The organism is Streptomyces sp. NPDC051315 (assembly GCF_044455165.1).
Taxonomy (GTDB): domain Bacteria; phylum Actinomycetota; class Actinomycetes; order Streptomycetales; family Streptomycetaceae; genus Streptomyces.
Window position 1 is genome coordinate 1 of sequence record NZ_JBITEN010000005.1, and the last position, 57,671, is coordinate 57,671.

A 57,671-nucleotide genomic window follows, 5' to 3' on the forward strand; every position below is an offset into this window, starting at 1 on the left:
GAAGCTCCTCTGCGACCTCTTCGCCGACGTCCTCGGCGTCCCCGACGCAGGCGTCGACGACGACTTCTTCCACCTGGGCGGCCACTCCCTCCTCGTCACCCGCCTCATCAGTCACATCCGTGCGGTGTGCGACATCGAACTGTCCATCAAGACCGTGTTCGAAGCGCCCACGCCCGCCTCCCTCGCCGACCGCCTGGACGGCGCCGAGAAGGCCCGGCCGGCCCTGCGGCGCCGGTCCCGCTCCTGAGGAGAAACCATGATTCCGTTGTCGTACGCCCAGCAGCGGCTGTGGTTCCTCAGCCGCACGCAGCCGAACCCCAGTTACAACGTGCCGTTCGCGCTCCGCCTGCGCGGCACCCTGGACGCCGACGCTCTCCGCCGGGCGCTGAGGGACGTCCTCGGCCGTCACGAGGCGCTGCGCACCCGGTTCCCGGAGTCCGGGAACGGTCCCTGGCAGGACGTCCTCGCGGCCGAACAGGCCGAAGTCCCCTGGGAGTTCACCGCCACGGACCCGGCCGGGCTGTCCGCCGGCCTGAGCGCCGCCGCCCGCCATGTCTTCGACCTGACCACCGAACTCCCGTTACGGGCGACCCTGTTCACGGTCGCCGACGACGATCACGTCCTCCTGCTCGTCTGCCACCACATCGCCGCCGACGGCTGGTCCCTCGGCCCGCTCGTCCGGGACCTCGCCACGGCCTACACCAGCCGCACCGCCGGACGGCAGCCGGTGTGGCCCGAACTGCCGGTGCAGTACGTGGACTACACGCTGTGGCAGCAGGAGGTGCTGGGACGCGTGGAGGACCCGGACAGTGTGGCGTCCCGGCAGTTGCGGCACTGGAAGGAGGTCCTGGCGGATCTGCCGGAGGAGTTGGTGCTGCCCGCGGACCGTGCGCGTCCGGCTGTGCCCAGTCACCGGGGTGACGCGGTGCCCCTGGCCCTGGGCGCGGAGGTGCACGGTCGGGTGGTGGAGCTGGCCCGGTCGTCGGGTGCGACGGTGTTCATGGTGTGCCAGGCGGCTCTGGCCGCGCTGTTCACCCGGCTCGGGGCGGGGAGCGACATTCCCCTCGGGACGCCCGTGGCCGGTCGCACCGACGAGGCCCTCGACGACCTCGTCGGCTTCTTCCTCAACACGCTCGTGCTGCGGACGGACACGTCGGGGGATCCCACCTTCCGTGAGCTGCTCGCCCGGGTCCGTGACACCGACCTGGAGGCGTTCGCCCATCAGGACCTGCCCTTCGAACGGCTGGTGGAGGAGCTCAACCCGGCCCGCTCCCTCGCCCGGCACCCCCTCTTCCAGGTGATGCTCGTACAGAAGGACGCGGGCGGCCCCGGCGGTCGCACCGCCCCCTGGCCGGGGCTGGAAGTCGAGACGCTCCCCATCGGCACCGGTTCGGCGAAGTTCGACCTGACGGTGGGGATCGAGGAGCGGTACGACTCCCGGGCCCACCCCGCCGGGCTGGTCTGGACGCTCGGCTACGCCTCCGATCTCTTCGACCACGCCACCGTTGAACGGCTCGCCCAGCGCCTGTCGGTCCTGCTCACCGCCCTCGTCCACGACCCCGACCAGGCCCTCGGCGCCGTCGACCTCCTCACCGACGAGGAACGCCGCCGACTGCTCCCCGTACCGGGCGAAGGCCGGCCGGCCGCGGCGCCCCGGCGCGTCGACCGACTCTTCGAGGAGCAGGCGGCCCGTACGCCCGACGCGACCGCGCTCCTCTTCGGGGACGAACACGTCACCTACGGCGCTCTCGACGGACAGGCCACCCGCCTCACCCACCGCCTCCACGCCCACGGGGTGCGGGCCGGGGACATCGTCGCCGTACACCTGGAGCGTGGGCCCGATCTGGTCCGTGCCCTGCTCGCCGTGCTCAAGGCCGGAGCGGCCTACACGCTGCTCGACCCGGACTTCCCCGGCGAGCGCCTGTCCGCCGTCCTCGCCCAGACCCGGGCCACCGCCGTCGTCACCGCCCGGGACGTGCCCGGGTGGCTCGCGGCCACCGGCATCCCGCTGGTCCACCCCGCCGCCTCCGACACCGATCCCCGTACGGACACCGATCCCCGTACGGACACCGATCCCCGTACGGACGGCGAACCCCTCGTCCGCACCGGCCCCGACACCGCCGAGGCGCCCGCCTGCGTCCTGTTCACCTCCGGCTCCACCGGCCTTCCCAAGGGTGTGGTGGCCCCGCACCGGGCGCTCACCGGCACGCTCACCGGACAGGAGTACGCCCCCTTCGGCGCAGGCGAGACCTGGCTGCAGAGCGCGCCCATGTCCTGGGACGCCTTCGCCACCGAACTCCTCGGCCCGCTGCTGAACGGGGGCCGCGTGGTGCTCCAGCCGGGGCAGCGGCCCGACCCGGCCACCATGGCCGAGCTGGTCGTCCGGCACGGCGTCACCGTCCTCAAGGCGTCGGCGAGCCTCTTCAACCACCTGCTCGACGAGCACCCCGAGGCGTTCTCGGGCCTGAACGCCGCCATGACCGGAGGCGAGGCCGCCTCCGTCGCCCACGCCGCCCAGGTCCTCGAACGGTTCCCGCAGGTCCGCGTCACCAACGGCTACGGGCCCGCCGAGAGCATGGGCTTCACCACCACCCACACCGTCACCGCCGCCGATCTGACCGGTTCACCCATCCCGATCGGGACACCCGTCCACGGCAAACACGCCGTCGTCCTCGACGACCGGCTCCGGCCGGTGCCGCCGGGCGTGCCGGGGGAGCTGTACCTGTCCGGTGCCGGGCTCGCGCTCGGCTATCTGCACCGTCCCGCAGCCACCGCGGAGCGGTTCGTCGCGCACCCGTGCGGCGCGCCCGGGGAGCGGGCCTACCGCACCGGCGACCTCGTGCGCCGCCGGGCCGACGGTGTCCTCGAATACCTCGGTCGTACCGACGACCAGGTCAAGGTCCGCGGGTTCCGGATCGAGCCCGCCGAGATCGAGGCCCATCTCACCGCACACCCCGACGTCCGTCAGGCCGCCGTCGTCGTCCGGGAGGACCGCCCCGGTGACAGGCGCCTGGTCGCGTACGTCGTCCCCGCCCACCCCGGAACGACCCCGGCCGGCCTGCGGGCCCACACCGCCGCCCGGGTCCCCGATCACATGGTGCCGTCCACGTTCGTCACCCTGGACGCCCTGCCGCTCACCCCCAACGGCAAGCTCGACCGCCGCGGGCTGCCCGCCCCCGAACTCGCTCCGTCGCCCGTCGGCCGAGCCCCGCGCACCCCGCGCGAGGAGATCCTGTGCGGGCTGTTCGCCGAGATCCTCGGCGTCGGCGCGGTCGGTGCCGACGACGGCTTCTTCGACCTCGGCGGCCACTCGCTGCTCGCCGCCCGGCTGATCACCCGGGTCCGTGCCGCACTCGGTGTGGAGATGACCGTCCGCGACCTGTTCCAGGCTCCGACCCCCGCCGGTCTCGCCGGCCGGCTCGACGCCGCCGTCCGGGCCCGGCCCCCTCTGCGCCCGGTGCCCCGCCCCGAGGCACCGCCGCTCTCCTTCGCCCAGCAGCGACTGTGGTTCTTCAGCCGGGTGGAGAGCGGCAGTCCGCTCTACAACGTGCCGTTCGCGCTCCGCCTGCGCGGCACCCTGGACGCCGCCGCTCTCCGCCGGGCGCTGAGGGACGTCCTCGGCCGTCACGAGACGCTGCGCACCCGGTTCCCGGAGTCCGGGAACGGTCCCTGGCAGGACGTCCTCGCGGCCGAACAGGCAGAAGTCCCCTGGGAGTTCGCCGCCACGGACCCGGCCCGGCTGTCCGCCGACCTGAGCGACGCCGCCCGCCGCGCCTTCGACCTGACCACCGAACTCCCGTTACGGGCGACCCTGTTCACGGTCGCCGACGACGACCACGTCCTCCTGCTCGTCCTGCACCACATCATCTGCGACGGCTGGTCGATCGGGGCCCTGGCCCGCGAGCTCGCCGACGGCTACACGGCCCGCACCAGCGGCCGGCCGCCGTCCCGGCAGCCACTGCCGGTGCAGTACGTGGACTACACGCTGTGGCAGCAGGAGGTGCTGGGACGCGCGGAGGACCCGGACAGTGTGGCGTCCCGGCAGTTGCGGCACTGGAAGGAGGTCCTGGCGGATCTGCCGGAGGAGTTGGTGCTGCCCGCGGACCGTGCGCGTCCGGCTGTGCCCAGTCACCGGGGTGACGCGGTGCCCCTGGCCCTGGGCGCGGAGGTGCACGGTCGGGTGGTGGAGCTGGCCCGGTCGTCGGGTGCGACGGTGTTCATGGTGTGCCAGGCGGCTCTGGCCGCGCTGTTCACCCGGCTCGGGGCGGGGAGCGACATTCCCCTCGGGACGCCCGTGGCCGGTCGCACCGACGAGGCCCTCGACGACCTCGTCGGCTTCTTCGTCAACACGCTCGTGCTGCGGACGGACACGTCGGGGGATCCCACCTTCCGTGAGCTGCTCGCTCGGGTCCGTGACACCGACCTGGAGGCGTTCGCCCATCAGGACCTGCCGTTCGAACGGCTGGTGGAGGAGCTCAACCCGGCCCGCTCCCTCGCCCGGCACCCCCTCTTCCAGGTACTCCTGGTGAAGAAGGACCCCACCGCCTCCGGCCAGGCCGAATCCATGCCCGGCCTGCACACCGAAGTGGTCCCGGTCGGCACCTGGGTCGCGAAGTTCGACCTGACGGTGGGGATCGAGGAGCGGTACGACTCCCGGGCCCGCCCCGCCGGGCTGGTCTGGACGCTCGGCTACGCCTCCGATCTCTTCGACCACGCCACCGTTGAACGGCTCGCCCAGCGCCTGTCGGTCCTGCTCACCGCCCTCGTCCACGACCCCGACCAGGCCCTCGGCGCCGTCGACCTCCTCACCGACGAGGAACGCGACGCGGTCCGCCACCACTGGAACGACACCGCCACCCCCGTCGCCGCCACCACGCTGCCCCGGCTCTTCGCCGAGCAGGCCCGCCGCACGCCCGACGCCACCGCCGTCCTCTTCGAGGACCAGCAAATCGGCTACGCCGCGCTCGACGCCCGCGCCGAGCACCTCGCCCGCCATCTGGCCGCCCACGGAGCCCGCCCCGAACGCGTCGTCGCCGTCGCCCTGCCCCGCTCGGTGGAGCTGCTGGTCGCCCTGTACGCCGTGCACAAGGCCGGCGCCGCCTACCTGCCCATCGACCCCGACTACCCGCGCGAACGCGTCGCCCACATGCTGGACGACGCCGCGCCCACCCTCGTCCTCACCCCCGGACTCCTCGCCGAGCTCGAAGCCGCTCCCGCCCCCGGCTCCGTGCGCGAACTGCCCGAGGCCCGGCCCGGACACCCCGCCTACGTCATCTACACCTCGGGCTCCACCGGCCGGCCCAAAGGCGTCGTCGTCACCCACGCCGCGATCGTGAACCGGCTGGCCTGGATGCAGCACACGTACGGTCTCGAACCCGGCGAACGCGTCCTGCAGAAGACCCCGTCCAGCTTCGACGTCTCCGTATGGGAGTTCTTCTGGCCGCTGATCACCGGCGCCACCCTGGTCGTCGTCCGGCCCGAGGGCCACAGGGATCCCGACCACCTCGCCACCCTGATCCGGCGTCACTCCGTCACCACCGCACACTTCGTGCCCTCGATGCTGGAGGCGTTCCTCAGCGCCACCGGCATCGCCGACTGCCGCTCCCTGCGGCGCGTCATCTGCAGCGGCGAGGCCCTGCCCACCGCCCTCGCCGAACGCCTCACCGCGGCCTGCGCCGCCGAAGTGCACAACCTCTACGGCCCCACCGAAGCGGCCGTCGACGTGACCAGTCACCGCTTCGAACCGGCCGGCACCGGCACCACAGCCCCCGCGGCCGCCGTCACCGTCCCCATCGGCCGCCCCGTGTGGAACACCGGCGTGCACGTCCTGGACGCGGCGCTGCGGCCGGTGCCGCCCGGAGTCACCGGCGAGCTGTACCTGTCCGGTGCCCAGCTCGCCCGGGGCTACCTGGGCCGTCCCGGCCTGACCGCGGAACGCTTCACCGCCGCTCCCTTCGGGCCACCCGGCAGCCGTCTGTACCGCACCGGCGACCTCGCCCGGTGGCGCGGCGACGGAGTGGTGGAGTTCCTCGGCCGCGCCGACGACCAGGTGAAGATCCGCGGCTTCCGTATCGAACTCGGCGAGATCACCGCTGTGCTCTCCCGTCACCCCGGTGTCCGTCAGGCGGCCGTCGTGGTCCGCGAGGACCGGCCCGGCGACAAGCGCCTCGTCGCCTACGTCGTCGGCGAGGCGGACGCGCACGACGCGGACGGCGTGGACGACCTGCGCGGCCACGCCGCCCGCGCACTGCCCGCCCACATGGTGCCGGGGCAGTTCGTACGCCTACCCGAACTGCCCCTGAGCCCCAGCGGCAAACTCGACCGCCGCCGCCTGCCCCGGCCCGTCCGAGCGGACGCCACAGCCGTGCGCGGTCCCCGGAACAGCCGAGAGGAGACCCTGTGCGGGCTGTTCGCGGAGGCGCTCGGCGTGGAGACGGTGGGGATCGACGACGGCTTCTTCGACCTCGGCGGCCACTCGCTGCTGGCCACCCGCCTGATCGGCGGCATCCGCCGCGCCTTCGGCGTCGACCTCGGCATCCAGGCGCTGTTCGAAGCGCCCACCGTCGCGGGGCTCGCCTCCCGGCTCACCGACGACGGCCTCACGACGGGGGCACAGACCGACAACTCGCTCTCCTGCCTGCTGCCGCTGCGCCCGCGCAGCGCCCTCGCGCACGCCGCACCGCTCTTCTGCGTCCATCCCGCGGCCGGGATCAGCTGGGTGTACGCGGGGCTGCTGCGCCATCTCGGGCCCGAACGCCCGGTGTACGGGCTCCAGGCCCGCGGTCTGACGCCGCCGGAGCTTCCGGCGGCCGGGCTCGACGCGATGGTCAAGGACTATCTGGCGGAGCTCCGCTCGGTGCAGCCCGAGGGGCCGTACCACCTCCTCGGCTGGTCCTTCGGCGGGCTCGTCGCCCATGCGCTGGCCACGCGGCTGCGCGCCGAGGGGCAGGAGGTGGCGCTGCTGGCGATCATGGACGGCTATCCGCACCTCGCGACGGCACCGTCCGACACCGGCACCGACACGGACGCGGGTGCCGACACCGACAGCGACGCGGGCACAGCCCCGAGCCCCCGTCTCGCCGCGGAGGCGGACGGTCTCCCGCCCGGCGCCGGCCCGGGCACCGAACCCGGCAGCGCCGCGATCCGGCCCCCGTCCTGGATGGCCGGCGGTCCGCCGCCCGCCGCCTGCCCGCGGACGCTCGCCGCCCTGCTGACGTCCCTGGGCCTCCCCGTCCCGCACGGCCCCCTGACCTTCGCCCGGTTCGAGGAGACCGTACGGGAGAGCGGCGGTCCGCTCGCCCGGTCCGACGGCCCCGTGCTCGCCGCCCTGGCGGAGGTGTTCTCCTCGAACGTCCGGCTGCGGCACGAGTTCGCTCCCGAACGCTTCGACGGCGATCTGCTGTTCTTCGCCGCCACCGAAGGCCGGACCGGCCCCCGCCCGCGGCCGGAGGAGTGGCGCCCGTACGTCGCGGGCCTGATCGATGTCCACGAACTTCCGTGCGCGCACGGCGACATGACCCGGCCCGGGCCACTCGCGCTCGTAGCCGGCGTACTGGCCGGCCGGCTCTCCCTGCCGAAGGCCTGAAAGTCCGACCCACCCGTCCCGATTCCTCCACCGCTCAGGAGAACCCGCATGCGGACCGACGACCACACCGCCACCACCGTCCCCGTCACCGCTTCGGCCGCCGAGGCCGATGTGCGCCGCTACTACGAACTGGTCGACGCCGGTGACGTCCCCGGCCTGGTGGGCCTGTTCACCCCCGACGCCACCTACCACCGCCCGGGCTACGAGCCGCTCGCGGGACACGAGGGCCTGACCCGCTTCTACAGCGCCGACCGCGTCATCCGCACGGGACGGCACACCCTCACCAGGGTCGTCGTGGAGGGCTCCGACGTCGCCGTGCACGGCGAGTTCAACGGCGAACTCCACGACGGCACCCGGGTCGGGCTGCGCTTCGCCGACTTCTTCCAGCTCACCGCGGACGGCCGGTTCGGCCGTCGCGACACCTTCTTCTTCGCCCCGCTCGTCTGACCGGCGCGCGGCCACCTGACCCGACGCCCCTCCCCGCCCCCACCGTCACGTACCGACTCGTCTCCCAAGGACTCGCCATGACCCTCACCTTCGACCAGAGCCCCGTCGCGTCCGCGCCCCAGCCCGTCCGTTCCCCGGGCCACGGCGACGCGTTCACGGACCACATGTTCACGCTGGCGTGGAACCCGACGGACGGCTGGCACCAGCCCGAGCTGACGCGGCTGCGCGACCTCACCCTGCACCCCGGCACGATCGGCCTGCACTACGCCCAGGTCATCTTCGAGGGCCTCAAGGCCCACCGTCAGGCCGACGGCGGGGTGGCCGTGTTCCGGCCGTGGGACCACGCCCGCCGCTTCCAGCGCTCGGCCCGCCGTCTGGCCATGCCGGAGCTGCCCGAGGAGATCTTCGTCGACTCCATCGAGCAACTGCTCCGCGCCGACCAGAACCTGCTCTCCGACGACCCGAGCCACAGCATCTACCTGCGGCCCCTGATGTTCGGCACGGACGCCAATCTGATGCTCCGTCCGTCCCACACCTACCAGTACCTGCTCATGGCGTTCGTCGCGGGCGGCTTCTTCGGCAAGGACCTGGAGACGGTGTCGGTGTGGGTCAGCCACGAACACAGCCGCGCCATCCCGGGCGGCACCGGCAACGTCAAGTGCGCCGGGAACTACTCCGGTTCGTTCGTCGCCCAGCTCCAGGCGCAGGAGGCCGGCTGCCAGCAGGTGGTCTGGCTGGACCCGGTGGAGCGCACCTGGGTCGAGGAGATGGGCGGCATGAACCTGTTCTTCGTGCGCGGCACCGGCCCCGGGGCAGAGATCGTGACCCCGTCCCTGAGCGGCTCGCTGCTCCCCGGTGTCACCCGCGACACCCTCCTCGGCCTCGCGGAGGGGATCGGTTACGTCCCCCGGGAGGAGAAGGTCTCCCTGGAGCAGTGGCGCCGCGAGTGCGCGCAGGGCCGCATCACCGAGGTGTTCGCCTCCGGCACCGCCGCCGTCGTCACCCCCGTCGGCCAGGTCAAGGACCGCGACGGCAACTGGACGATCGGTGACGGGACCCCCGGCCCCGTCACCCTCACCCTGCGCGACGCCCTGGTGAACCTGCACCACGGCACCGCCCCCGACCCCGAGGGCTGGCTCCACCACGTCTCCTGACGCCGCGGGGCCCGACCGCACGCAGGCGACACGGCGCGACGCGGGGCCGGTGAGCCGACTCACCGGCCCTCCGCACGGCCTCCCGCACGCGCGACATCGACACGGCACCACACATCGCGCGGCGACGGGCGGGACCTCGGCACACGGGACGGGCCCGCCGCCCCGGCGTGTACCGCCGGCGGCCGGCGTGCTCCCGGGACGGCGACCACGGAGCCCGACCCGCGGTCGCCGCACCCCGTGCCGCTACGGGCCGCGCCGGCCGCTGACCCCTCGATCGGCTCCCGGCTACGAGCCGCGCCGACCGCTGATCGCCTCGATCAGCTCCTCCTTGCGCATCTGGGAGATACCGCTGAGGCCCTTCTGGCGAGCCATGTCGCGCAACTCGTCCACGTGCATCTCGCGGAGTTCTTCCTCGGACGCGCCGGTCCCGGCGGTCCCTCCGGTCGCCTGCGTTCCACCGCCCATGGACGCACCGGCGGGGGTGGTCGCACTCGGCGGTGAGGTGGGGTAGCCCTCGCCCGCCTCGCTCGAGCCCATCTGCCGGACGAGCTGTTCGAGCAGCCGCTCCGTCTCCCGGCAGGCCTTCGCGGACAGGTCGAAGTAGGGGATATCCCTGAACTCCTCGGCGGCGTCCGCGCTCGCCCGGAGGACGGTGCGGGTCGCCTCGATGACGGCCATCGTCGTGGGGGCGTCGTAGCCCGTCTGCCGGGCCAGGATCCGGGCGGTGACCGTGCACAGGTCGGCGCAGTCGTTGTCGAGCCGCACGCACTTGATGGACATCACGATCTTTTCCGGATCCTGCTCGGCGGCTGCCGCGTCGGCGCAGGTGAGACAGACACCGGCGCACTCGTACAGCTTGTCGACCGCCTCGCCAAGGAGCCTGGGCGGCATTCCCGTCTCGGCGGGATAGGCGTCGAGCAGTTTCTCGACCAACGACATGGCGTCCTCCGTCCGGGGGTGCGTTTCCTCCGGTGAACCACGCTTCCATCCGAGCCGGAGACCTGCCACCGGAGACGGAGGCACACCGCGTCGAGGCGGTCGTCGAGCGGCTCGGAGATGAGGTGGGGGGAGTCGGGGTACTCGGCGCGACGCGGGCGGCGGTGTCCGCCCGTCACCCCCCACCTTCGCCGAGAGGTGACCGACTATGACGTCAAGGAAAGTGCTCTGGACGGCCGCCGCGGGTGTCACCGCCGGCGCTGGCCTCGCCCTGCGCCGGATGCGGACGGGCCCGTCCGCAACGGCCGCCGAGAACCGGTGGCTGTCGGTGACGGTCAACCGCGGACCGGGCGACATCGAGCCCGAGAAGCTGCCGTCGCCGTTGCGGGAGTACGGGGACCGGATCGAGACACGGATCCGCCCCGCGCCCGGTGACCGGGGCACGGAACTGGCCGTACGCCTGAGGCAACCGCAGCCGGAGGCCGCGCATTCACTGCCCGCCCGGATCACCGGCCAGGACCCCCGGCAGGATCTGCGCCGCGCCCTGCGCGAGGCCAAGGCGCTGCTCGAGACGGGAGAGGTCATGCGACCCGACACACCGCCCACCACACACGACACCCCCGGCGGGAAACTCGTCGGACTGCTGAGCCGGCGCGCGGGCGGGGAGGGGGTGCTGTGAAGGCGCTGTGCTGGGAGGGAGTGAACAAGCTCGCCGTCGAGGACGTGCCCGACCCGGTCCTGCGCAACGACCAGGACGTGATCGTACGGTTGATCGCGGGCACCACCTGCGGCTCCGATCTCCATCTCATCGGCGGCTACATCCCGTTCATGCGCTCAGGGGACGTCATCGGGCACGAGTTCCTCGGTGAGGTCGTCGAGGTCGGTGGCGGCGTGCGCCGGCACAAGGTGGGCGACCGGGTGGTCGTCTCCTCGTTCGTCGGATGCGGCCGCTGCTGGTACTGCACCCACGACCTGTGGTCCCTGTGCGACAACACCAACACCAACCCCGGCATCGGACAGGCCCTCTTCGGGGCCGACACCGGCGGCATCTTCGGCTACTCGCACGCCATGGGCGGACTGCGCGGCAGCCACGCCGAATACGTGCGCGTCCCGTTCGCCGACTACGGGGCCTTCCCCGTTCCGGAGGGCATCGACGACACCAGCGCCCTGTTCGTGTCGGACTCGGTGCCGACGGGATGGATGGGGGCCGACCTGGCGGGCGTGCGGCCCGGAGACGTCGTCGCCGTCTGGGGCTGCGGCGCCGTCGGACAGATGGCGGCGCGCGCCGCGATCCTCCTCGGCGCGGAACGCGTGATCTCCATCGACCGCATCCCCGAACGGCTGGAGATGACCGAACGGCACATCGGCAGCGAGGTCATCGACTACACCTCCACCGACGTCGGGGCCGAACTGCGTGAACGCACCGGCGGCCGGGGCCCGGACGTGTGCATCGAAGCGGTCGGCATGGAGGCGCACAGCGACACCCTGGTGCACGTCTACGACCAGGTGAAACAGCAGTTGCGGCTGCAGACGGACCGGCCCACCGCCGTCCGGGAGGCCATCCACGCCTGCCGCAAGGGCGGCACCGTCTTCGTCCTCGGCGTGTTCGCCGGCGCCGTCGACAAGTTCCCCCTCGGCACGGTCGTCAACAAGGGCCTGACCGTGCGCGGCGCACAGCAGCACGGCCAGCGCTACATCCCGATGCTGCTCGACCGGATGGCGGCCGGGGAGCTGAGCACCTCCCACCTGGCCACCCACACCGTGCCCCTCGACGAGGCGCCACGCGCCTACGAGATGTTCAAGCAGAAGGAGGACGGCTGCGTGCGCGCCGTCATCCGGCCGGCCGGATGAACCGTGGGCGGCGAGTCCGATTCGCTGCCGTTTGTCGCGTTCTCAGGTGGGGGACTCGGCGCCCATGACTGCATCGCCACGCCACCGCCGGATGAAGCAGAACCGAGTTCTGTGGCTCCTGGACCGTCTGGAACGGGCGCCCTGGGCCGACCCGACGATCGACACGCTTCGGACAGCGGTACGCTCCCTGCCGCTGGGGCGCGGACGGGACCTGCTGCACGGCAGGTGGCTGGGGCACCCGGTCCATCCGCTGATGGTGCAGGTACCGATCGGGAGCTGGCTGTCCGCGGCCGTGCTGGACACGCGGCCCGGCCGCTCCCGCGAGGCGGGCCTGCTCGTCGGGGTCGGGCTGGCCGCCGCGGCGCCCTCCGCGCTGGCGGGTGCCGTCGACTGGGCGGAACTGCACCGCGAGCAGGCGCGCGTGGGGCTGGTGCACGCCATGGCGAACTGGGCGGCCGTGGGACTGTACGCGACCTCGCTCGCCTGCCGCCTCAAGGGGCGTACGCGGGCCGGCCGGGCATACGGCTTCCTGGGACTGACGGCGGTCGGGGTGGGCGGCATGCTGGGAGGCCACCTGGCCTATCGCCAGGCGTCCGGCGCCAACCACGCGGAAGAGGTCCCGCACGTCGTCCGCGACGTCTGGCACCGGATCGGCGCCGTCGCCGAGTTCCCGGCCGGACAGCCCGTGCGGCGCGTCGTGGACGACGTACCGGTCCTGGTGGTCCGTGAGTCCGGCGGGACGATTCACGCGCTGGCCGAGCGGTGCAGCCACCTCGCCGGACCGCTGTCCGAGGGCACGGTCGCCGACGGGTGCGTCCGGTGCCCGTGGCACGGCAGCGTCTTCCGGCTCTCGGACGGCTGGAACGTACGCGGCCCGGCCACCGCGCCGCAGCCCGCCTTCGACACCCGGATCCTCGACGGTCACGTCGAGGTGCGGCTGCGCCGGGACGGCCGGGAAGCGAACGGCGAGTGGAGCGGGACAGGAGCGCACAGGGCTCATCGGCACGCGGGCTGACAGCCGCCTCGCACGACGGGGTTGCCCTGGCCGAACGGGAGGCGCTCGAGCGTACGGGCTTCTCCGGCGCACCCGGGCCACGCGCGACCCGGGTAACCGTCCGGAACGGCTCGCCGCCACCGCCGCTCCCTCCCCGACAGGTGCCGCGCCCGCCGGCGTCGAGTTGGCCGGCGGGCGCGTGGTGGGCCGGCGATGGTGCGGTCAGCAGGTGGAGTTGGTCTGGGTGAGCAGGCCCATGCGCCAGGGCAGGCGGAGGTAGTCGCCGCCGGCACTGGGGTCCATGCCCTGGTAGACGTACTGCAGACGGCACGGGTCGATGGTCAGGGTCTGGTCGTTGGAGGCACGGACGAGTTCTCCGTGGCTGATGTCCTGGGTCCAGGCACCGCCGGGGAAGGAGACGTTCGCGCGGCCGGCGAAGGGTTCGTTCTCCGTGGCGGCGAGGGGGGTCCAGGTGCCGGTGAGGCTGGTGGAGGTGAACGAGCGGAAGTAGCGTCGGCCGGTGGAGCCGATGGCCTCCTGGAGGAGCAGGTACTGGTTCCGGCCCGCGACCTTGTAGACGTTGGACGCTTCGAACAGGTTGAACTTGGTGTCCGACAGCACTATCTGCGTGTTGCCGAAGCCGTTCGGGAAGCTGGCCAGGCTGGTCTGGGCGCGGTAGATGTGCCCGTTGTCGTCGCTGAAGAACAGGTGACAGGTGGCCGTGTCGCAGATGACCCAGAAGTCGATCCAGGTGCCGTCGCCCTTGTTCTGGGTGACGATGGGCGGCTCCTGGGAGATGAAGGTGCGCGGCGCGGACCACGAGCGCGGGTCGGCGGGGTTGGTACTGGTGGAGTAGGTGGGCGGGCCGGTCTGGTAGACCATGTACCACAGGTTCTGCGGCGCGAAGTAGAACACCTGCGGGGCGGCCCGGTAGCCGGGGCCGATGGCCGAGGCGGTGTCCAGGTAGGTGTGCGGCGCTGAGGCGGCCTGGGACCAGTCGGCGAAGTTGAACTGCACCAGACCCCAGCCGGAAGGGCTGGCGGTGGTCGCGTAGGTCAGCCACTGGTTGTTGTGCCGCACGACGGAGAAGTCCTTGACGGCCAGCGCCTGGGGGTGCTGGGCGTCCGGCTTCGGACCGGCCAGCACGCCGCTGGAGGACCACCGGAACGTCGACGGCAGCGAGCCGCCACTGCCGGAACCGACGCGGACCAGCTGCCACTGCTGGTTGGCCCCGCCCCAGTCGGCGTACTGCACGACCTTGGCGCCGTCCGCGGTGGAGCCGCCCTGCACCTCGACGGCCTTGCCGCTGTCGCGGTTGATCAGCCGGACGTGACCGTCCGGCGCATCGGCCGGCCGGAACTGCTGGTTGGTGCCGTTGAGGTCACTCCACTGCACGATGTCCGCGCCGTCGGCGGTGGAGTAGTTGTAGACGTCCAGCACCTTGCCCGAGTGCTGTGCCTTGAGCCGGTAGTAGCCGCCGCCCGAGTCGACGAACTGGAACCGCTGGTTGGCGCTGTCGGTGCGGGTCCACTGCTGGAGGGCCGCGCCGTTGCCGGTAGCCGCGCCGGACACGTCGAGCGCCTTGCCGCTGCCCCGGTTGACCAGTACGTACCACGCGTTGGGATCCACGGTGGCCGCCTGCGCCGGACCGGCGGCACCGATCGTGGACAACAGTGCCGCCAGGAGGGCGGTCACCGCGGAGAGCACCGCTGTTCGTCTGCCGCGCCTCCACCATCGGGGTGTGTGTGCCGTGCGCATGCCAGTCATGGGCGGACTCTCCTTCGCTGAGTGCCGTGTGGGTGACCGGGCGGCAGACGCGTCGTGCGGAGCTCCCCGTCGACGTCGTCGGGAGCGCTCCCGGTGAACGCGCTGTCGACCGCCTGTGCCGAAGGCCGTGAGTGGTGTATCCGCACGGGGCGGGGCGGACGGCGCCCGCGCCCCGGTCGCGGGGCAGGGATGACCCAGGCCGCGGGAGTCCTGGATCAGTAGCCGTGGATCATCTTGTAGGCGACCTCGGGGAGGAACTGGCCGGCCGAGGAACCGGCGCCGACGCCGCAGTTGCCGTCGGACTCGCCCGGCGTCTTGATCCACAAGAGCATTTCGGCGCCTCCGCCCATCCGGGTGGGGGTGCCGATGCGGCGGCCTGAGGGGTTGCACCACTGGCCGTTGGAGCCGTTGCCGTTGCGGCTGGTGTCCACGACGAACGGCTTGGTGTAGCCGTAGCGGGCTCCCAGTTCACTGTTGACGGCGTTGCCGTAGGCGGTGTTCTCGGCCGTGGTGAAGTAGTTGGAGACGTTGAGGGAGAAGCCATGGGCCTGCCGAAGGCCGGCTTCGTGGAGGCGCCGGGCCATGGTCGCCGGGGCCGCCCACCCCGGGTTGCCGGCGTCGAGGTACACCCAGGTGTTGGGGGCCCGACGGCCGAACTCGCCGAGGGCGCCGGTGAGCATCGCCTCGCGTTCGTCGATCTGAGCCTGGGTCATGCAACCGTAGTCCCCGAGGGAGTCCGGTTCGAGGATGACGACGGCCGGGCGGTCGGCGATCCCGCCGGCGAACTGCGCGATCCAGCTCGCGTAGGCGGACGGCGAGGCGGCTCCGCCCGCGGAGTGCCCACCGCAGTAGTCACGGTGGTAGATGTTGTAGGCGACGAGGAGGGGCAGTTTGTCCCGGTGGTCCGCCGCACCCACGTACGCACCTGTGGCGGTGCCGATGGCGCCGCTCCAGGAGCCGAACCAGCGGGCCATCGGGGTACGGGCGATGGAGGCGTCGACAGCCGGTGCCCGGCCGTCGCCGGGGTGGGCGGCGACCCACCTGCTCGCGCTGGAGTCGGGGTCCACGTAGAACCCGTTGGTCATGGTGGTCGGGTCGGCCGCGTGCGCGGACGGTGCCACGGCGAGCGCCAGCGGCAGAGCGACGAGCGAGGCCAGCAGGGCGCGGAGTCTGCGGCGCATGAATCCACCTCGGTTTCCTGGCAGGGACGCGCCGTGCGCTCTCGTCCCGAGCGTGCGACGCGCTGAGGTAACGGTCCGGCGTCGTCGGTCGTCGACCCGCCGGCCGGGAGGGACGGGCGCCCGGGCCGGAGCCGGGAGCCCGCAGCAGGTCAGCTGCGGTGGTACTGGTCGACGGTCGGGTCCTCGGTCCCGGCGGTGTGGTGCGTGGCGTCCGGCCGTCCGGCGGCCACGGCGGTTCCGAAGTACCGTCCCGACTGGGCCGCTTGGGCGCCCGGAGCGGAGGCCCGGACAGTGTCGGTCGCGCCGGTGGCGGTGCCGGGCGTCATCAGGGCGGCCACGGTCATGAGGGGCAGCACCGCGACTCGGCGACGGCCGAGCCGCTTGATCGGGTTCATGGTTCTCCTCGTACGGTCGCGTGCGGGTGGGGGCGGGGTGGTGCGGTCCTCCGACCGGTCAGGGAGTGGACAGCTCGAACCGGGTGACGCGGACGGCGCCGCCGAGTGCTTGCGTGGCGTGGTTGAAAAGGGCGAACCGGTAGCCCATGAAGAACCGCCAGTCGTTGCCCATCGTGAAGCTCGGTCCGAGGCGGGCGAAGTGGATGCCGTCGGTGCTGTAGGAGAAGGTCCCCGGGCGGGCCGCGCCGGGGCGGATGTCCGCGCTCGCGCGCAGCCAGATCCGGCCGCCCGAGACGGGTGCGTTCGCGAGTTCGGTGCCCGTGCCGGTGGTGTTCCAGTTGCTGTCCATGGTCAGTCCGCCGACCATCGCCACCCGCGTGACGCCGCCGTCGCGCTTGAGACCGATCCAGGCGGAGGAGTCGCGCAGCAGAGCGAGTCCGGCCCGGTCGCCGTCCCGCATCGCGGAGTGGTCGAGCTGGACCGTGGCGGTGGAGGTGGGGCCCTGGATGCGGTGGGTGAGGGTGTTGCGGGCCCAGTAGAGGTCGTGGGTGACGGTCGCGGTCCGCAGGGTGAGGCCGTTGCCGACCGACCACTTGGTGGGGTCCGGGTTGTGGTTCCACTCCCATCTCGGCTCGAGGGTCGTGCCGTCGAAGGTGTCCACACCGGTCATGGGGGTGACCTGGCGAGGAGGAGGTGGCACGGCCGGACTGGGGTACGAGGTGCCCCACGCGCCGTTCACCAGTTGGACGACGGGCCAGCCGTCCGAGGTCCAGGTGACCGGTGCCAGGGCGGGCATCCGGCCGCCGGGGTAGGCGTCGACGAAGGCCAGGTAGTACCAGGCGCCGTTCTGCGTCCGGACCAGGCCGCCCTGGTGCGGGACGCCTCCGCCGGGGATCGGCCCGGGCAGGTCGAGGAGCACCTGCCGCATCGTGTACGGACCGAAGGGGCCGCTCGACGACCTCAGGATGTACTGGCCGTTCGCGGGGCGGGTCAGGAAGATGTAGTACTGCCCGTTGATCTTGTAGAAGCGGGCGCCCTCGAGTGTGCCGACACTCGACGGTGCCGTGAACACCTGCTGGGTGCGGACCTGCCGGCGGCCGTCGGGCGACAGTTGGGCCACGCTGATGGTGGTGTTGCCGTACGCCACGTACAAGGAGTCGTCGCTGTCGACGAGCAGCCCCGCGTCGTAGTACGGCGTGCTGATCGTCGTGAGCCGGCTCCACGGCCCTTCGACGGCGGTGGCGGTGTAGACGTACGTTCTGGCGAAGTCGATCTGGCCGAGCCAGTAGAACGTCCTGTTGCTCGGACGGTAGGCCAGCGACGACGCCCAGATCCCTCTGACATAGCCACGGGCGCCGTTCAGGTCGTACTTGGCGCCGAAGTCCAGGACCGGCACCGAGTGACCGGCGATCTCCCAGTTCACCAGGTCGTACGAGCGCAGGACGGGTGCGCCCGGCGAGTAGTGCATGGTCGAGGCCGAGGCGTAGAAGATGTCGCCGACGCGGATGACGTCGATGTCCGCGAAGTCCTGCCAGATCACCGGGTTCGTGTACGGCGCGGCGGCTGCGCGGGAGGACCCGGCCGTGGGAAGCAGGGCGCCGGCGGCCATGCCGGTGGCGGCCGCCAGCGCGCGACGACGGGACAGTCCCTGATGAGGCCATGACAGGTCCATGGTGGCGTGACTCCTTGCGGCTCGGCCGTTGCGGTGGGCGCTCTCGGAGATGCCTTATGTGTTCGGTATGTCGAACGTGGATCGAACTGTCGAGCAGACTGGATGATAGAGGGCCGGTGAACCCCGTCAATACCTCCTGCAAGATTCGCTGGTTGCGGCGAAAGTATCGAAGCCTCGAATCCCGGTGTGGCGCAGGTACGGGGCTGGCTCGGTGAACGGTGTTGACACGTTCGCTCACTTCTCTGATGATCCGTGAGGTTCAACTTTCCGAATGTCATTCGAAATTTCGGACCCTCTTGGTCTCCGGGAAGAAGGAGCCCCTGGTGCCCAGACGATCAGGCGGACGCATGCTCCGCCTCCTCGCGGCCGCCGCGCTGACGATCACCGCGTCCGTGACGGCCTCCTCCCACTCCACCGCCTCCGCCGCGCCGGGCAGCCCGGCACTCACCCCACCGCTGGGGTGGAACAGCTGGAACAGCTTCGGGTGCGGGATCACCGAGGCCCAAGTGCGCCAGGCCGCCGACGCGATGGTGTCCTCGGGCATGCGGGACGCCGGCTACCGGTACGTGGTGGTCGACGACTGCTGGTTCGACCCCCAGCGCGACGCGTCAGGCAACCTGCGGGCCCATCCGGTCAAGTTCCCGAGCGGGATGAAGGCGCTCGGCGACTACATCCACGGCAAGGGGCTGAAGTTCGGCATCTACCAGGCGCCGGGCGAACGCACCTGCGCGCAGGCCGTGGGAAGTTACCCGGGAGCCACGGGCAGCAAGGGCCACGAGGCCCAGGACGCCGCCACGTTCGCCTCGTGGGGCGTCGACTACCTCAAGTACGACTGGTGCTCCCCCAGCGGTACCCGTGACGAGCAGGTCGCGCGGTTCACGCTCATGCGCGACGCCCTGCGTTCCACCGGCCGGCCGATCGTCTACAGCATCAACCCCAACAGCCTGCACGCCATCACCGGCGCCACGTACGACTGGGGTTCGGTCGCCGACCTGTGGCGGACGACCGAGGACCTGCTCGACATCTGGCAGAACGGCAACACCAACAGCTATCCGATGGGCGTCGGCAACGTCCTCGACATCACCGCGCCGCTGGCCGCGCAGGCGGGCCCGGGACACTGGAACGACCCCGACATGCTCGTCGTCGGCCGTCCCGGCCTGTCACTGACCGAGTCCCGCTCCCACTTCGCCCTGTGGGCGCTGATGGGCGCCCCGCTCATGGCCGGCAACGACATCCGCACCATGTCCGCCGACGTGAGCGCCATCCTGCGCAACCCCCGTCTGCTGGCGGTGAACCAGGATCCGCTGGGCGCGGGAGGGCGCAGGGTGCGCGACGACGGCGCCACCGAGGTGTTCGCCAAGCCCCTGTCGGACGGTTCGGTCGCGGTGGGGCTGTTCAACCGGGGAGGCGGCACCGCGAACGTCACCACGACGGCCGCGCAGGTCGGCCTGTCCGGCGGACCGTTCACCCTCACAGACCTGTGGTCCGGCAGCACGTCGAGCACGTCCGGGCAGATCGCGGCGAGCGTCCCCGCCCACGGCGTGGCCGTGTTCCGGGTGAGTGGCGGCAGCCCGTCGGCCGCCACCACCTCACGGCTGCGCGGCACCGCGTCCGGCCGCTGCCTGGACGTGGACAACGCCTCCACCGCCGCCGGGGCCACGGTGCTGATCTGGGACTGCCACACGGCCGCCAACCAGCTGTGGACCACCTGGGCGGGCGGCGAGATCCGTGTCTACGGCGACAAGTGCCTGGACGCCTACGACCAGGGCACCACCAACGGCACCCGGGTCATCACCTGGCCCTGCAACGGCCAGACCAACCAGAAGTGGACAGTCGGCGCCGACGGGTCGATCCGCAACGTCCACGCCGGGCTGTGCCTCGACGTCAACGGGGCCGCAACCGCCAACGGGTCCCCACTGGTGCTGTGGACGTGCAACGGCCAGGCCGGCCAGAAGTGGTCCCGCGCATGAGGGACCGGCCTCACGGACTCGGTCCGGGACGGGGGGACTTCGCCAGCGCACCTGGTGTCCGCCCTCTCGCGTAGGGCTTGCTTCCAGGGTGGTGTGGGCGGCCGGGATGTGCTCGGCGGCCATCCGCGGGCGGAAGCGGTGAGACCAGGGCACCGCTGCCGACCGGGCGGCGTCGCTCGCTCGACCGGCAGCGGTTGCGCATGACCTGAGACCGTCCGGTGGATCCGGCTACATCCGGGCGTACGGCACAGGGGACAGCGTCTCGAACGGGAGCCGGACGGTGGTGGCCGACCCGGTGTCCGCGTTGGACGTGCGCAGGGCGGTCACCTCCTCCGCCGTCAGCGCGCGCCGCACCAGGCGGAACTCGTCCAGGGAGCCCTTGAGCCGGTCGGAGCCGCCCGGCCTGGCCCCCAGATGGAGACCGAGCACGGCGAACCCGTCCTCGTACGTCACCGAGCCGGCCGGAGCCGCGGCCTCGCCGGGCGGCCCGCCGTCCACCGACAGGCTCAGCTTCCCGCCCGAGCGCTGGAGCACCACATGGTGCCAGGCGCCGTCACCGAAGGCGTGGGCCGCGCTGCCGTCGCCCGCGTAGACGGTGGTGCCGGCCGTGTCGGTCTGCAGCACGGCGGCGAGCCGGTCCTGGCCCGGCTGGGCCCGCAGCCACAGCTGCCGCTCGGCGCCGCCGACGCCGTACGCCCAGAAGACGACCTGGTGGGCGCTGGACGGGCCGGCCGTGTAGCGCAGCCAGGTCGCCACGGTGAAGTCACCGGAGCCGAGGGCCTCGTCCGCGCCGTACGGCAGCTCGACGGAGTCGTCCGTGCCGTCCAGGGGGAGCCCCGCGCCGAACCTGCCGCCCCCCGCCGGAGCCGCGGGCCGGGCTCCGCCCCGTACGAAGGCGTGGTTGCAGTGCGCCGACGAGTCCGGGGTCGCCGGACCCGCCGCCGGCCTGACCACCTGGTGGGCCTCGGTGTGGCCGTTCTCCATGGACCACGACAGGGCGGGCCTGTCGGCCGGGTAGCCGCCCACGGAGCCGGCGGCGGACTGCGCGATCCTCGTCAGCTCGGTCGCCGTGAACGCGCGTTCGTAGAGCCGGGCCTCGTCCAGGGAGCCGGTGAACACATCGAGGTCGCCCGGCTTGGAGCCGACCCTCAGCCCCTGTGGCGTCGTGGTGGAGGTGAGCGCACCGGACAGCCCGGTCGCCTCGGCGGCCGTGGTCCCGTCGACGCTCAGCCGCAGCGTGCCACCGCTTCGGGTGACCGCCAGCAGATGCCAGGCGCCGTCCCCGAAGGCGGCCGACGGGCCGGTGTCCGCGAGCGCCACCTGCACCGCACCCGCGGGTGTCTCGGCCCAGGCGAGCAGCCGCCGCTGGGACGGCTGCGCCCGCACCCACAGCGAGGGCTCGCCGGAGACCGAGCCGTACGCCCACAGCAGCGCGGCGTTCGCGTCGGTCTCGGTCAGGGTGTGCCGGAACCACAGGGTGTAGGTGAAGTCGCCGGAGCCGACGTCGAGGGCCGGCAGATACGGCACCTCGACACCGGGACGGGACGCCGAGACGGAGATCGCGCCCTTGCCGACCCGGCCGGCCACCTCACCGGGCACCCCGCCGAGCAGGGTTCCGTCGGCGCAGTGCCCCGAGACGTCGTCCTCGATCGCGACCGAGGTCAGCGCGGGCACATCGGCCGTGTCGACCACCTGGAACGGCAGCCGCACACCGAGTGAACCGTCCGCGGACGGGGCCGCGTTCGCCGTGCGCACCTCGGCGAGCTGGGCGTCCGTCAGCGCGCCGCGGTACACGCGGAACTCGTCCAGTCCGCCGCTGAGGGGGTCACCGGCCGCGGTGTCGGGCTTGGCCCCGAGCCGGATCCCGTCGACACCGACGGCGCGGTCGGCGCTGACCGACCCGGCCACCCCGGTGGCCTGCGCCGAGGACGTGCCGTCCACCGAGAGCGTGATCCGTCCGCCGCTGCGCACCAGCGTCAGATGGTGCCAGGCGTCGTCACCGAAGGCGGTCGACGGGCCGGGGTCGGTGAGGGTGACGGAGGCGGATCCGCCGGTGCCCTGCACCCAGGCGTGGAGCCGGTTCTGGCCGGGCTGGGCGCGCACCCACACCTGGGGTTCTGCCGCGCCGTACCCGTAGGCCCACATCAGGACCCGCTGCTGGGTTTCGCCGGGCTGGGCCTTGTACCTGAAGAACAGCGAGTAGGTGAAGTCGCCGTCGCCCGGGTCGATCCCCGGCGCGTACGGCACGTCGGCGTACTCGCCGGTGGCGTCGAGGGCCAGGCCCTGGCCCCAGCGGCCGGTGGCGAGCGCCGAACCCCCGGCCAGATAGGCGTCGTTGGCGTCGAGCGTACTGTCCGGAGTGGTGCGGCCCGGGGCCGGAGTGGCCTGCGGGTGCACCGTGCCGGTGAAGGTGCCCGGCACGCCGGCCGCCGCCGGGGTGAAGCGGTTGAAGTAGATGTGGGCCGCGGAGAAGCCGTCGCCGCCCTCGTAGACCAGGCCGATCTCGCCGTCGGTCAGCTCCACCAGGTCCGAGTAGCCGGCCCGCTCGGCGTTGATCTGCGCGGCGTCGTGCCAGGTGGTGCCGCGGTCCGTGGAGTAGCGGATCCGCATGTTCTGGCGGTCCGTCGGGTGCGAGGGTGCCGAGAGGACGAGCGTGTCACCGGGTGTGGCCCGGTACGTCTGCTCCAGCGCCAGGACCGAGGCCTGCACCTCGGGCGTGGTGAGCGAGGGCACGACCTGCTGCGCGGGCACGGTCGCGCCGGAGTCGGTGCTGACGGCGTGCGTACGGTGCCCGGACGAAGCACCGTTGTTGTTGCGGGCGTTGATGTAGACATGCCCGTTGTCGAGTTCGGCGACGGCCGGCTCGCCGGGCAGCACCCCGGGTCCGAAGGAGTCGGCCGTGGCGCTCGCGAACCACTCGTCGCCGTTGTCGCTGTAGAGCACCCCGACGAGCTGGGGATCCTGGCCGGCCTGTGGTGGCGACTCGTACGCCCCCACCACCAGCCGCCCCGCCTTGTCGCCGCGCTTGAGCTGGATGCCGTGCGAGGGGCCCGTGCCGAACCAGCCGTCCTGCGGGTTCGACAGCCGCGGCAGCGGCTTCGGCGCGCCGAAGGTCAGCCCGTCGTCCGTGCTGCGCTGGACCCGCGGCAGCCGCTTGCCGCCCGGCTCGGCCGGTTCCGACGTGGACAGCAGATGGACGTCGCCCGTGCGCAGGTCGGCCACGGGGGAGGGGTTGCCGCGCGTGTAGGGCGTCTCCGGGTCGGTGTCGCTGCCGGCGAGCACCACGCGGACGGGGCCCCAGGTGCGGCCGCCGTTGGTGGAGCGGCGGACGACGATGTCGATCGCACCCCGGTCGGCGCAGGAGGGCGAGCGGCGGGCCTCGGCGAAGGCGAGCAGCGCGCCCGTCTTCGTACGGACGATCGTAGGGATGCGGAAACAGCCGTATCCGGCGGTTCCGGAGCGGAAGAGGATCTGTTCGGTCCCGATGAGTCCGTCGGCCGACAGCTGTGTGCCGCCCGCGGCGGCGGGCGGGGCGACGGCTGTGAGGAGGACCAGGGTCAGGGTGAACAGGGCGGCGCCGAGGCCGCGTATGCGTAGCCGGGACACGACGGTGCAGACCTTTCTGGTCCGGTGAGGACCTGCGGTGAGGCCCTGTGGAGAGGACCTGGCCGTGAGCAGACGGCCGCCCGGCCCTGCCCCGTCCGTGCCGACAGGACGGAAGGAAGCGGGGGCAGAGCGGGCGGCGGTGGAGGCGGGGCGTGACGGCCGCCGGGCCGCCACGGCCTCCTCTACGGTGTGATCACTGGGCCGGCGGGGCGGGCAGCCGGCTGCCCCGGAAGTCCGGCGCGTCGGCCTCGGCGCGCATCGCGCTGAGCGAGGAGGTCTGCTCGACCTGGTAGATGCGGGTCTGGTTGTCCGACGTACGGAAGGTGTAAGCCCACGTCGGGCCGGTGGGGCCGGTGTAGGTGAAGGCGGTCGGCTCGGTGGCCGAGGCTTCGGAGGTCGGCCGCTGCCAGGCGCGCCAGGCGCCGCTGCCCTGGGTGGTTTCACCGGTGTTGTGGACGGTGCCGCCGGCGCCGCGGACGACAACCTCCGTGAGGCCGGTCAGCGGGGAGATGACGGCGCTGGGGGAGCCCTGCGCGGTGACCCCGGCGACGGTCTCCCAGGTCCCGTACGCCCCGCCCTCGGCGGACTGGGCGGTGGTGACCACGTTGCCGTTCGCGTCCGTGGCGAAGACGCGTATGCGGTAGCCGGGGTAGACGACGACGGACGGCGTGCCGGCGATGGCCTGGGCCCCCACGCCGGTCCACGCCGAGAGCGTGCCTCCCTCCTTGAAGAGCGCGGTGGAGAGGGTGCCGTCGGCCTTCCTGCCGAAGAGCTGGATGCCGTCGCGCACGGTGACGGCGGTGAGGGGGCCGGTGAAGCCGGTGCCGGAGAGCGGCATCCAGCCCATGAAGTCGACGTTGGCGCGCTGCTGGATGCGGTACCAGGGCTTGCCGCCCGCGTCGAGCGCGAACTGGGCCATCAGCCCGGTCGGGGTCTTGCCGGTGACGGCGTGGTGCCGCATGGCGCCCGCCAGATCGATCCAGTTGCCCCAGTCGGCGGCGCCCTTGGCGGTCTGGTTGCGCTGCCAGACACTGCCCGAGGTGTTGTGGGCCGTGACGACGACGCGGCCGTCGGTGTGCTCGGAGAGCGAGGGCCGGCCGGCGAACGCCTCCTGGCCCGAGATCACCGTCCACTGGGCGCCGTTGATGTCGGCCGGGTCGGTGCGGCCGTGGACCAGGCGGCCGATGTTGTCGGTGTAGGCGAGTTCCAGCTTGCCGTCCGCCGCCTGCATGACGGCGTTGGGGCTGTACGACTCCAGCGGCACCGGCGTGGCCGCGGGCGTGTGACTGACGTTGAGCCTGCACGTGTCGGGTGCCGCCGAGACCGAGACGTAACCGGCCCAGCCGGACGCCTCCACCTGCTTGTTGTAGACGGGCCAGTCGTTGATGTCCTCGTCGAAGCGGTAGTACGCGACCGCGCCGTTGCCCTTGACGCGGAACAGGGTGTCACCGCCGTACGACGGCATGAACCTGAGGTCGCTCCAGTCGGCGGCGGACTCCAGCACATGGCGTTCGATCCAGCGCTGGCTGGTGTAGTCGTAACGCGAGCGGTAGAGCTTGCCGTCGGTCGCGTCACGGCCGTAGATGACGCCGCGGTCGGCCGCGAAGATGGCGTCGTAGTTCCAGCCCATGTCGACGATCTTGCCGCTGCCCTCGACGAACTCGTCGGCGGTCGCGTCGTAGCGGTACCAGCGCAGGTCGTTGGTGGCGCCGGAGAGCGTCCACAGGTGGCCGCCGCGGTCGATGGTGATGTCGTCGATCCGGTCGGCGGCCCTGAACTGGACGAAACTGGAGCTGATCTTCCGGTGGTGGACGTCCCAGGTGCTGCTGGAGCTGATCCGGTGGCTGTAGTACAGCCCGTCCGACTTGATGCCGTAGAAGGTCGCGCCAGGGCCGGCGAGCATATGACCGTAGCCGGTCCAGGTGGTGTCGATGGTGCTGCCGGCGGGCAGGGCGTTGCCGACCGCAGGGTCCGGCATGTCGGTTCTGTTGAGTTTGCCGGCGGAGTCCAGGGTGTACGTGGCCCCACCGGAGCCGCAGGTCAGCGACACGGCAGCCGCTGCGGGAGCGGAGGGCAGTGCGCCGGTGAGCGGAAGCGCGGTCGCCAGGGCCGTGGCCAGAGCAGTGGCGGAGATGAGTGCGCGAGGTGAAATCCGGTTCATGGCGTGGACGGTAGGCGTCCGACGGTGAACGCTGCCGTTTCAACCAGGTGAACAAAGATCTCTGATAGGAATCTCAAAGGTGAACGGTGAAGCCAACCAGCCGAGCTCGGCGATGAGTTGACAGACGATCCACTCGATGACCTGACCTGCGCCTCCAGGAACGAACGGCTCATGAGCGTCCGGGAAGGACGGCTCGTTTCCGACCTCCCCGGACGCGGTGATCACTGGGCCTGCGGGGCGGGCAGCAGGCTGCCCCGGAAGTCCGGCGCGTCGGCCTCGGCGCGCATCGCGCTGAGCGAGGAGGTCTGCTGGACCTCGTAGATGCGGGTCTGGTTGTCGGTGGTGCGGAAGGTGTAGGCCCAGGTCGGGCCGGTGGGGCCGGTGTAGGTGAAGGCGGTCGGCTCGGTGGCCGAGGCTTGGGAGGTCACCTGATCCCAGGCGCGCCAGACGCCACTGCCCTGGCTGGTCTCGCCGGTGTTGTGGACGGTGCCGTCGGTGCCGCGGACGACGATCTCGGTGAGGCCGGTCAGCGGGGAGATGACGGCGCTGGGGGAGCCCTGTGCGGTGATGCCGGTGACGGTCTCCCAGGTCCCGTAGGCCCCGCCCTCGGCGGACTGGCTGGTGGTGACCACGTTGCCGTTCGCGTCCGTGGCGAAGACGCGCATGCGGTAACCGGGGTAGATGACGACGGACGGAGTGCCGGCGATGGTCTGGGTGCCCATGCCGGTCCACGCCGTGAGCGTGCCGTCCTCCTTGAAGAGCGCGGTGGACAGGGTGCCGTCGGCCTTCCTGCCGAAGAGCTGGATGCCGTCGCGCACGGTGACGGCGGTGAGGGGTCCGGTCAAGCCGGTGCCGGGCAGCGGAATCCAGCCCATGAAGGTGTTGTTCGGCACGTTCTCAAGGCGGTACCAGGGCACACCGTTGGCGTCCGCTGCGAACTGCACCAGCAGCCCCGAGGGTGCCTTCGCCGTGACAGCGTGCTGCTGCATCGCGCCCGCCAAGTCCTTCCAAGCGGCCCATTCGGTACTGGACTTCGCGGCCTGGTCGCGCTGCCAGACGCTGGCGGAGGTGTTGTGGGCCGTGACGACGACGCGGCCGTCGGTGTGCTCGGAGAGCGAGGGCCGGCCGGTGAAGGCTTCCTGGCCCGAGATCACCGTCCACTGGGCACTGTTGACGACGGCTGGGTCGGTGCGGCCGTGGACCAGGCGGCCGATGTTGTCGGTGTAGGCGAGCTCCAGCTTGCCGTCCGACGCCTGCATGACGGCGTTCGGGGTGTACGACTCCAGCGGCAGCGGCGTCGCCGTGGGTGTGTGGTTCGCGACAAGACCGCAGTTGTCGGGCCGGGATGTGACGTTGGTGAAGTTCTGCCAGCCGGCGGCCGCCACTTGCTTCGCCAGTACGGGCCAGGTACCGGTGTTCTCGTCGTAGCGGTAGTACACCGCGGCGCCGGACGTCTGCACGGCCACCACGGTGTCGCCGCCGCCGGCGGTGACGGTCTTGAAGTTGCCCCATCCCGCGGAGCCGACCAGGACGTGGCGCTCGAGCCAGCGCTGGCTGGCGAAGTCGTAACGGGAACGGTAGAGCCTGCCGTCGGTCGCCCGACCGTAGAGAACGCCCGAGTCGCCGGCGGTGATCAGGTTGTAGCGATCCCACCCCTTGTCCAGGACCCTCAGCGACCGCAGGCCCTCGATCGAGGCGTCGTAGCGGTACGCGTACAGCTGGCCCAGGTTGTCCGCGACCCACAGCCAGCCGGACCGGTCGACCGTGGCCTGTTCGCGGTCCGCCGCGTTCGACAGCCATCCGAGGGCGGTGCTGACGCGCTTGGGGGCGACGTCCCACGTGCCGGATTCCGTGCGGTGCGCGTAGTAGGTGCCGTCCGACTTGAACGCGTAGAACTGCCCGTCCGGGCCGGCGAGTACCTTCCCGTATGCCCCCCAGCCCGAGCCCACCTTCTGGTGAGTCGAGAAGGTCGAACCCGTCAGCGGATTGGCCATCGTGTACCGAAGGAGCTCACCGGCCGTGTTGGTGACGTATGTACGGCCGTTGGCCGGGCAGGTCGCCGAATCGGCGGCGCGTGCCGTGCCCGGCGCGGCGACGAGCAGCGGCAGTGCTGCGGCTGCGGCCGCTGTCACGGAGGTCAGTCGGCCGACTCTGCGGTGTCGAATGAATGCCATGTGGATTCGTCGTGTCCTTCCGTCGAACAAGGCGCCCCAGGGCAGCCCGTTGTGTGGCTTCCGGCGGAAGCCCCCCCCCTGCGAGCTCGAGCCGTAAGTGGACGTCAGGAAGCCTAAGTTGGGCGTCGAAAGATGATGATCACAATGAAATAACGCTCAGGTGAATGGACTGGTCAATGAGTCGACAAGAAACCCGACGAGCCGTCAGGCTCCCATTTGATCAATCGTTTCGTCCTGTGGGGGGACCGTGCCGACGTACCGGAGAATCGCGCGCACGTTAGTGATGCCAAGACTCCTGCGTTCCCGTTGGGGCAAGGCCATCGCACTCGCCGTGACAGCGGTCATCGCCGTCGGTTCGCTCGCCATCGCGGGGGCGGGGATCCCGCTCTTCCCCGAGAAGCCGGCCGCCGCCAAGGGCCCCGGCCAGCGCTGGGGCAGCGCCGAGGGTCTCAGCCACTTCGCGGGCGGTCCGCGCAACGACGACGCGCCGCAGTCCCTGCGCGCCAAGTACCCGCTGAAGAGCCCGCCCGCCGCCCGGCCGACGGTCCGGAAGAACGCGGTCGAGGTCACCCCGCCGGCGCCCGCGCAGGTCAAGGGCTTCGACCGCAGGACGAGCAAGGAGATCGTCTCGGAGCGGGACGCCCACAGCCGTACGTACGCCAACGAGGACGGCACCCGCACCAGCGAGATCTCCACCGACCCGATCAACTACCGGGACTCCACCGGGGCCTGGCGGCCCATCAGCAGCGAACTGGTCGAGCAGGCAGGCGGCTGGGTGAACGCCGCCGACTCCGTGGCCCTGCGCCTCGCCGACCGGGCCGACGCCGCAGAGTTAGCCTCCGTCACCCTGCCGTCCGGTGAGTCCTTCGGCTACGGGCTGAGCGGCGCCGCCTCCGTGGCCGGCACCGCGGACGGTGCCCGCGTCGGCTACGAGCAGGTGCTCCCCGAGACCGACCTCTGGCTCGACTCGCAGGCCGGCGGCGTCAAGGAGACCCTCGTCCTGAAGTCGGCCACCGCCCCGAACAGTTTCGTCTTCCCGCTCCACCTCGAGGGCCTCACCGCCAAGGCCGACGGCGGATCGATTCTGCTGACCGATGCCGAGGGCCGCACCCGCGCCGTCATCCCGGCCGGGTTCATGGAGGACGCCGCCCACACCGTCTCGCACGCCGTGTCGTACGAACTCGTCGAGCAGCAGGGCGGCGGCCAGGCGCTGAAGGTGACCGCCGACCGGGACTGGCTCGCCGACCCGGACCGTGCCTACCCCGTCCGCATCGACCCCTCCGTCGACACCACGTCCGCCTCCACCTCCATGACGGTCCGCAGCGGCGGCTCCGTCGTCGGCTCCAGCGAACTGCACGTCGGCAAGGGTCCGGACGGCGCCTCCGCCGCGTACCTCGGCTTCCCCGGACTCGACGAAGAGCTCAAGTACCACCAGATCTTCGGTGTGCAGCTCCAGGTCGTGAACTTCGACTCGGCCTCCTGCACGCCGCGCCCGGTCTCCGTCCACCCCGTGACCGAGTCCTGGACCGCCGGCACGGGCACCGCCTACCCCGGCCCCTCGGTGGGCAGCGCGCTCGCCTCGAAGTCCTTCGCATACGGCTACATAGGCTTCGGGCAGTCGCGGTCCGCCTGCCCCGCCGCCGGTGAGCTCTTCGACCTCGGCAAGGGCGGCCGCGACCTGGTGCAGCGCTGGGTGAACGGCACCCAGGCCAACCACGGCCTGTCGCTGCGGGCGTCCGCCACCGACTCGCTCGGGTTCAAGAAGTTCACCGGCCACGCCACGGCCAACCCGCCCAAGCTGTACGTGACCCACTCGCCGTACAACGCGTCCTACGGCTTCCCCAAGCCCGTCCCCGACCCGCCGGTGCTGCAGAACCAGGCCGGGAAGGTCAAGGTCTCCGTCACCAACAAGGGGGCCGAGACCTGGACGCCGTCCACCTACTACCTGGCCTACCGGGCGTACGACAGCAAGGGCAAGCTGGTCACCCAGCAGCGCGCGGGCAGCCTCCCCGGCAATGTGGCCCGCGGCGCCAAGGCGACCGTCGACGCCACCATCAAGGCACTCCCGCCAGGTGTCTACCTGCTCGACTTCACGATGGTGCGCCAGGGCGGCAAGGTCTTCACCGACGAGCACGTTCCGCCGGGCCGGCTGACCATCCAGGTCTTCGACATCGCCCCCGTGGTGAAGGAGCAGTTCCCGCCGAACGGCTACCAGGCCCAGACCCTGACCCCGCAGCTGTGGGCGGCGGGCACCGACATCGACGCGCCGCCCGGCTCCACGCTCCAGTACAAGTTCGAGATCTGCGAGTCGGACAAGGACGGCAAGCCGACCGCCTGCACCACCTCCGCGTACCAGACGAGCTCTGCCTACCCGGTCCCGTCCGGCCGGCTGAAGTGGGGCAAGACCTACCTGTGGCGCGGCTTCGTCAAGGACGCGACCAACGAGGTGCCCACCGCTCAAGTCGCGCTGGTCGCCGCCGTACCGCAGCCCGAGATCACCTCGCGACTCTCCGAGGCGCAGGGCAAGGAGTTCGACCCGAACGTCGGCAACTTCACCTCCAGCGCCGTCGACGCGTCCATCGCCGGTGTCGGCCCCGAACTCACTCTGATCCGCACCTACAACAGCCTCGACCCACGACGTGACCTCGCCTTCGGCGCGGGCTGGACGACCCGCTACGACATGCGGCTCACGCCCGACGACGACGGCACCGGCAACGTCGTCATCCGCTACCCCGACGGCCAGGACGTCCGCTTCGGCAAGAACGCCGACGGGACCTTCGCCCCGCCGCCCGGCCGCTTCGCCAAGCTGACCCTCGACTCGGCGACCAGCACCTACAAGCTGCAGGACAAGTCGGGTATGACGTACGACTTCAGCTCCTCCGGCCTGCTGGTCAAGATCACCGACCCGTACTCCAACGCGGTCACCTACACCTACAGCGCCGGGAAGCTCGCGACCGCGACGAACAACCGGACGACCCGTTCGCTGACCTTCACCTGGACCGGCGCGCACGTCACCAGGGTCCAGACGACCGCCGTCGACGGCGCCCCGCTCGCCTGGACGTACACCTACACCGGCGACCTGCTCGACAAGGTCTGCGACCCGCTGAACGGCTGCACCCAGTACACCTACGGCACCGGCAGCCACTACAGCACCACCGTGCTCGACTCCCGCCCCGAGTCCTACTGGCGCCTCGGCGAGGAGGAGGGCACCGCCGCCAACAGCGCCAACGAGGCCAACCTCGGCAAGGACCGCGGCACCTATCAGAACGTCACCCTGAAGGCTGCGGGCGCGATCGCCGGCGACCCCGGCACAGCAGCGACCTTCGGCAGCAGCACCTCGCGGATCGACCTGCCCGCCGGCACGCTGAAGAAGAGCCGTGACGCCGCCGTGGAGGTCTGGTTCAAGACGATCGCCACCGGCGTCGGCGGACCGCTGGTCGGCTACCAGGACAAGGCCTGGGGCACTGCCCCCGGCACCGGTGTCCCGATGCTGTACGTCGGCACCGACGGAAAGCTGCGCGGCCAGTTCTGGACCGGCTCCATCGCGCCGATCACCGACATCACCAAGAACGTCAACGACGGCAAGTGGCACCACGCGGTGCTGTCCATGTCCGGCTCCAACCAGAGCCTCTACCTGGACGGCAAGCTCTCCGGCACCATCACCGGCAAGCAGCCCCTCCAGACGAACCTCACCCACAACCAGATCGGCGCCGCCCACGCCACCACCCCCGCCTCCTGGCCCGGCTGGGGCTCCACCGCCGCCAAGTCCTTCGCGGGCACCATCGACGACGTCGCCGTCTACCACCACCCGCTGGGCTCCGCGGCCGTCACGGCCCACTACCGCGAGGCCGGCCGGACCGCCGACGTCCTGACGAAGACGACGCTGCCCAGCGGCCGGATCGCCTCCGAGGTCCAGTACGACGCCTCGCGCGACCGGGTCGAGGAGTACACCGACCGCAACGGCGGCACCTGGAAGATCGGCACCCCCGCGGTCTTCGGCAACGACCGGGACCTGCGCCGCACCGTCGAGGTCCACGACCCGATGGACGCCCCGTACTTCTACGAGTACGACGGACTGTCCTCGCGACTGCTGCGCTACGGCGAGCCGATGGCCCTCGGCGCCCGCGAGTCCGTCACCGCGGCCCCGTCCCCGTCGCCCACCGACCCCGGCCAGATCTGCACCCAGCCCGACCCGGGCGACCCGGCGTTCTGCACCAACCCGCCCGGTGACGGCGGCGGAGAGCCGGACTTCATCCGGCACCCCGTCGACGGCGTCGCCATCCGCTCCTTCGAGTACAACGACAACGGGTTCCAGACCGGGATCATCAGCGAGAACGGTGACAAGGTCACCCTGGGCTACGACGACCGCGGCAATGTGACCAGCCGCACCACCTGCCGAGCCGCGGGCGACTGCCAGACCTCGTACACGACCTACCCGGTGCCGACGGGCGACTTCGACCTGCGGAGCGACCAGCCGGCGGAGACCCGGGACGGCCGCTCGTCCGGCCCCACCGACAACCGCTTCCGCACCCAGTACACGTACAACACCAGCGGTGCCCTGCTCACGCAGACCGCCCCCGACGGCGGCACGTCCAAGAACACCTACACGACCGGCGTCGAACAGGCCGTCGGCGGCGGCAACACGCCCAGCGGGCTGCCGCTGACCACCGCCGACCCGCGCGGAAAGATCACCCGCTACCAGTACTACAAGAACGGCGACCTGGCTCGGGTGACCGAGCCGTCCGGGCGGGTCACCACCTACACGTACGACGCGCTGGGCCGCAAGCTCACCGAGACCGTCGTCACGGACGCCCACCCGTCCGGGACCACGTCGACCTTCACCTACGACAAGCTCTCCCGGGTCGCCACCCTCACCGACCCGGCGGCCACCAACGTCGTCACCTCCGCCAGGCACCAGCAGAAGACCACCACGACCTACGACGCCGACGGCAACGTCGTGCGCACCGAGATCAGCGACCTGCTGGGCGGCGACGCCACCCGCGCGATGACCTTCGAACTCGACGACCACGGCCGCCCCGAGCGGGTCACCGACGCCGAGGGCAACGAGACGACGTACACCTACGACGTCTTCGGCAACAAGACCTCGATGGTGGACGCCAACGGCAACCAGTTCGACTACGTCTACACCGCGCGCAACATGATGGCCGAGACCCGGCTGCGCGACTGGGACGACGACGGAGGCGACGACAGCTACACCGTCCTGCAGTCGTACGCCTACGACATGGGCGGCCGCCTGGTCCGGCACACCGACTCGATGGGCCGCTCGCTGATCTACCAGTACTACGGCGACGACCTGGTCAAGTCGATCACGCTCAAGGACTTCCACAACCCCGACGGCACCAAGCGCGACATCGTCGTGGAGTCCAACACCTACGACGGGGCGGGCAACGTCCTGACCGAGACGAGCGCCAACGGCAAGCTCGTCACCGCCTACACCTACGACGCGGTCGGCCGGGTGAAGTCCGAGGTCATGGACCCCGGCGGGCTGAACAGGCGCACCACCTACACCTACGACATCGCCGGCAACGTGGAGACGACCGCGTCCAGCGGTTCCCCCTCCAACGTGCCCTGGCCGGTGAGCGTCAGCGGCGAATCCGTCCGCTACCAGTACGACGACGCGGGCAACGTCACCCACGAGACGGTCGAGAACAGCACCGACTCGCGCACCACCCTCTACACCTACGACGACCGCGGACTCACCACGTCCAAGACGGACCCGGCGGGCAACAAGACCGAGTACGGCTACGACGAGCTGGGCCGGGCGGTCTCCGTCACCGCGCCGGAGGTCCAGACCGAGTCCGGCGGCAGCGCGCCCGAGACGTCCCGGCCCTCCACCTACACCGGTTACGACACCTTCGGCGCGGTCACCGAGTCGGTCGACGCGCTCGGCCGCATCAACCGCACCGCCTACGACCGGCTCGGCCGCCCGGTCACCGCGACCGCGCCCGCCTACACCGCGCCCGGCTCGTCGCAGACCGTCGCCCCGACGGTCACCAACACGTACGACGCGCTCGGCAACGTCACCGAGACGACCGACCCGCTCGGCCGCGTGACGAAGTTCCAGTACGACCGTCAGAACCGGCTCACCGTCAAGGACGTGCCCGTCGGCACCGGCGACGAGCGCGGGCAGTGGAAGTACACCTACACCCGCACCGGACAGGTGTTGTCGGTCACCGACCCGAACGGCGCCCGCGCCGAGACGACGTACGACGACCTCGACCGCCCGGTCACCACCACCCAGATCGAGCGCAAGCCGCTGCCCGGCGCCTTCACCACCCGCGTCGAGTACGACGACGCGGGCAACGTGGTCAAGCAGACCTCGCCGAGCGGCGCGGTCAGCCAGTACACCTACGACGGGCTCAGCCAGCTGACCAGGCTGCAGGAGGCGAGCGGCGCCATCACCCAGTTCGGGTACGACGCCTCGGGCCGCGAGGTGCGCCGCACCGACGGCATGGGCCGCACCTCGGCGAAGCTCTACGACCAGCTCGGCCAGCTCGTCCAGGACAAGGACCTGGACCCGGTCAACAGCCTTTTGCGCAAGGTGAGTTACACCTACGACAAGGCGGGCAACCTGGTCACGTCGACCAACCCGCTGGACCGTACGACGACGTACACGTACGACGCGCTGAACCGGCTGACCAGCCAGACCGAGCCGGTCTCCGACACCAAGTCCATCACCACGTCCTTCGGCTACGACGAGCTCGGCAACCGCACGCGCTACACCGACGGCCGTGGGAACACCACGATCTACACGGTCAACTCGCTCGGCCTCGCCGAGTCGGTGATCGAGCCCGCCACGGCCCGCGACCCGGCACTTCAGGCGCGCACCTGGACCACCGCGTACGACGCCGCCGGCCAGCCCGTGAAGCTCACGGCACCCGGCAACGTGGTCCGCGAGCGCGAGTACGACAAGGCCGGCCAGCTGGTCCGCGAGACCGGCAGTGGCGCCGAAGTGACCACCCCCGAGAAGCGGTTCCAGTACGACCCGGCGGGCCGGCTGGTCAAGGCCTCCTCCCCGAAGGGCGACAACACCTACGAGTACAACGACCGGGGTGGCCTGCTGAAGGCGACCGGCCCCTCCGGCGAGGCCACGTACGAGTACAACAACGACGGCCTGCTCACCAGCCGCACCGACGCGGCCGGCACCGCCCTCTTCAGCTACGCCAAGCAGCAGCTGACCTCGGCGACCGACCCGCTGACCGGTGTGCGGCAGAGCTACACCTACGACGGTGCGGGCGTGGTCAAGAAGGTCGACTACGGCGCGGGCCAGTCCCGCTCCTTCACCTACGACGACCTCGGCCGGCTCGACACCGACACGCTGAAGAACAGCGCCGGCCAGACGATGGCGTCGACCGACTACGGCTACGACACCGACGACCACCTGACGTCGAAGACCACGGCCGGCACGGCCAAGGCCGGGACCAGCACCTACGGCTACGACCACGCGGGCCGCCTGACGTCCTGGACGGCGGACGGCACCACCACGGAGTACGGCTGGGACGACAGCGGCAACCGTGTGAAGAACGGCAGCAAGACCGCCACCTTCGACGAGCGCAACCGGCTGCTGTCCGACGGCGACTACACCTACGACCACACGCCGCGCGGCACGCTCGCGAGCCGCACGAGCTCGGGCCTGACGGAGGAGTTCACCTTCGACGCCTTCGACCGGATGGTGAAGGCGGGCGAGTCGGGCACGGAGTACACCTACGACTCGCTGGACCGTGTCGCGGCCCGCAACGGCGTGGACTTCACCTACGCCGGCTTCACACCGGACCCGGTCAAGGACCAGACGTCGACGTACGGCCGCGGCGCCGCCGACGAGCTCATGGCGGTCGCCGAGAACGGCGGCACGGCACGACTCACGCTCGAGGACAAGCACGGCGACATCGTCGGCAACATGTCGGCGACGAACGGCGCGACGACGGCCCTGGACCAGTCCACGGCCTTCGACCCCTTCGGCCAGGTCCGCGGCACCGCGAGCGCCGAGGGCGCCGAGGGTATGGACGGCAACGTCGGCTATCAGGGCGACTGGACCGACCCGGACACCGACCAGGTCAACATGCACGCCCGCTGGTACGACCCGGGCACCGGCGCCTTCGACTCCCGCGACTCCTACACGTACAGCTCCGGCGCTTCGATCCTGGCCAACCGCTACACCTACGGCGCCGGTGCCCCGATGGACTACACCGACCCGGACGGCCACTGGCCGAGCTGCGGCTGGTGCAAGAAGGCTGTGAAGTGGGCGGGCAATAAAATCACCCGGGGCGCGAGCTACGCCTACAAGACCGCCAAGTCGGTCTATCACGGTGTGCAGTGGGCGGTGCGCCACCCGGGGGCCGCGCTCACCAAGGCGCTGAGCTATGTCGGCAAGGCCGCCGGCTATCTGTACCGCAAGTCGGGCCTGAAGACGGTCGTCGACGCCACCGTCAACGCCGTCAGGTGGGTCGGCCAGAAGACGGGCATCACCCAGTGGGCCCGCGAGAAGGCCAGACAGGCGGCGCGGGCGGCCTACCAGGCCAAGGTCTACATCACGAAGAAGGCCAAGGCAGCGGTCTCCTACGCGGCCAAGCACAACCCGATCCCGCAGATCGTCGCTGCGGCCAAGCCTTTGATCGCGGTCGGCAAAGCCATCGTCACGGGCGACCCCAACCTCCCGGCGCTCGTCGTCGACCTGGCCGTCCAGGTCGTGGCCGATGTCGCCAGGACCGTGGACGCCCTCCGCGACGAGGTCGTCAAGCAGGCCGGCAGCGTCATCGAGACCGTCTCGGAGGCGGTCGACTGGGGCCAGGTCTGGGAAGGCGTCAAGACGGTCGGCAATGTCGTCGGCGAGGTCACCGGTTTCAACGACATCAAGAACTGCGTCACCAAGGGCGACATGGAGGCCTGCGCCTGGGCCGCGGCCACGGTGGGCGGAGTCCTGCTCGGCGGTGCCGGCGCGGCGGCGGTGCGGGCGGCGAAGGCCGGACGGATGGCGGCGAAGGCGGCCAAGTACGCGGACGACATCGCCAAGGCCGCGGAGAAGACCGAGGACGTGGCCGACAAGATCGAGACCGCGGTCGAGTGCACGAGCACGGCGATGGACGTGGCCTCGATGGCTTCCGCCAACAGTTTCGTGCCGGGCACGGAAGTCGTCATGGCCGACGGCAGCCGCAAACCCATCGAACAGGTCGAGGAAGGCGACGAGGTCCTCGCCACCGACCCGACGACCGGCAAGACCTCCCAGCAGAAGGTCACCGACACGATCGAGGGCAAGGGCGAGAAGAAGCTCGTCAAGCTCACGGTCGACACCGACGGCGACCAGGGCGAGGCCACCGACACCATCACCGCGACCGCCGGCCACCCCTTCTGGGTCCCCGACCTGAAGAAGTGGCTGAAGGCCGGTGAGCTGAAGCCCGGCCAGTGGCTCCAGACCGGCTCCGGTACGTGGGTCCAGGTCGATGCGGTCAGCGCCTGGACACAGCAGGCGGCGGTCTACAACCTCACCGTCGACACCGCGCACACGTACTATGTGGCGGCGGGCGAGACGTCCACCCTGGTTCACAATGACGACTGTCCTGTGCTTCAGGGCAGGTACCCGATCTCTGATAGGCAGAAGCGGGCTAACGTTGGTTTCCGGTACCAAGAACATGCCACTGGTACAAATGAAGAGCAATGGTGGCGGCACAACGGAGGGCTCACCAAGGTAGATGCTGGCCCGGATGAGAATGGCTTTATCATTGAGGCAAAGTGGACTGGGAATGACCATCCTAATGGCTGGTCCCAGAGTCGCTATAACCCTTCACACTCGGAGACAGTCTTCAGCGAAGAAAGCACGGTCAGCCAGGCACGACGGCTCTTGGAGTTGAACAGCGCCCTGGGGGGCAGTGGTGTCCGCTACGCTGTTTCCAATAAGGGTGGTGCCGCGTTTTACCGGGCGGTATTCCGGGAGTGGTTTCCAGAGGAGATGGAAAGCGGTGCTCTTCGGGTCTTTCACGTGTCGGCAGTTGGGATGAAAAAATGATGCTTGACGTCGATTTGGGACCGGTGCTTCAGCTTGTAGACGGAGCTGTACGGTTCGAACGTCCGTGGGACGCTGAGGCGATCTCGTCCGCGCTGGTGCGGTCGGGCTGGGAGCCCATCGGCTCAGTGTCCCTTCCATATCCGAAGCGTTTGGGTCACAATGGTCTGCCTCTGGGTATTGGGCATAGCGGGGATCTGGTAATCGTCGGTGTGACGCTGAGGGAGTGGCAGACTGATTGGAATTCGGCCGACTATGTCGGGGCTGTAACCAGTGACTATGAGGACATGATTGATGGCTGTCGGCAACTGGCCAATCGGCTTGTTTCTCTGCTTGGTCAAGAATTTTCCGTCGAGCCGGAGGATCTGGTGCTCGATGAGGATCAATTTCCTTTCGTGCACGTGGATTGCTGGAAGGTTGCCGACATTCACGTGATCCTGGGTCTCGAACATCTTGACCCCAACGACACCCCCATCAGGGTTTCGCTGCACCTGAGCCAGGGTTCAGCGAAGTCGGCGCCGGCCTGCTGAAGCTGTTCGAGGAAGGCATCAGATTCGTAGCGACCAGTTCCAAGTCGTCGAACCCAAAGGTCGAGATAGCCGTGGGGTGTCCCGCAACGCCGCGCTCCGAACAGCTTTATCGCTGGCACGGAAGTGCTACGCGCTGATGACACAGGTAAACCGATCGAGGAGGCCGAGGAAGGCGACGAGGTCCTCGCCACCGATCCGACGACCGGAAGACCTCCCAGGAGAAGGTCACCGACACGATCGAGGGCAAGGGCGAGAAGAAGCTCGTCAAGCTCACGGTCGACACCGACGGCGACCAGGGCGAGGCCACCGACACCATCACCGCGACCGCCGGCCACCCCTTCTGGGTCCCCGACCTGAAGAAGTGGCTGAAGGCCGGTGAGCTGAAGCCCGGGTAGTGGCTCCAGACCGGCTCCGGCACCTGGGTCCAGGTCGACGCGGTCAGCGCGTGGACGCAGCAGGCGGCGGTCTACAACCTCACCGTCGACACCGCGCACACGTACTACGTGGTGGCTGGACGCACTTCGGCGCTTGTTCACAACTCCGAATGGAAGTGTCCTACTAAAAGGACTCACTTCGCAGATGTCGAGGTGTTTAACTCCACGGGCAAGAGCAAGCACCGCTACAGCATTCGCAGCGGCAACTATAGTTCCGAGGAGGAACAGCTCGGGTGGCCCTGGTCTATGAGTGCTAGCCACACGGAGCACCGGTCGCCCCGGATGTCGGGTGCCACTGGCGTGGTGGGCACGAAGACCATCAAGAACGAGAAAATCGCTGGCATCCACAAAGCAGAGAAAGGTGACACGGTAGTCATCTGGGGAGACAAGGATCCGTGCGGCACTTGTCAGGCGCAGATGAAGCGGGCGTACGAGGAAACCGGTGTCGACTATGTTTACATGTGGGGGAATAGAACAGCTGGGCAGTCTGGGCAGTCTGGTGGAGCGGTGCCTGATGGGTGGTGGCAGGCCAGCAATCCCCTAGGATAATTACACGACATTCGATGCTCGCGAAGCGTAGGTGTTTCGCATGTACGAGAACGATGAATCCCCGCAGACACGGAAGGATCCGGTAGAGATCATCGCCCGCGTCAGTGTGCTTGACCCGGAGCGGGCACGGGAAGTCTGGATCCATCTGGCAACCCGCGACGGATGGGCAGTTGAGGTATTGAATGCTGACCATCAGTCCGTCGCCGAGGCAAGATCGTTGCCCATCTTCTGTGGGCGAGTTGAAATCGAGGGAATACCGTACGTTATTCAGGTTGGACCTCGAGTGCGGCACTCGCTCATGGAAGTAGTGAATGGGGAATGGGTAAACCGCCCTGTTCTGGATGTAGCGGCGTGGGTCGAGCCTGAAGTGTCAGCAGAAACCGCCCCGACAGTGTTCGAATGATGTGGAGGGCCCGCCGTTTCGTCGGCGGACCCTGCTTCACACTTGTGGTGGTCTATGCTGCGTCGTACCACTCTTTTCCCTGCACCCAGTGCTTCACCCATCCCGCAAATCCGGAATGTGCGGTGGTGTAGCCGAACTGTTCCCCGAAAGGAACGGCTCCGGCCTCGCTGATCATCCAGATGTGGCCTCTGGAGTCCCCGGTGACTACGAGATGCCAGTACATCCCACAGCCGTCGGTGCCGAGAACAACGGATCCATGGTCATACACGTCTTCCTGGAAAACTGCTGAGCCTGAAGAGGGCTCCGGCTCCGTCGCCCAGAACCATGCCTCTTCCAGCGGGAACGGTGTCGTGAGAATGCGGCGTGATCCGTCATCGCCCCAGTCGCTTGGAAGTGTTCCCAGGGGAAGCAGTCCTGACTCCGGTGGACCATCTTTACAGCCATTGCAGATCTCGGCGACAAATGTGCGATAGGGTTCCGGCAGTTGAACGCCCATCTTCTTTTCGCAGGCATGTAGCGCGGACCAGCCGAGTGGTGGCTCGTGAGGAATGGTTTCAAAGGCTCCACGTAGGGCAGCGAGGTCATCTGCGTGTGCGTGGTCGATGCTCATGACCCATCTTTATCATCTGTGTTCTGCTGGTGAATATTGAGCCGGCGGTCTATCAACTGAGGACAGTGGACATCGAGTCGGACACGGGTACGTGCGCACGAGTCCACAAATTTGATCGAGTGACCCAGTCGGCCGAGCCTACTCGTTGAGTAGGGAAGCCCCGCCAATCCGTGGCGGGGCTTCCCGCGTTCTGACACCATCACCGCGACCGCCGGCCACCCCTCTGAGTCCCGGAGCTGAAGAAGTGGCTGAAGGCCGGTGAGCTGAAGCCCGGCCAGTGGCTCCAGACCGGCTCCGGCACATCGGTCCAGGTCGACGCGGTCAGCGCATGGACACAACAAGCCGCCGTCTACAACCTCACGGTCGACACCACGCACACGTACTACGTGGCAGCGGGGGCGACTCCGGTCCTGGTGCACAACTGCGATCTCGCCCTTGGGGGGCGCACCAAGGGAACCGGGGAGTGGGCGGAGCGCAAGGGATACACCCACATGCTGGCCAACCCCGACGACGGCTGGAAGGCTCCCGTGGAGCGAATGATCGGCGACCCCAACGTCACTCTCCGCATCAACATGAACGGGTGGGAAACGGATTTCGATGGCGCGGTGAGGAACGGTCTCAAGGGGGGCCTGGCCACGGAGCTCGAGATGAGCTGGGTCGCCAGGGCAGTGGCCAATGGTCAGCGTTCATGGGATTCCGTGCACTTCTACACGGGGGTTCCGGGCGGAAAGATCGTGGATCTGCCACGGCCTCCCGAGCCCGACTGGTCCAGCTTCGGCGACCTCAAACCGGTCAAGAGTATGTTCACCCTGTGTAAGTGCGAAGGGGCGGTTCCCTGGGATGAACAGCGAAAGGTCGTCGAATGAACCCTGGAATCCGGCGGTGCTCTACCCCGACCTCGACATGTCCGATGGTCTGGCCAGGGCACTGAAGCGCCGCGCTGCCGGTCTCCGGCTGGCCCTTGACGGGCTAGTCGAAGGATTCGCCGGGGCGGATCTCGTGACCGACCGCGGCACTGTCTCTGTCTGGGTCGGGGCCGAGGAGAGGGTCTTCGGTGTCAAGATCTACGAGCCCGGGGTCGTCGAATGGGCGGCCGGAGCGACCGAGAACGTTGACCAGGCACTTCGGGCGGTAGCCGCCTGGCAGGGTGGCGAGCCCCTCGACGACTTCGTGGCGGAGTTCCCGTTCATGGAGCCGGGGAGGCTGGCGCGTGCCTTCGCGGAGGGAAGAGCCGCCGAGGCCCAGTGGCATGACCTGCTGGATTCGGTTCACCCCACGGGCGGCCAGCGGCTTCTCGTTCGTCTCGCTCCTTTCGGTGAACTGCGGAGTTTCTATCCGGAGATCAGCTACGGTGAACTCCGCTTCACCACGCCCCCGCCCAGGCATGACGACCGGGTGTTCCGCGTTCGGAGCGACGGGCCGGGATTCCATGTTGAGGAGTCCGGGCCGGAGCGGCGGGAGTACGCCCTCGACGCCATCGACGAAGTAGCCCGCCACATCGTCGAGTTCTTCGCCCCCAGCTGATCGAGTTCTCTCAAGTGAGTGCGGAGGCCCCACCGGACGTCGGCGTCACTCCGGTGGGGCCTCCGGCATGTTTGACGCACGGCGTTGTCGAAGCAAGATCCGACTCTGCCCATGGACTGGACCACGCCGAGCCTTCGGCAGGCCCGCCTGAACCGCCGCAAGCAGTGATCGCTGCCCCTGTCCGTGCGCCGCTGGCGGAGGTCCTGCCGCTGGCTTGCGAACGGGTTCCTCGGCGATGAAGTCCCGGCACACGAAATCCGGTGCGGCCGGCCACTTGCCCGTCCTCGTCAGCGACCGGCGGCGGCGCACCTTCCGTCCGGCCAGCCCGAGTTCGGCCATGACCTTCGCGACCGTGTTCACCGATACTCGCCAGCCTCTGCCCGCCAGCTCGACAAACACCTCCGTCCACAACTGCGATCTCGCCCCTGGGTGGCGCACCATGGGAACCGAAAAGTGGGCGAAGGGCAACTGCCTCGTGCTGATGGGAATCTCACCAGCCATAGAATTCTCAGCGAGAACGATCGGCTCGGATACGCGTTCCGGCACGACTACAACAAGGTCTTCGACTTCCCTGGCCGTGGTACGAGGAGCGGGGACCAAGGCCCCGGCGAGTGTGGGGTGACGAGGAGTGGTAGGAACGGCTGGGGAGATCGGCTACGAGGTGGTCGACGACGACTCGGAGTCGGTCCTGATCCAGGCTCGTGAGGTGCGGAACTTCTATACCTCGCACGCGGTTCCGGAAGACGAGGCAGTGCTCCTGCGGTTCGACGGATGGCAGGCGGTGAGCTGCAGTCCCGCGATCTGGGGCGCGAAGGTCGATCTCGGCAACGTCTGGATCGTGATCCTGGACCACAAGGGGCGTCGTATCGGCAGGTACTACATGTCGGTCGCGACGGGATACGGCGTGAAGGACGACGGATCGCTCGAGGTGGGAGGAATGCTCGTCTGGCGCCCCGGGGCCGGCTCGGAGGCCATGTGGGCGGAACGGTGGCGCGGCGGCCCTGAGCTGCCTGGATCCTGGCTTGCGTACACCGGGGAGCAGCGAGATGCGTGGCTGGAAATCAGCGTGAACCACGCCACCCATTCCGCTCGCAACGACGACCCCGCAGGTACCGAATACGAGGTGGACGGACGCGTGGTCGGCGACCTCCGGGACTTTCTTTGCGCCATCGGAGAGGCGGTCAACGGTCCCGGCGGATACTTCGGCCGGAGTCTCAGTGCCTTGGCCGACTGCTTGGGCGGAGGCTTCGGAGCTACCGCTCCCTTCACCCTCAACTGGCGGTACTCGTCCGAGTCGCGTGAGCGTCTGAAAGGGGACTTCAGGAGGATCATGGACGTTCTGAGCCGCTGCGACGTCCGGCTTCTCTAGTGCTCTGACCGCATACCTTCGCCGGGTTGGGCGGATGTGGGGCCATTAATGCCAGCTACCTGGAGGAGGCATCCGCCTATGCTCGGCTCGTGCAGCCGCTTTCCGACCGCAGCAATCCGTTGATCACGGCGTTCCCAGCCGAGCTTGCAAGCGATGCCGAGGCAGTCCTGGCGGTGATGCCTGATTCTCGGCTCCAGCCGCATGCCTCGTTCTCGGTCGCTGTCGAGGGCCAGCAGGTTTTGATCCCCGGGCGCCTCTACAACGACGAGCCGCCAACTGACAGGGTGGCGTCGCTTTCGTCGCGCCAACAACAGCTTCTGCACTGCCTGTACTCAAGGCACTGCGACGGCATGGTCAGGCAGCGCCACCTGGAGAAGGTCGTTGGTTACACGGACCCATGGGTCGTCCCCTTCGTCGTGCAGCTGGTTGGCGAGTACGTCTTGGAGATCCTGGTCGTCATCTGCGATGAGCTCCGTGATCTCGCCACGCCCGGCACCTACGGCCACCTCGCTTACGGGCAGTTCCTTGTGGACAACGCTGCCTTCTTCGCACGCACTCAACGGCGGGTCGTGAGCTACTGGAGCTGTTACTACCGGGGCACCTACGCGAGTTTTCGGGGCTACCCGGGGTGCACGATTCTTGACCTCCTACGGTCCGCTGCCTCCGACAGAGCAGGACATCCCTGGCCCAACCTCGCTCCAGCTGGCGCCAGGGTGGATGGCTACTGCTAGAACCCGGCCGGGCAGGGTCGCCGGGCTGGTCAAGCGGCATCGGCGAGGGGACGTCCGCCCCAACGGAGGCCCTTCTCGCTGCGGATGCGAGCGCGCTCGCGGCGCTGGGCTGCCAGCACGTTGGGGTGCCGGGCATTCGCGTTGCGCCAGCGCAGATAGGCGTGCAGGTCCCGGGTCTGCACGGTGTGGTTGCGGTGGTTGGAGTTGGCGATGGTGAACTGCCGCAGCGGCCCGAAGTGCGCCTCGATTGGGTTGGCCCAGGACGCGTATGTCGGCGTGAAGCACAGCTCGACTCGGTTCTTCTTCGCCCAGCGGCGGATCGTCTCGCCCTTGTGGGCGGACAGGTTGTCCAGGATGACGTAGATGGGGGCGCCGTCCGGTCGGGCAGCCCGGACCGATCTGAGCGCGGCCAGCGTGTTCGCGGCGCCCTTCTTCCGGCGGTTGACGCCCCAGAGCGTGTCGTCACCAACCGAATAGCAGCCGTGGAAGTACCTGACGCCATGCGTGCGGTGGTAGGTCGCCGGGTGCCGCTCGGGGTGACTGGCCGGGGCCCAGCCCGCACCGCCGGTGGGGCGGATGCCGAGCGGGCCGAACTCGTCGAACGCGAAGACCCGGTCCGGGAAGCGGTCCAGGACCTCCTCGATCCGGTCCAGCTTTGCCTCGCGGTCGGGGTCCGGGGACTCCTTCCACGTCTTGGTGCGCTGGAAGGTGATGCCGCGGCGGGCGAGCAGACGGCGTAACGCCTCGCGGCCGATGCGGATGACCCGCCCATGGACTTTCCGCAGGTGGGCCAGCAGTTTGCGGATGGACCAGCGAGTGAAGGGCTGGCCGAGCTTGTTGGGGCGGGTGGTGGCCGTCTGGATGACGAAGTCCTCGTCGTCAGGGCTGAGCAGGCGGGGACGGCCTCCCGCCCACCGAGGGTCCAGACAGGCCAGGCCGATTTCGTTGAACCGGTGGATCACATCCCGGACGGTGCCGTCGTCGGCCTGCACCAGCTGGGCGATCACCGGGACCCGGTTCCCGCCGGCCGACGCCAGCAGCATCATCGCGCGTCGGAAGCGGACCGAACTGGTGCTGCCACGACGCACGATCTGCTGCAGCTTCTGCCCCTCCTGGTCGGTCAACCTGCGCACGCGGACAGGCTCAGCCACCACACCCCCAGCACTCGGATCGGACGTCACGCAACATCCAACCGCCCCGACCACCAACCCGGCGAACCAATGTGGTCAGAGCACTAGCCCCGTCCGCGTGAGTGAGGTCGCTGCCGGAGACAGGGAGATCATGAGGACGTCACTGCTTGAGCTCGCACGCCATGACTGGTCCGCACTCCGCTGCGGATGCGGGCAGTCGGGTGCGCATCTGACGGAGACGTTCAGGAGGCTCCTGGACGCCCGGAGCACGCAGGAGACGGTCGGGTACACGCTGGAGAACCACCTCGAGGTCCAGAGCATGCTCTTCGAGGTGGCCCCGCATGCCGTACCGGTGATGCTCACGGCGCTGGGCGAAGATCTGCACGACTCCGTCAGGGGCCACTTCCTGGGGATGCTGGAGTACCTCGTGACGGGGGAGTCGCACCAGAGCGAGGTCGAGGCAGGCCGCCCCGACCTGGAGGAGGAGTGCACAGCCGCGGTGCGTGAGGGCATCTGGGTGCTGTACGCCGAAGCCGTGTCCGGGCACGCCGAAGCCGCGTTCGACGTTCTGGAGTACGTGGACGAGAACGAGGAGCGGCTGGCGTACTACCGGTCCGCCCTTGCCAGGCGCCTTGAGTGAAGGGCGAGGAAGGCCCCGGCTCAGGCGCTCCCCGCATCAGGGGCGGCGAAGTAGCGGGCCCATGCCACGTCGATTGCCTGCTTGCCGTCGATCACCGCAAGGTTTTTGTGCACCGCGGCACCTCGTCACCGCAAGCCGGCTGGCTCTTTGCGCCGCCGTCGTCGCACCCTGCTCGCCGTCTCCGCCGCGCTCGTGGCAGCGGTGTCCTTGTTCCCGACTGCGGAGCGGGAATCAATGCAGGATGGGCGCCGAACGCTGTCCCAGGGCATTGATGGAGCCAACCACCGGTCCGATGAGAGGGTGGCAGGCGTGGGAAGTCTGTTGAAGGGCGTCGCTGGGGTCCGGTGGGGGGGACTGCGCGACGCGCAAGGAGCCCGCGCTGGAAGTATCCCGCCGCTGCTCTCCCGGGTCGCGTACGGAGGTGAGGACACCGCTCGCCTCGCGATCGACGAACTCGGTGATCGCATCTGCGCCTTGGGGTTCGTCGTCGGCGAGGCGACTGCCCCGACGGTCCCGTTTCTCCTTGAACTGGTCGGGGCCCCGCACGTGCCCTGCAAGGCCGACCTGCTGGACCTGTTGGAGCGAATCTGCCGGACCGAGAACTGGCACTCCTCCGCGGCGGCGGCCGGTGGCCCCAAGCGCACGGCCTTCAAGGAGCAGCCTGACTGGGAGGCCACCTCCCGGGCTGCGGTGCGCGCCGGCCGGTCGGTCGTCGAGGCCCTCGCCGAGTCGGTGCGGCCAGAGGAAGCCGAAGCCGCACGGGCACTGCTGCGGGTGATGGACGAGGTGCCCCCCTTCCCGAACGTGTGAGCAGCTTCGTCGGTGGAAGCGAACAGAACACGCTCGGAGATCGTCGCGGGACAGGCCTCAGACGCGCGGCCGGGGGATCGGCGACCCTGTCTGCACGCTGCGGTCGCCGCCGGACCATGGGGACGATGAGGACGCTCGCTTGTTCGGGTCGTCGGCGAAGCCCAGCCGTTGAGGTGGCTCGTGCACGTCCCGCAGACGTTGACGCCACAGCCGCACTTCGGTCCGGTGACGCCCAGGATGTCGCGCACCCACAGCAGTCGTACGTCGCCGACGGGGTTGCCCACGCCGAGCGGTCGCGACGGGCGCAACGGCGCTCTCATGTTCGTCCTCCGCGCATCCCTCGCTCCGATGTGAAGTGACCGAGATCTCGCTGCGACCCCGGGGTGCCGTTCCATACTCTGGTCACACTTGTCGGCCCCGGGTGAGGTGGAAGGCTCATGAAGAGTCTTCTCCATCTGACTGGGACCTGTCAGGAGACTCGGCAAGCGGTCGGCGTAGAACCTCCGTGACGGGCGGGCGTTGGACGGAGGACGAGCCGTTGTAGGCTGACAGAACAGCCCTTGACCTGCACAAAGCAGGCAGGGAGCGGATTTCGGGAGCATTGAATGCTGCGCACCATGTTCAAGTCCAAGATCCACCGCGCCACCGTCACCCAGGCCGACCTGCACTACGTGGGATCGGTGACCATCGACGCCGATCTGCTGGACGCCGCCGACCTGCTGCCCGGTGAGCTCGTGCACATCGTCGACATCACCAACGGGGCCCGGCTGGAGACGTACGTCATCGAGGGCGAGCGTGGCTCGGGGGTCGTCGGGATCAACGGAGCCGCCGCCCATCTCGTGCACCCCGGGGACCTGGTGATCATCATCAGTTACGCTCAGGTGACCGACGCCGAGGCCCGGGCTCTCCAGCCGCGGGTCGTGCACGTGGACCGCGACAACCGCATCGTGGCCCTGGGCGCCGACCCCGCCGAGCCGGTGCCGGGCTCCGACCAGGAGCGCAGCCCGCAGGCCGTGTCCGTCTGACCGACCCCGTACCGCGTGCACCGCGTCCACGGCGTCGGCGAACCCCCGCACCCATCGCACCAGGAGCGTGCCCATGAGCGACATCCGGATCCGCGACGACCGGGCGGCCGGCCGTCTCGAAGCCCTCGGTGAGGGCGGCGACGTCGTCGGCCGCATCGAGTACTTCGTCCTGGAGTCGCCCGGGCGCGCCCTGGTCCCCGTGCACACCATCGTCGAACCGGCCCACGAGGGCCAGGGCATCGCCGGCTCCCTGGCCCGCGAGCTGTACGCCGTCGCCGCCCGCGAGGAGACCCCCGTCGCCCCGCTGTGCCCGTACGTCGTGAAGTGGGCCGAGCGGCACCCGGAGGAGGCCCCGGTGGCCGACCCGGAGCTGCTCGCCGCCGCCAAGGACTGGCTGCGCGCCCACCCCGGCAGGTTCTGACCCGGTGCTGGCCCTCCTGCACACCTCACCCGCCCACGTCCCGGTCTTCGACGCCCTGCGCGACGAGGACCACCCTGGCCTGGAACTGAGGCACTTCGTCGACGAGGACCTGCTGTCCCGGGCCCGCGCACAGGGCCCCGACACGGTCGCCGACGACGTACGGGCCGTGCTGGCGCGTGCCGCCGCCGAGGGGGCCCGGGCGGTGCTGTGCACCTGCTCGACCCTCGGCGCGGTGGCGGAGACGGCCGGCGCGGCGGTCCCGGTGGTGCGCGTCGACCGCCCGATGGCCGCCGCCGCGGTGGCCGCCGGCCCGCGTGTCGCGGTCCTGGCGACCGTGGAGAGCACCTTCGGACCGACCGCCGACCTGATCGTCGAGGAGGCGCGCCGCGCGGCCCGGCCCGTCACCGTCCGCAGGATCCTCGTCGACGGCGCGTGGGACCGCTTCGCGGCCGGCGACGCGGAGGGCTGCGCCCGCCTCGTGGCCGACGCGGCCGACGCGGTCCGCGACGCCGACGCGATCGTCCTCGCCCAGGCCTCCATGACCCCGGCCCAGCGGCTGACCCGTACCCGGGTGCCGGTGCTGAGCAGTCCCCGACCGGGTCTGGCGGCGGGCGCGCGGGCAGCGCGGCACGGCTGACCCCGCGACCGGAGAGGTCCGGGCGGACGCACCCGCTGCCACCGGGGGGTGACTGTCCGCGCCACCCCCGGGTACGCGGGGGAGTAGTCCAGAGCCACGCTTCACCACTGGCCGGAGGACACGATGACGAACCCGTACCCCGACCCCGTCCAGCCCCCGCCGACGCCGGGCCCGGAGCCGTACCCCAGCCCGGTGCCGCCGCCCGAACCACCCCCGGGACCGGACCCGACCCCACCCCCGGCCCCACCGCACCCGGGCCCGCCCCCGCCGGACCCCTCCCCGTCCCCGATCCCCCCGGGCCCGGAGCCGGTCCCGAACCCGGAGCCCGGTCCTCCACTGAGCTGATCCCGGAGGCGAGAAGCGGGGGGGGGGGCGCGGGGGGCGCCCCCCCCCCCCCCCCCCCCCCCCCCACGGCCGCCAGGGGGCGGTACGGGCCGGGGAACCGCTCGGCCGGCCCCCGCCCGACCGCACCCGCGAGCGGTCGGCCGTCCCCCGCCGGCGCTACGCGCCGACCTCCGACCGGTCCCCGCCCCACAGGGTGTGGAACGCCCCCTCCCGGTCCACCCTCCGGTAGGTGTGCGCACCGAAGAAGTCCCGCTGCCCCTGTGTGAGCGCCGCGGGCAACCGTTCGGCACGCAACGCGTCGTAGTAGGCGAGCGCCGCCGCGAACCCCGGCGTGGGCACCCCCTGGAGCGTCGCGGAGACCAGCACCTGTCGCCACGCGTCCTGCGCGGCGGCGATCTCGGAGGCGAACGTCTCGTCCGACAGCAGGCTCGGCAGGTCCGCGCGCGCGTCGTACGCGGCACGGATCCGGTCGAGGAAGGCCGCCCGGATGATGCAGCCGCCCCGCCAGATCGCGGAGACGGCGCCGAGGTCGATGTCCCAGCCGTACTCCTCGCTGCCCGCGGCGATCTCGTGGAAGCCCTGCGTGTACGACACGATCTTCGAGGCGTACAGCGCCTGCTCCACCCGGTCCGCGAAGGCCTGCGCCTCCGCCTTGTCCAGCGCGGCCGGTTTCGGGCCGGCCAGCCCCCGCGAGGCGTCCCGCAGCGCCGCGTGCCCCGACAGCGAGCGCGCGAAGACCGCCTCCGCGATGCCCGACACCGGCACGCCGAGGTCCAGCGCGATCTGCACGGTCCAGCGGCCGGTGCCCTTCTGCTCCGCCCGGTCCACCACCACGTCCACGAACGGCTTGCCCGTCGCCGCGTCCACGTGCGACAGCACCTCGGCGGTGATCTCGATCAGGTACGAGTCGAGCCGGCCGGTGTTCCAGGTGCGGAAGACGTCCGCGATCTCCGCGGGGGAGTACCCGGCGACGTCCCGCAGCAGCTGGTAGGCCTCGCCGATCAGCTGCATGTCCGCGTACTCGATGCCGTTGTGGACCATCTTCACGAAGTGCCCGGCGCCGTCGGGACCGACGTGCGTCACGCACGGCGCCCCGTCCGCCGCCTTCGCGGAGATCTTCTCCAGCATCGGGCCCAGCGACTCGTACGACTCCTTCGAGCCGCCCGGCATGATGCTCGGCCCGTGCAGGGCGCCCTCCTCGCCGCCCGAGATGCCCGTGCCGACGAAGTGGATGCCGCTCTCACGCAGTTCACGCTCCCGGCGCCGGGTGTCGGCGAAGTGCGCGTTGCCCCCGTCGATGATCATGTCGCCGGGCTCCAGGAGCGGGGCGAACTCCTGGATCACGGCGTCGGTCGGCTCCCCGGCCTTCACCATGATCACCAGACGGCGGGGCCGCTCCAGCGCCGCCACGAACTCCTTGGCGGTCCCGGCCGCGACGAAGTCGCCCTCCTGCCCGAACTCCTCCACCAGGGCGTGCGTGCGCGCCGCCGTCCGGTTGTGCACCGCGACCGTGTAGCCGTTGCGTGCGAAGTTGCGGGCGAGGTTGCGGCCCATGACCGCCAGTCCCGTCACGCCGATCTGGGCTGTCGTGCTCATACGGTTGGCTCCTCAGGGTCCTGTGCTCGTCCTGTTCCGGTGCCGATCGTCCCGCCCGTGGCGCCCCGCCGACCACCCTGACGCGCCGGTGGCCTGCCGCACCTCCCGGCCGACACCGTCCCGGAGCGGATACGCACCGCGGGCGCCCGGTGCCGCACGGCGGCGCAACAGGGGGCGATTACCGGTCGAGTTGAGACAGGGCGGCCGATTGTCGTCTTGTCCCGGCCGGTTGGAGGCCCTTACTTTTGCCGCTCCTGACGCATGTCGAGGGGGACCTTCATGGCCGTACGCGGCCGGCACCGCCGGTATCAGCCGAACAGGATCAACCGGGCCTCGCTCACCGTCACGGCGGGCGGCGCCGGCATGGCCCTCCCGCTCATCGGTACCGGCGCCGCGCAGGCCGCCGACGTGGACACCTGGGACAAGGTCGCCGCCTGCGAGTCGAGCAACGACTGGGACATCAACACCGGCAACGGCTACTACGGCGGGCTGCAGTTCACCCAGTCCACCTGGGAGGCGTACGGCGGCACCCGGTACGCGCCGCGCGCCGACCTCGCCACCAAGGACCAGCAGATCGCCGTCGCGGAGAAGGTGCTGGAGGGCCAGGGGCCCGGCGCCTGGCCGGCCTGCTCGGTCCGCGCCGGACTCACCCGGGGCGGCGACACCCCCGACATCCACCCGGGCGGCACCTCCACCAAGTCCACCAAGCCGGCCAAGAGCTCGCTGAAGGACGTACAGCCGCAGACCACGCCCCAGTCGCGGGCGGGCACCGCCGAGATGTACACGGTCGTGCGCGGTGACACCCTGTCGGGCATCGCCGACGAGCAGGAGGTCCGCGGCGGCTGGCAGCGGCTGTACGCCGCGAACCGGGCGGCCATCGGAGCGGACCCCGACCTGATCGTGCCGGGGCAGCGGCTGAGGCTGAACGGCCAGGCCGGCGCCACGACCACGACCCCGGGCGCCACCTCCGGCTCCCGGACGGGGAAGACCCCCGACAGCAAGGAGAAGGCCAAGGGGAGTACGAAGGAGAAGGCCAAGGGGAGTACGAAGGAGAAGGCCAAGGGGAGTACGAAGGAGAAGGCCAAGGGGAGTACGAAGGAGAAGGCCGGTGGGACGAAGACGTCGAGCGGTCGCTCGCTCGTCGCTCCCGTCGCCGCCGGCCTGGGCACTCCCTACCACGCGACGGGCTCCTCCTGGTCGAAGGGCTACCACACCGGCGTCGACTTCCCCGTGCCCACCGGCACCTCGGTGAAGTCCGTCGCGGCGGGCACCGTGGTGACCGCCGGCTGGGGCGGCTCCTTCGGCTACCAGGTGGTCGTCCGGCACTCCGACGGCCGCTACTCCCAGTACGCGCACCTCTCGGCCATCTCCGTACGGGACGGGCAGTCGGTGGGCGCCGGCCAGCGCATCGGCCGCTCCGGTTCCACCGGCAACAGCTCGGGCCCGCATCTGCACTTCGAGGTGCGGACGGGGCCCGGGTTCGGCACGGACGTCGATCCGGTGGCCTATCTGCGGGCCGGCGGGGTCAGGATCTGATCCGCACGCGCTGCCGGTCGAGGACCGGCAGCGGGACGTAGGGGCCGCCGTAGAACAGCCCGTACAGAGGCAGAGGTTCGGGCGGGGCGGACGGCTCCGTCGCCGGCGCCGGCTCGTCCAAAGCCTGGGCCGGCACCAGCACGTCCGCCCGGACCTCCTCCCGGGCGCCGGCCCGGACGTCCGGGGCCTCTTCCAGGACCTCTGCCAGAGCTTCTTCCAGCCGCGAAACGACCGGCTCGACCGGCTGCCCCGGGGACCCGCCGGGCCGTCCGGCCGCGGCCGCGGGGCCGGCCGTCTCCGCCGCGGGCACCCGCTGCGTCCGCGGGCCCGAGAGCCGCTCGGTCGTCAGCAGGATCAGGCCACCGGCCGCCACCACACCGCAGCTCAGGGCGAGCGCGGTGCCCGTGCTGCCGTAGCGGAAGGTCTCGCCGAACATCGTGATCCCGACCGCGGCCGCGACCACCGGGTTCACCACGGTCAGCGTGGCCAGCGGGGCGGCGAGGCCGCCGCCGCGGTAGGAGGCCTGCGACAGCAGCATGCCGGCCGTGGCCAGCACACCGATCACGGCGAGGGAGGGCAGATCGGCCGTGGAGACACCGCCGGTCCAGTCGACCGCGACGGTCTTGGTGAACACCGACGACATGCCGAAGGCTATGCCGGACGCGATGGCCAGCAGCGTGCTGCGCACCGCCGGGTGCCGGTGCGCGGCCCGCCCGGCGATCATCAGGGCCACGACGGCGCCGCCGGTGACGACGGCCGAGCCCACCCGCTGCGGGGTGCTGAGCGACTGCGCCTCGGCCGCGCCGACCAGGGACAGCAGACCGGCCAGACCGACCGTCGCCATGATGGCGCCCCGCCAGGCCGTCGCCCCGGCCCTGCGGCCCACGAACAGGGCTGCCATCGGCAGCGCTACCACGATGGTCAGCGCGCCCAGCGGCTGGACCAGGCTCAGGGGACCGTACGCCAGCGCCACGACGTGCAGCAGCCCGCCGAGTCCGTTCAGCGCGACCGCCGCCCACCAGCTCGGCCGCCGCAGCGGCGCGTACTGTTCGTCGGGCGAGGACACCGCGACCTGCTCCTGCACGATCGCCCCGGCCGCGTAGGCGACGGCCGAGACGAGCGACAGGACCACGGACAACGCGAGGGCGCTCATGAGCTGCTCCTCTGCGTGAGGCTGGGGCCCGGGGCCCGGCGCGGCGAACGGTCTGCTCTCATACCGAACACGATGCCTTGTCGATCTGTTCCCGTCGTCGTCCCTGAGCACGCATTGGGTCCTACTACCGATGGAGTACGACAGGACCGCAGTCCTCCCCAAGGTGGGTGATCTGCGCCGGATTCCGGCCATGCCGGGGGCTCGCCGATCACCCCTCGTGCCGCCCTTGGTACTACTGCCCCTCGTGGACCTCGACCCCGAACTCGCCGCCCTCCGCCCGCTCGGCGGCTTCTTCGCCCTGCGCACCGCGCCACCCGCGGCACGGGAAGCGCCGCCGTCCCTGCCGACGCTCGCGGAGGCCTACGGGGACGCCTCGCCGGACGGCGACGGACATCCCCTGACCCTGCGGGTGCGGAAGGTCGCCCTCGCGCTGCGCGCGCCCGAGACACGGATCGCCGCCTCCGTGGCCCAGCAGGGCCTCGCGGCCCGCCTGTGGTCGGTGGCGCTCGGCTGCGCCGCCCTGTACGGCAGCCTGCCCGACCTGGATCCGCGGCTGCTGCGCTGGGATCCGCGGGGCAGTGCCCCGGACGACCTGTGGCTGACGGAGGTCCACGCCCGGCCCGGGGACGCGGCCACCCTGACCGACGCCGTGCTCCACGCCCACCTCGAACCCCTGGCCGAGGCCCTGCGCAGCCGCCACTCCGTCGCCCCGGGGCTCCTGCGCGGCAACGCCGCCTCGGCGCTGGCCGGAGCGGCCCGGCAACTGGACCGGTGGGCACGCGGCCACGGCCGTACGGACGTCTCCGCGCGCTGTGGTGCCCTCACCGCGCAGATCCTCGCCCACCCCCTGCTCGCCGCCACCGGCACCCTCACCGGCACCGCCTTCCGCCGCCGCAGCTGCTGTCTGTACTACCGGGTGCCGGGCGCAGGGGTGTGCGGCGACTGCTGCTTCGCGCGACCCCCGCGCTCTTCCCCGCGCGCCCCGTCTGGGTGACCATGGGGGGACAGGCGACGAGAACTGGGGGTTCCGGGTGCGAGTGGGACTGCTGACCCGGGAGTATCCCCCGGACGTGTACGGCGGCGCGGGTGTCCATGTCGAGTTCCTCGCCCGCGAGTTGCGCGCGCTGGTCGATCTCGAGGTGCACTGCTGGGGCGAGGTCTCCTCGGCGGACCGGGCGGCCGGCGTGCTGCGCCACCGCCCCTGGTCCGCGCTCGACGGCGCCAACGACGCCCTGCGCACCTTCTCCGTCGACCTGGCCATGGCCGCCGCCCTCGAGGGCCGCGAACTGGTCCACTCCCACACCTGGTACGCCAACCTCGCCGGCCACCTCGCCAAGGAGCTGTACGGCGTCCCGCACGTGCTGACCGCCCACTCGCTGGAGCCCCTGCGCCCCTGGAAGGCCGAGCAACTCGGCGGCGGATACGCCCTGTCGGGCTGGGCCGAGCAAACCGCCGTCGAGGCCGCCGACGCGGTGATCGCGGTCTCCGGCGCGATGCGCGACGACATCCTCGCCTGCTATCCGGCGCTGGACGCGGACCGGGTCCACGTCGTGCACAACGGCATCGACACCGCCCTGTACCGGCCCGACCACGGCACCGACGCCCTCGCCCGCGTGGGCCTCGACCCGTCCCGCCCGTACGTGCTGTTCGTCGGCCGCATCACGCGCCAGAAGGGCGTCCCCCATCTGCTGCGCGCCGTCCGGGACATCGACCCGGCGGCCCAGGTCGTGCTGTGCGCGGGCGCACCCGACACCCCCGAGATCGACCGGGAGTTCCGCGAGCTGTTCGAGCAGGTGAGCCGGGCCCGGGACGGGGTGCACTGGATCCCGCGGATGCTGCCGCGTCCGGAGGTCATCCAACTCCTCACCCACGCGGCCGTGTTCGTCTGCCCCTCGGTGTACGAGCCGCTCGGCATCGTCAACCTGGAGGCGATGGCCTGCGGCACGCCCGTGGTGGCGTCCCGGGTCGGCGGCATCCCCGAGGTCGTCGAGGACGGGGTGACCGGCCTGCTGGTGCCGGTGGGGCAGGAGGGCGAAGGGGGCGACGGGGGCGCGGAGTTCGAGGCGGCACTCGCCCGGGCGCTGGACAGCGTCCTCGGCGACCCGGAGACCGCCCGCCGCATGGGAGAGGCCGGACGGGACCGGGCGGTGGGGGAGTTCGGCTGGGACGCGGTGGCCCGGCGCACGGTCCGGCTGTACGAGGAGATCGTCAAACAGGCGTAGGTCGCCCCGCGCGGGGAAATCATGGTTCAACCAGGATGAGGGGAGCGGCCATGCGTCGTGGTGGGCCTTCGGTCCTCGGGATCGTGCTGGCGGGCGGCGAGGGCAAACGTCTGATGCCCCTCACGGCGGACCGCGCCAAACCCGCGGTCACCTTCGGCGGCACCTACCGTCTCGTCGACTTCGTGCTGTCCAACCTCGTCAACGCCGACATCCTGCGCATCTGCGTCCTGACGCAGTACAAGTCGCACTCGCTGGACCGGCACATCACCACCACCTGGCGGATGTCCAGTCTGCTCGGCAACTACGTCACCCCGGTCCCCGCCCAGCAGCGGCTCGGCCCGCGCTGGTTCCTCGGCAGCGCCGACGCCATCCTGCAGTCGCTGAACCTGATCCACGACGAGCAACCCGAGTACGTCGCCGTGTTCGGCGCCGACCACGTCTACCGCATGGACCCGCGCCAGATGCTCACCCAGCACATCGACAGCGGGGCGGGCGTGACGGTGGCCGGCATACGGGTGCAGCGCACCGAGTCCTCGTCCTTCGGCGTGATCACCCCGGGCTCGGACGGGCAGACCGTGGAGCGCTTCCTGGAGAAGCCCGCCGACCCGCCCGGCCTCGCGGACGACCCGGAGTGCGTGTTCGCCTCGATGGGCAACTACATCTTCACCACCAAGGCCCTCGTCGAGGCGCTGCAGCGCGACGCCGAGGACGAGAGCTCCGTGCACGACATGGGCGGCTCGATCCTGCCCCAGCTCACCCAGCGCGGCGAGGCCGCACTGTACGACTTCAGCGACAACCACGTGCCCGGCGAGACCGTCCGCGACCAGGGGTACTGGCGGGACGTCGGCACGCTCGACGCGTACTACGACGCCCACATGGACCTGATCGCCGAGCGCCCCGCCTTCAATCTCTACAACCGCAGCTGGCCCATCTACACCCACTCCAACCAGCTCTCCCCGGCCCGCTTCAACGCGGGAGGCATCGCGGGGGAGTCGATCATCAGCGCGGGCTGCCTCATCCGCGGGCAGGTCACCCGGTCCGTGCTGTCACCGGGGGTGGTGGTCGACCCGGGAGCCGTCGTCCAGGGCTCGATCCTGCACGACAACGTCCACATCGGGCGGGGTGCGGTGGTGCGCGGGGCGATCCTGGACAAGAACGTCGAGGTCCCGCCCGGCGCCACGATCGGTGTGAACCCGGAGCGGGACGCGGAGCTGTACTCCGTGTCGAAGGGCGGAGTGATCGCCCTCGGGAAGGGCCAGCGGGTGCCGTAGTCCGCGGCGTGACGGGTCGGCGGGCGTCACGGGTCGTGCGCCGAGGCCGCGCTCGAACAGGTCAAGGGCCGTGGAGGTCGCCGAGGCCGCCCCCGAACAGCCCGGCCTCGCCCCCGCCGTCCGGCAGGCGCGTTGGGCCGACGGGTGAGGGCCGACGGGTGGCATGAGTCGGCAGGCGCGACGGGCGGCAGGCGTCGTGGGCCAGCAGGCGTCGTGAGGCGCAGCCGTCAGGTGCGGCCGGAGCACGGCCCGGGTGGACGTCGCGTCGCGGACGCCCCGCCAAGGTCTTCGCCCACACCGGCTGCGGCCGCGTTCGATCGGGCTTTCCCCTGTCGATGGTGTTTTCGACATACTTAATCGACAGTTAACTGTGTGTAGCCTGATCGTACTTGACCGTAATCGCTCGGAGGGATTGACTGCTGTCTCACCCGTCGTCGACGCGAGGCAAGCCCGTGACTCCTGATGATCTGCTGGCCCCTCTCGACCTGGCGTTCTGGAACATCGAGTCCCCCGAACACCCGATGCACCTCGGCGCACTCGGCGTCTTCTCGGCGCTCTCGCCCACCGCGGGTGCCCACGCGGCCGACCTGCTCGCCGCCCGGGCGGCCGGCGTCCCCGGACTGCGCATGCGGATCCGGGACGTGTGGCAGCCCCCGGTCTTCGGCGGCGCGGTGCGCGAGCCCGACCCGGACTTCGATCCCCTGCGCCACGTCCGGCTGCACCCGCCTGCCGCCGACTTCCAGGCCGAGGCCGGCCGGCTCATGGAGCGCCCCCTGGAGCGGGGCCGCCCGCCGTGGGAGGCGCACGTGCTGCCGGCGCGGGAG

Annotated in this window: 38 protein-coding genes and 1 pseudogene (1 of these 39 running past the window's edge); 27 read left to right on the forward strand and 12 right to left on the reverse strand. The window is 70.6% G+C overall.

From position 1 onward, the window contains the following. The 4 genes from ACIBBD_RS11410 to ACIBBD_RS11425 form a co-directional block, all read left to right on the forward strand. Positions 1-247 (forward strand): phosphopantetheine-binding protein (locus tag ACIBBD_RS11410; protein ID WP_399419113.1); only part of this gene is annotated, 247 nt, incomplete at its 5' end. Between the two features lie 9 nt (positions 248-256). Next, on the forward strand, positions 257-7,585 hold the full coding sequence (locus ACIBBD_RS11415) for an amino acid adenylation domain-containing protein (RefSeq protein ID WP_399419114.1): 7,329 nt from the start codon (positions 257-259) through the stop codon (positions 7,583-7,585). Positions 7,586-7,633: 48 nt separating this feature from the next. Further along, positions 7,634-8,032 (forward strand): nuclear transport factor 2 family protein, encoded by a 399-nt coding sequence (locus ACIBBD_RS11420; protein WP_399419115.1) that lies wholly within the window; start codon positions 7,634-7,636, stop codon positions 8,030-8,032. Positions 8,033-8,109: 77 nt separating this feature from the next. Continuing rightward, on the forward strand, positions 8,110-9,186 hold the full coding sequence (locus ACIBBD_RS11425) for a branched-chain amino acid aminotransferase (RefSeq protein ID WP_399419116.1): 1,077 nt from the start codon (positions 8,110-8,112) through the stop codon (positions 9,184-9,186). 285 nt (positions 9,187-9,471) lie between these two features. On the opposite strand, the gene ACIBBD_RS11430 is transcribed toward ACIBBD_RS11425, so the two are convergent. Then, positions 9,472-10,125 carry a Rho termination factor N-terminal domain-containing protein gene (locus ACIBBD_RS11430; RefSeq protein ID WP_399419117.1) on the reverse strand — a complete coding sequence of 218 codons (654 nt, stop codon included), beginning with the start codon at positions 10,123-10,125 and terminating at the stop codon, positions 9,472-9,474. 205 nt (positions 10,126-10,330) lie between these two features. On the opposite strand from ACIBBD_RS11430, the gene ACIBBD_RS11435 reads away from it, so the two are divergent. The 3 genes from ACIBBD_RS11435 (at position 10,331) to ACIBBD_RS11445 (ending at position 12,988) form a co-directional block, all read left to right on the forward strand. Further along, entirely contained in the window at positions 10,331-10,801 is a 471-nt protein-coding gene (locus ACIBBD_RS11435) for a hypothetical protein (RefSeq protein ID WP_399419118.1), read from the forward strand. After that, positions 10,798-11,973 carry a zinc-dependent alcohol dehydrogenase gene (locus ACIBBD_RS11440; RefSeq protein WP_399419119.1) on the forward strand — a complete coding sequence of 392 codons (1,176 nt, stop codon included), beginning with the start codon at positions 10,798-10,800 and terminating at the stop codon, positions 11,971-11,973. Before ACIBBD_RS11435 ends, ACIBBD_RS11440 begins: the two co-directional genes overlap by 4 nt. A 64-nt stretch (positions 11,974-12,037) precedes the next feature. After that, positions 12,038-12,988: a Rieske 2Fe-2S domain-containing protein gene (locus ACIBBD_RS11445; protein ID WP_399419120.1), complete on the forward strand. Its 951-nt coding sequence runs from the start codon at positions 12,038-12,040 to the stop codon at positions 12,986-12,988. 201 nt (positions 12,989-13,189) lie between these two features. Here the strand turns inward: ACIBBD_RS11445 and ACIBBD_RS11450 are convergent, their stop codons facing one another. The 4 genes from ACIBBD_RS11450 to ACIBBD_RS11465 all read right to left on the reverse strand — a co-directional run bounded on the left by ACIBBD_RS11450 (position 13,190) and on the right by ACIBBD_RS11465 (position 17,982). Next, complete coding sequence (locus ACIBBD_RS11450) at positions 13,190-14,725, reverse strand: non-reducing end alpha-L-arabinofuranosidase family hydrolase (RefSeq protein ID WP_399419476.1); 1,536 nt, start codon at positions 14,723-14,725, stop codon at positions 13,190-13,192. A gap of 224 nt (positions 14,726-14,949) precedes the next feature. Further along, on the reverse strand, positions 14,950-15,915 hold the full coding sequence (locus tag ACIBBD_RS11455; RefSeq protein WP_399419121.1) for a glycoside hydrolase family 6 protein: 966 nt from the start codon (positions 15,913-15,915) through the stop codon (positions 14,950-14,952). Positions 15,916-16,064: 149 nt separating this feature from the next. Next, complete coding sequence (locus ACIBBD_RS11460) at positions 16,065-16,310, reverse strand: hypothetical protein (RefSeq protein WP_399419122.1); 246 nt, start codon at positions 16,308-16,310, stop codon at positions 16,065-16,067. A 58-nt stretch (positions 16,311-16,368) separates the two neighbouring features. Continuing rightward, positions 16,369-17,982, reverse strand: coding sequence for a family 43 glycosylhydrolase (locus ACIBBD_RS11465; protein WP_399419123.1), 1,614 nt, complete (start codon positions 17,980-17,982; stop codon positions 16,369-16,371). 347 nt (positions 17,983-18,329) lie between these two features. Between ACIBBD_RS11465 and ACIBBD_RS11470 the strand changes: the two genes are divergently transcribed. Beyond that, positions 18,330-19,952, forward strand: a complete 1,623-nt coding sequence (locus ACIBBD_RS11470; protein WP_399419477.1) for a glycoside hydrolase family 27 protein — start codon at positions 18,330-18,332, stop codon at positions 19,950-19,952. 228 nt (positions 19,953-20,180) lie between these two features. On the opposite strand, the gene ACIBBD_RS11475 is transcribed toward ACIBBD_RS11470, so the two are convergent. The 3 genes from ACIBBD_RS11475 to ACIBBD_RS11485 all read right to left on the reverse strand — a co-directional run bounded on the left by ACIBBD_RS11475 (position 20,181) and on the right by ACIBBD_RS11485 (position 27,893). Further along, complete coding sequence (locus tag ACIBBD_RS11475; protein ID WP_399419124.1) at positions 20,181-23,558, reverse strand: LamG-like jellyroll fold domain-containing protein; 3,378 nt, start codon at positions 23,556-23,558, stop codon at positions 20,181-20,183. Positions 23,559-23,751: 193 nt separating this feature from the next. Next, positions 23,752-25,719, reverse strand: a complete 1,968-nt coding sequence (locus ACIBBD_RS11480) for a tachylectin-related carbohydrate-binding protein (protein WP_399419125.1) — start codon at positions 25,717-25,719, stop codon at positions 23,752-23,754. A gap of 221 nt (positions 25,720-25,940) precedes the next feature. Next, positions 25,941-27,893, reverse strand: a complete 1,953-nt coding sequence (locus tag ACIBBD_RS11485; protein ID WP_399419126.1) for a tachylectin-related carbohydrate-binding protein — start codon at positions 27,891-27,893, stop codon at positions 25,941-25,943. A 331-nt stretch (positions 27,894-28,224) separates the two neighbouring features. Between ACIBBD_RS11485 and ACIBBD_RS11490 the strand changes: the two genes are divergently transcribed. The 4 genes from ACIBBD_RS11490 (at position 28,225) to ACIBBD_RS11505 (ending at position 39,827) form a co-directional block, all read left to right on the forward strand. After that, positions 28,225-37,914, forward strand: a complete 9,690-nt coding sequence (locus ACIBBD_RS11490; RefSeq protein WP_399419127.1) for a polymorphic toxin-type HINT domain-containing protein — start codon at positions 28,225-28,227, stop codon at positions 37,912-37,914. Further along, positions 37,911-38,441, forward strand: coding sequence for a hypothetical protein (locus ACIBBD_RS11495; RefSeq protein WP_399419128.1), 531 nt, complete (start codon positions 37,911-37,913; stop codon positions 38,439-38,441). Before ACIBBD_RS11490 ends, ACIBBD_RS11495 begins: the two co-directional genes overlap by 4 nt. A gap of 506 nt (positions 38,442-38,947) precedes the next feature. Beyond that, positions 38,948-39,424, forward strand: a complete 477-nt coding sequence (locus ACIBBD_RS11500; RefSeq protein ID WP_399419478.1) for a hypothetical protein — start codon at positions 38,948-38,950, stop codon at positions 39,422-39,424. Between the two features lie 40 nt (positions 39,425-39,464). Next, on the forward strand, positions 39,465-39,827 hold the full coding sequence (locus ACIBBD_RS11505) for a hypothetical protein (protein WP_399419129.1): 363 nt from the start codon (positions 39,465-39,467) through the stop codon (positions 39,825-39,827). A gap of 52 nt (positions 39,828-39,879) precedes the next feature. Here the strand turns inward: ACIBBD_RS11505 and ACIBBD_RS11510 are convergent, their stop codons facing one another. Then, a complete protein-coding gene (locus ACIBBD_RS11510) occupies positions 39,880-40,437 on the reverse strand; it encodes an SMI1/KNR4 family protein (RefSeq protein WP_399419130.1) in 558 nt (185 codons plus the stop codon). A 263-nt stretch (positions 40,438-40,700) separates the two neighbouring features. On the opposite strand from ACIBBD_RS11510, the pseudogene ACIBBD_RS11515 reads away from it, so the two are divergent. The 5 genes and pseudogenes from ACIBBD_RS11515 to ACIBBD_RS11535 all read left to right on the forward strand — a co-directional run. After that, positions 40,701-40,832: pseudogene (locus ACIBBD_RS11515) on the forward strand (hypothetical protein); the annotation flags it as partial. Between the two features lie 96 nt (positions 40,833-40,928). Beyond that, complete coding sequence (locus ACIBBD_RS11520; RefSeq protein WP_399419131.1) at positions 40,929-41,303, forward strand: hypothetical protein; 375 nt, start codon at positions 40,929-40,931, stop codon at positions 41,301-41,303. Between the two features lie 16 nt (positions 41,304-41,319). Then, a complete protein-coding gene (locus ACIBBD_RS11525; protein WP_399419132.1) occupies positions 41,320-41,961 on the forward strand; it encodes a hypothetical protein in 642 nt (213 codons plus the stop codon). Positions 41,962-42,622: 661 nt separating this feature from the next. Next, complete coding sequence (locus ACIBBD_RS11530; protein WP_399419133.1) at positions 42,623-43,330, forward strand: barstar family protein; 708 nt, start codon at positions 42,623-42,625, stop codon at positions 43,328-43,330. A gap of 89 nt (positions 43,331-43,419) precedes the next feature. After that, a complete protein-coding gene (locus ACIBBD_RS11535) occupies positions 43,420-44,061 on the forward strand; it encodes a hypothetical protein (protein ID WP_086754387.1) in 642 nt (213 codons plus the stop codon). Between the two features lie 29 nt (positions 44,062-44,090). Here ACIBBD_RS11535 and ACIBBD_RS11540 read toward each other — a convergent pair whose 3' ends face one another. Beyond that, positions 44,091-45,212, reverse strand: a complete 1,122-nt coding sequence (locus ACIBBD_RS11540) for an IS630 family transposase (protein WP_399419134.1) — start codon at positions 45,210-45,212, stop codon at positions 44,091-44,093. Between the two features lie 130 nt (positions 45,213-45,342). Here ACIBBD_RS11540 and ACIBBD_RS11545 point away from each other — a divergent pair, with 130 nt between their 5' ends. The 5 genes from ACIBBD_RS11545 (at position 45,343) to ACIBBD_RS11565 (ending at position 48,724) form a co-directional block, all read left to right on the forward strand. Beyond that, positions 45,343-45,831 carry a hypothetical protein gene (locus tag ACIBBD_RS11545; RefSeq protein WP_399419135.1) on the forward strand — a complete coding sequence of 163 codons (489 nt, stop codon included), beginning with the start codon at positions 45,343-45,345 and terminating at the stop codon, positions 45,829-45,831. Positions 45,832-46,140: 309 nt separating this feature from the next. Continuing rightward, positions 46,141-46,641, forward strand: a complete 501-nt coding sequence (locus tag ACIBBD_RS11550) for a hypothetical protein (RefSeq protein WP_399419136.1) — start codon at positions 46,141-46,143, stop codon at positions 46,639-46,641. A gap of 605 nt (positions 46,642-47,246) precedes the next feature. Then, positions 47,247-47,666 carry an aspartate 1-decarboxylase gene (gene panD / locus ACIBBD_RS11555; RefSeq protein WP_399419137.1) on the forward strand — a complete coding sequence of 140 codons (420 nt, stop codon included), beginning with the start codon at positions 47,247-47,249 and terminating at the stop codon, positions 47,664-47,666. A 73-nt stretch (positions 47,667-47,739) separates the two neighbouring features. Continuing rightward, on the forward strand, positions 47,740-48,087 hold the full coding sequence (locus ACIBBD_RS11560; protein ID WP_399419138.1) for a GNAT family N-acetyltransferase: 348 nt from the start codon (positions 47,740-47,742) through the stop codon (positions 48,085-48,087). Positions 48,088-48,091: 4 nt separating this feature from the next. Further along, positions 48,092-48,724, forward strand: coding sequence for an aspartate/glutamate racemase family protein (locus ACIBBD_RS11565; RefSeq protein ID WP_399419139.1), 633 nt, complete (start codon positions 48,092-48,094; stop codon positions 48,722-48,724). 501 nt (positions 48,725-49,225) lie between these two features. Here ACIBBD_RS11565 and gndA read toward each other — a convergent pair. Next, positions 49,226-50,665: an NADP-dependent phosphogluconate dehydrogenase gene (gndA, locus tag ACIBBD_RS11570; RefSeq protein ID WP_399419140.1), complete on the reverse strand. Its 1,440-nt coding sequence runs from the start codon at positions 50,663-50,665 to the stop codon at positions 49,226-49,228. A 279-nt stretch (positions 50,666-50,944) separates the two neighbouring features. Between gndA and ACIBBD_RS11575 the strand changes: the two genes are divergently transcribed. Next, the gene (locus ACIBBD_RS11575; RefSeq protein WP_399419141.1) at positions 50,945-52,201 is read left to right on the forward strand and encodes a transglycosylase family protein; all 1,257 of its coding nucleotides are present in this window, start codon (positions 50,945-50,947) and stop codon (positions 52,199-52,201) included. Here ACIBBD_RS11575 and ACIBBD_RS11580 read toward each other — a convergent pair. After that, positions 52,191-53,354, reverse strand: coding sequence for a DMT family transporter (locus ACIBBD_RS11580; protein WP_399419142.1), 1,164 nt, complete (start codon positions 53,352-53,354; stop codon positions 52,191-52,193). The two genes, ACIBBD_RS11575 and ACIBBD_RS11580, sit on opposite strands and share 11 nt — an antisense overlap. 244 nt (positions 53,355-53,598) lie before the next feature. On the opposite strand from ACIBBD_RS11580, the gene ACIBBD_RS11585 reads away from it, so the two are divergent. The 4 genes from ACIBBD_RS11585 to ACIBBD_RS11600 all read left to right on the forward strand — a co-directional run. Then, on the forward strand, positions 53,599-54,348 hold the full coding sequence (locus tag ACIBBD_RS11585; RefSeq protein WP_399419143.1) for a (2Fe-2S)-binding protein: 750 nt from the start codon (positions 53,599-53,601) through the stop codon (positions 54,346-54,348). A gap of 37 nt (positions 54,349-54,385) precedes the next feature. After that, positions 54,386-55,576 carry a glycogen synthase gene (glgA, locus tag ACIBBD_RS11590; protein WP_399419144.1) on the forward strand — a complete coding sequence of 397 codons (1,191 nt, stop codon included), beginning with the start codon at positions 54,386-54,388 and terminating at the stop codon, positions 55,574-55,576. Between the two features lie 50 nt (positions 55,577-55,626). Continuing rightward, the gene (gene glgC, locus ACIBBD_RS11595; protein ID WP_399419145.1) at positions 55,627-56,847 is read left to right on the forward strand and encodes a glucose-1-phosphate adenylyltransferase; all 1,221 of its coding nucleotides are present in this window, start codon (positions 55,627-55,629) and stop codon (positions 56,845-56,847) included. A 452-nt stretch (positions 56,848-57,299) separates the two neighbouring features. Next, positions 57,300-57,671: the 5' portion of a wax ester/triacylglycerol synthase family O-acyltransferase gene (locus ACIBBD_RS11600; RefSeq protein ID WP_399419146.1), read on the forward strand. Its footprint extends 951 nt past the window's final position; the window shows 372 of its 1,323 coding nt (coding positions 1-372); the start codon lies at positions 57,300-57,302; its stop codon lies off the right edge, out of view.

What these genes read in the sequence shown, in the direction of transcription:
- gndA (WP_399419140.1), bottom strand. Translation starts at nt 50,665, where the DNA reads ATGAGCACGACAGCCCAGATCGGCGTGACGGGACTGGCGGTCATGGGC.
- ACIBBD_RS11445 (WP_399419120.1), top strand. Translation starts at nt 12,038, where the DNA reads ATGACTGCATCGCCACGCCACCGCCGGATGAAGCAGAACCGAGTTCTG.
- ACIBBD_RS11465 (WP_399419123.1), bottom strand. Translation starts at nt 17,982, where the DNA reads ATGGACCTGTCATGGCCTCATCAGGGACTGTCCCGTCGTCGCGCGCTG.
- ACIBBD_RS11575 (WP_399419141.1), top strand. Translation starts at nt 50,945, where the DNA reads ATGGCCGTACGCGGCCGGCACCGCCGGTATCAGCCGAACAGGATCAAC.
- ACIBBD_RS11450 (WP_399419476.1), bottom strand. Translation starts at nt 14,725, where the DNA reads ATGCGCACGGCACACACACCCCGATGGTGGAGGCGCGGCAGACGAACA.
- ACIBBD_RS11505 (WP_399419129.1), top strand. Translation starts at nt 39,465, where the DNA reads ATGTACGAGAACGATGAATCCCCGCAGACACGGAAGGATCCGGTAGAG.
- ACIBBD_RS11460 (WP_399419122.1), bottom strand. Translation starts at nt 16,310, where the DNA reads ATGAACCCGATCAAGCGGCTCGGCCGTCGCCGAGTCGCGGTGCTGCCC.
- ACIBBD_RS11430 (WP_399419117.1), bottom strand. Translation starts at nt 10,125, where the DNA reads ATGTCGTTGGTCGAGAAACTGCTCGACGCCTATCCCGCCGAGACGGGA.
- ACIBBD_RS11485 (WP_399419126.1), bottom strand. Translation starts at nt 27,893, where the DNA reads ATGGCATTCATTCGACACCGCAGAGTCGGCCGACTGACCTCCGTGACA.
- ACIBBD_RS11545 (WP_399419135.1), top strand. Translation starts at nt 45,343, where the DNA reads ATGAGGACGTCACTGCTTGAGCTCGCACGCCATGACTGGTCCGCACTC.
- ACIBBD_RS11580 (WP_399419142.1), bottom strand. Translation starts at nt 53,354, where the DNA reads ATGAGCGCCCTCGCGTTGTCCGTGGTCCTGTCGCTCGTCTCGGCCGTC.
- ACIBBD_RS11425 (WP_399419116.1), top strand. Translation starts at nt 8,110, where the DNA reads ATGACCCTCACCTTCGACCAGAGCCCCGTCGCGTCCGCGCCCCAGCCC.
- ACIBBD_RS11560 (WP_399419138.1), top strand. Translation starts at nt 47,740, where the DNA reads ATGAGCGACATCCGGATCCGCGACGACCGGGCGGCCGGCCGTCTCGAA.
- ACIBBD_RS11520 (WP_399419131.1), top strand. Translation starts at nt 40,929, where the DNA reads ATGCTGGCCAACCCCGACGACGGCTGGAAGGCTCCCGTGGAGCGAATG.
- ACIBBD_RS11470 (WP_399419477.1), top strand. Translation starts at nt 18,330, where the DNA reads ATGCTCCGCCTCCTCGCGGCCGCCGCGCTGACGATCACCGCGTCCGTG.
- ACIBBD_RS11495 (WP_399419128.1), top strand. Translation starts at nt 37,911, where the DNA reads ATGATGCTTGACGTCGATTTGGGACCGGTGCTTCAGCTTGTAGACGGA.
- ACIBBD_RS11420 (WP_399419115.1), top strand. Translation starts at nt 7,634, where the DNA reads ATGCGGACCGACGACCACACCGCCACCACCGTCCCCGTCACCGCTTCG.
- glgC (WP_399419145.1), top strand. Translation starts at nt 55,627, where the DNA reads ATGCGTCGTGGTGGGCCTTCGGTCCTCGGGATCGTGCTGGCGGGCGGC.
- ACIBBD_RS11415 (WP_399419114.1), top strand. Translation starts at nt 257, where the DNA reads ATGATTCCGTTGTCGTACGCCCAGCAGCGGCTGTGGTTCCTCAGCCGC.
- ACIBBD_RS11455 (WP_399419121.1), bottom strand. Translation starts at nt 15,915, where the DNA reads ATGCGCCGCAGACTCCGCGCCCTGCTGGCCTCGCTCGTCGCTCTGCCG.
- ACIBBD_RS11480 (WP_399419125.1), bottom strand. Translation starts at nt 25,719, where the DNA reads ATGAACCGGATTTCACCTCGCGCACTCATCTCCGCCACTGCTCTGGCC.
- ACIBBD_RS11435 (WP_399419118.1), top strand. Translation starts at nt 10,331, where the DNA reads ATGACGTCAAGGAAAGTGCTCTGGACGGCCGCCGCGGGTGTCACCGCC.
- panD (WP_399419137.1), top strand. Translation starts at nt 47,247, where the DNA reads ATGCTGCGCACCATGTTCAAGTCCAAGATCCACCGCGCCACCGTCACC.
- ACIBBD_RS11510 (WP_399419130.1), bottom strand. Translation starts at nt 40,437, where the DNA reads ATGAGCATCGACCACGCACACGCAGATGACCTCGCTGCCCTACGTGGA.